At 58.1% G+C, this 55,619-nt stretch carries 55 protein-coding genes, 1 pseudogene and 1 other annotated feature (1 of these 57 running past the window's edge); of the genes and pseudogenes, 29 read left to right on the top strand and 27 right to left on the bottom strand.

The genetic code is table 11. The features are described from left to right. The 4 genes from ABLU50_RS03960 to osmB all read left to right on the top strand — a co-directional run. Positions 1–418 carry the 3' end of an exoribonuclease II gene (locus tag ABLU50_RS03960; protein ID WP_080841118.1) on the top strand. Its footprint begins 1,517 nt before the window's first position, so only the last 418 of its 1,935 coding nucleotides appear in the window; its start codon lies beyond the left edge, outside the window; it ends in the stop codon at positions 416–418. 158 nt (positions 419–576) lie between these two features. Continuing rightward, a complete protein-coding gene (locus tag ABLU50_RS03955) occupies positions 577–756 on the top strand; it encodes a hypothetical protein (RefSeq protein ID WP_004203883.1) in 180 nt (59 codons plus the stop codon). A 73-nt stretch (positions 757–829) separates the two neighbouring features. Next, a complete protein-coding gene (locus tag ABLU50_RS03950; RefSeq protein ID WP_004203882.1) occupies positions 830–1,579 on the top strand; it encodes a DNA-binding transcriptional regulator YciT in 750 nt (249 codons plus the stop codon). 275 nt (positions 1,580–1,854) lie between these two features. Further along, positions 1,855–2,073 carry an osmotically-inducible lipoprotein OsmB gene (osmB, locus tag ABLU50_RS03945; protein ID WP_002901783.1) on the top strand — a complete coding sequence of 73 codons (219 nt, stop codon included), beginning with the start codon at positions 1,855–1,857 and terminating at the stop codon, positions 2,071–2,073. A gap of 129 nt (positions 2,074–2,202) precedes the next feature. On the opposite strand, the gene yciH is transcribed toward osmB, so the two are convergent. The 5 genes from yciH to pgpB all read right to left on the bottom strand — a co-directional run bounded on the left by yciH (position 2,203) and on the right by pgpB (position 5,845). Further along, positions 2,203–2,529, bottom strand: a complete 327-nt coding sequence (gene yciH, locus ABLU50_RS03940; RefSeq protein ID WP_004203881.1) for a stress response translation initiation inhibitor YciH — start codon at positions 2,527–2,529, stop codon at positions 2,203–2,205. After that, positions 2,529–3,266, bottom strand: coding sequence for an orotidine-5'-phosphate decarboxylase (pyrF, locus tag ABLU50_RS03935; RefSeq protein ID WP_023318037.1), 738 nt, complete (start codon positions 3,264–3,266; stop codon positions 2,529–2,531). The genes yciH and pyrF overlap by 1 nt, the downstream gene beginning before the upstream one ends. 191 nt (positions 3,267–3,457) lie before the next feature. Next, complete coding sequence (gene lapB, locus ABLU50_RS03930) at positions 3,458–4,627, bottom strand: lipopolysaccharide assembly protein LapB (protein ID WP_087832809.1); 1,170 nt, start codon at positions 4,625–4,627, stop codon at positions 3,458–3,460. A gap of 6 nt (positions 4,628–4,633) precedes the next feature. Beyond that, on the bottom strand, positions 4,634–4,942 hold the full coding sequence (locus ABLU50_RS03925; RefSeq protein ID WP_002901780.1) for a LapA family protein: 309 nt from the start codon (positions 4,940–4,942) through the stop codon (positions 4,634–4,636). Between the two features lie 135 nt (positions 4,943–5,077). Then, the gene (gene pgpB, locus ABLU50_RS03920) at positions 5,078–5,845 is read right to left on the bottom strand and encodes a phosphatidylglycerophosphatase B (protein WP_004203878.1); all 768 of its coding nucleotides are present in this window, start codon (positions 5,843–5,845) and stop codon (positions 5,078–5,080) included. Between the two features lie 163 nt (positions 5,846–6,008). On the opposite strand from pgpB, the gene ribA reads away from it, so the two are divergent. Then, the gene (ribA, locus tag ABLU50_RS03915) at positions 6,009–6,611 is read left to right on the top strand and encodes a GTP cyclohydrolase II (RefSeq protein ID WP_004203877.1); all 603 of its coding nucleotides are present in this window, start codon (positions 6,009–6,011) and stop codon (positions 6,609–6,611) included. Positions 6,612–6,658: 47 nt separating this feature from the next. Here the strand turns inward: ribA and acnA are convergent, their stop codons facing one another. The 4 genes from acnA to topA form a co-directional block, all read right to left on the bottom strand. Beyond that, positions 6,659–9,331: an aconitate hydratase AcnA gene (acnA, locus tag ABLU50_RS03910; protein ID WP_087832808.1), complete on the bottom strand. Its 2,673-nt coding sequence runs from the start codon at positions 9,329–9,331 to the stop codon at positions 6,659–6,661. A gap of 389 nt (positions 9,332–9,720) precedes the next feature. Then, positions 9,721–9,888: a YmiA family putative membrane protein gene (locus ABLU50_RS03905; RefSeq protein WP_002901776.1), complete on the bottom strand. Its 168-nt coding sequence runs from the start codon at positions 9,886–9,888 to the stop codon at positions 9,721–9,723. Positions 9,889–10,133: 245 nt separating this feature from the next. Then, a complete protein-coding gene (cysB, locus tag ABLU50_RS03900; protein WP_004203875.1) occupies positions 10,134–11,108 on the bottom strand; it encodes an HTH-type transcriptional regulator CysB in 975 nt (324 codons plus the stop codon). 343 nt (positions 11,109–11,451) lie between these two features. Continuing rightward, a complete protein-coding gene (topA, locus tag ABLU50_RS03895) occupies positions 11,452–14,049 on the bottom strand; it encodes a type I DNA topoisomerase (protein WP_348864568.1) in 2,598 nt (865 codons plus the stop codon). 406 nt (positions 14,050–14,455) lie between these two features. Here topA and ABLU50_RS03890 point away from each other — a divergent pair, with 406 nt between their 5' ends. Further along, positions 14,456–14,707: a YciN family protein gene (locus ABLU50_RS03890; protein WP_002901761.1), complete on the top strand. Its 252-nt coding sequence runs from the start codon at positions 14,456–14,458 to the stop codon at positions 14,705–14,707. A 62-nt stretch (positions 14,708–14,769) separates the two neighbouring features. Here ABLU50_RS03890 and sohB read toward each other — a convergent pair whose 3' ends face one another. Beyond that, positions 14,770–15,816 carry a protease SohB gene (gene sohB / locus ABLU50_RS03885; protein ID WP_004203873.1) on the bottom strand — a complete coding sequence of 349 codons (1,047 nt, stop codon included), beginning with the start codon at positions 15,814–15,816 and terminating at the stop codon, positions 14,770–14,772. Between the two features lie 254 nt (positions 15,817–16,070). Here sohB and ABLU50_RS03880 point away from each other — a divergent pair, with 254 nt between their 5' ends. Together ABLU50_RS03880 and cobO are read left to right on the top strand one after the other, a co-directional pair. After that, positions 16,071–16,832 (top strand): YciK family oxidoreductase, encoded by a 762-nt coding sequence (locus tag ABLU50_RS03880; protein ID WP_087832806.1) that lies wholly within the window; start codon positions 16,071–16,073, stop codon positions 16,830–16,832. Beyond that, a complete protein-coding gene (cobO, locus tag ABLU50_RS03875) occupies positions 16,829–17,419 on the top strand; it encodes a cob(I)yrinic acid a,c-diamide adenosyltransferase (protein ID WP_004203871.1) in 591 nt (196 codons plus the stop codon). Before ABLU50_RS03880 ends, cobO begins: the two co-directional genes overlap by 4 nt. Before the next feature lie 60 nt (positions 17,420–17,479). On the opposite strand, the gene rluB is transcribed toward cobO, so the two are convergent. Beyond that, the gene (gene rluB, locus ABLU50_RS03870) at positions 17,480–18,382 is read right to left on the bottom strand and encodes a 23S rRNA pseudouridine(2605) synthase RluB (RefSeq protein WP_004203870.1); all 903 of its coding nucleotides are present in this window, start codon (positions 18,380–18,382) and stop codon (positions 17,480–17,482) included. 287 nt (positions 18,383–18,669) lie between these two features. Continuing rightward, positions 18,670–19,566: a transcriptional regulator GcvA gene (gene gcvA, locus ABLU50_RS03865; protein WP_048294555.1), complete on the bottom strand. Its 897-nt coding sequence runs from the start codon at positions 19,564–19,566 to the stop codon at positions 18,670–18,672. Positions 19,567–19,677: 111 nt separating this feature from the next. On the opposite strand from gcvA, the gene ABLU50_RS03860 reads away from it, so the two are divergent. Beyond that, entirely contained in the window at positions 19,678–20,586 is a 909-nt protein-coding gene (locus ABLU50_RS03860; RefSeq protein ID WP_004203867.1) for a DMT family transporter, read from the top strand. A 21-nt stretch (positions 20,587–20,607) separates the two neighbouring features. On the opposite strand, the gene ABLU50_RS03855 is transcribed toward ABLU50_RS03860, so the two are convergent. Continuing rightward, positions 20,608–21,228, bottom strand: a complete 621-nt coding sequence (locus tag ABLU50_RS03855) for an L-threonylcarbamoyladenylate synthase (protein ID WP_002901738.1) — start codon at positions 21,226–21,228, stop codon at positions 20,608–20,610. A 16-nt stretch (positions 21,229–21,244) separates the two neighbouring features. After that, on the bottom strand, positions 21,245–22,108 hold the full coding sequence (gene rnm / locus ABLU50_RS03850; protein WP_004203866.1) for an RNase AM: 864 nt from the start codon (positions 22,106–22,108) through the stop codon (positions 21,245–21,247). A gap of 159 nt (positions 22,109–22,267) precedes the next feature. Next, positions 22,268–22,363: a sequence feature (Trp leader region), on the top strand. A 33-nt stretch (positions 22,364–22,396) separates the two neighbouring features. Here rnm and ABLU50_RS03845 point away from each other — a divergent pair. From ABLU50_RS03845 to trpA, 5 genes are read left to right on the top strand one after another with little or no spacing between them, the layout of a single operon-like run. Further along, positions 22,397–23,959 (top strand): anthranilate synthase component 1, encoded by a 1,563-nt coding sequence (locus ABLU50_RS03845; protein ID WP_087832805.1) that lies wholly within the window; start codon positions 22,397–22,399, stop codon positions 23,957–23,959. Then, positions 23,959–25,554, top strand: a complete 1,596-nt coding sequence (gene trpD, locus ABLU50_RS03840) for a bifunctional anthranilate synthase glutamate amidotransferase component TrpG/anthranilate phosphoribosyltransferase TrpD (protein ID WP_004148109.1) — start codon at positions 23,959–23,961, stop codon at positions 25,552–25,554. The genes ABLU50_RS03845 and trpD overlap by 1 nt, the downstream gene beginning before the upstream one ends. A 3-nt stretch (positions 25,555–25,557) precedes the next feature. Then, positions 25,558–26,916 (top strand): bifunctional indole-3-glycerol-phosphate synthase TrpC/phosphoribosylanthranilate isomerase TrpF, encoded by a 1,359-nt coding sequence (trpCF, locus tag ABLU50_RS03835; RefSeq protein WP_087832804.1) that lies wholly within the window; start codon positions 25,558–25,560, stop codon positions 26,914–26,916. 9 nt (positions 26,917–26,925) lie between these two features. Beyond that, complete coding sequence (gene trpB, locus ABLU50_RS03830; RefSeq protein ID WP_004203860.1) at positions 26,926–28,119, top strand: tryptophan synthase subunit beta; 1,194 nt, start codon at positions 26,926–26,928, stop codon at positions 28,117–28,119. Next, positions 28,119–28,928: a tryptophan synthase subunit alpha gene (gene trpA, locus ABLU50_RS03825; protein ID WP_004203859.1), complete on the top strand. Its 810-nt coding sequence runs from the start codon at positions 28,119–28,121 to the stop codon at positions 28,926–28,928. Before trpB ends, trpA begins: the two co-directional genes overlap by 1 nt. 3 nt (positions 28,929–28,931) lie before the next feature. Here the strand turns inward: trpA and ABLU50_RS03820 are convergent, their stop codons facing one another. Continuing rightward, positions 28,932–29,414 (bottom strand): MarR family winged helix-turn-helix transcriptional regulator, encoded by a 483-nt coding sequence (locus ABLU50_RS03820; RefSeq protein WP_087832803.1) that lies wholly within the window; start codon positions 29,412–29,414, stop codon positions 28,932–28,934. 74 nt (positions 29,415–29,488) lie between these two features. On the opposite strand from ABLU50_RS03820, the gene ABLU50_RS03815 reads away from it, so the two are divergent. Continuing rightward, positions 29,489–30,436, top strand: a complete 948-nt coding sequence (locus ABLU50_RS03815) for a zinc-binding alcohol dehydrogenase family protein (RefSeq protein WP_087832802.1) — start codon at positions 29,489–29,491, stop codon at positions 30,434–30,436. Between the two features lie 154 nt (positions 30,437–30,590). On the opposite strand, the pseudogene ABLU50_RS03810 reads toward ABLU50_RS03815, so the two are convergent. Continuing rightward, positions 30,591–31,123: pseudogene (locus ABLU50_RS03810) on the bottom strand (LysR family transcriptional regulator); the annotation flags it as partial. 364 nt (positions 31,124–31,487) lie between these two features. Between ABLU50_RS03810 and ABLU50_RS03805 the strand changes: the two are divergent. Then, complete coding sequence (locus ABLU50_RS03805) at positions 31,488–33,773, top strand: catecholate siderophore receptor Fiu (RefSeq protein WP_087832800.1); 2,286 nt, start codon at positions 31,488–31,490, stop codon at positions 33,771–33,773. 48 nt (positions 33,774–33,821) lie between these two features. Then, positions 33,822–34,499, top strand: coding sequence for a PKHD-type hydroxylase YbiX (ybiX, locus tag ABLU50_RS03800; RefSeq protein WP_023318024.1), 678 nt, complete (start codon positions 33,822–33,824; stop codon positions 34,497–34,499). A gap of 78 nt (positions 34,500–34,577) precedes the next feature. Here the strand turns inward: ybiX and ompW are convergent, their stop codons facing one another. Further along, positions 34,578–35,216: an outer membrane protein OmpW gene (gene ompW / locus ABLU50_RS03795; RefSeq protein ID WP_004203849.1), complete on the bottom strand. Its 639-nt coding sequence runs from the start codon at positions 35,214–35,216 to the stop codon at positions 34,578–34,580. Between the two features lie 269 nt (positions 35,217–35,485). Here ompW and ABLU50_RS03790 point away from each other — a divergent pair, with 269 nt between their 5' ends. From ABLU50_RS03790 to yciA, 5 genes are all read left to right on the top strand, one after another. Then, a complete protein-coding gene (locus ABLU50_RS03790) occupies positions 35,486–35,899 on the top strand; it encodes a YkgJ family cysteine cluster protein (RefSeq protein ID WP_004203847.1) in 414 nt (137 codons plus the stop codon). 25 nt (positions 35,900–35,924) lie between these two features. Beyond that, positions 35,925–36,668, top strand: a complete 744-nt coding sequence (locus ABLU50_RS03785) for a YciC family protein (RefSeq protein ID WP_004203845.1) — start codon at positions 35,925–35,927, stop codon at positions 36,666–36,668. Between the two features lie 54 nt (positions 36,669–36,722). Then, positions 36,723–37,262 carry a septation protein A gene (locus ABLU50_RS03780; RefSeq protein WP_004203842.1) on the top strand — a complete coding sequence of 180 codons (540 nt, stop codon included), beginning with the start codon at positions 36,723–36,725 and terminating at the stop codon, positions 37,260–37,262. Positions 37,263–37,532: 270 nt separating this feature from the next. Continuing rightward, positions 37,533–39,716: a TonB-dependent siderophore receptor gene (locus ABLU50_RS03775; protein WP_087832882.1), complete on the top strand. Its 2,184-nt coding sequence runs from the start codon at positions 37,533–37,535 to the stop codon at positions 39,714–39,716. A 98-nt stretch (positions 39,717–39,814) separates the two neighbouring features. Next, the gene (gene yciA / locus ABLU50_RS03770) at positions 39,815–40,213 is read left to right on the top strand and encodes an acyl-CoA thioester hydrolase YciA (RefSeq protein ID WP_002901629.1); all 399 of its coding nucleotides are present in this window, start codon (positions 39,815–39,817) and stop codon (positions 40,211–40,213) included. A gap of 29 nt (positions 40,214–40,242) precedes the next feature. Here the strand turns inward: yciA and ABLU50_RS03765 are convergent, their stop codons facing one another. After that, positions 40,243–40,779 carry a YniB family protein gene (locus tag ABLU50_RS03765; protein WP_087832799.1) on the bottom strand — a complete coding sequence of 179 codons (537 nt, stop codon included), beginning with the start codon at positions 40,777–40,779 and terminating at the stop codon, positions 40,243–40,245. Between the two features lie 188 nt (positions 40,780–40,967). On the opposite strand from ABLU50_RS03765, the gene hxpB reads away from it, so the two are divergent. The 4 genes from hxpB (at position 40,968) to ABLU50_RS03745 (ending at position 44,757) form a co-directional block, all read left to right on the top strand. Next, positions 40,968–41,636 carry a hexitol phosphatase HxpB gene (gene hxpB, locus ABLU50_RS03760; RefSeq protein WP_087832798.1) on the top strand — a complete coding sequence of 223 codons (669 nt, stop codon included), beginning with the start codon at positions 40,968–40,970 and terminating at the stop codon, positions 41,634–41,636. A gap of 149 nt (positions 41,637–41,785) precedes the next feature. Next, the gene (gene kduD / locus ABLU50_RS03755; protein WP_032455866.1) at positions 41,786–42,547 is read left to right on the top strand and encodes a 2-dehydro-3-deoxy-D-gluconate 5-dehydrogenase KduD; all 762 of its coding nucleotides are present in this window, start codon (positions 41,786–41,788) and stop codon (positions 42,545–42,547) included. A gap of 91 nt (positions 42,548–42,638) precedes the next feature. Further along, positions 42,639–43,229, top strand: a complete 591-nt coding sequence (locus ABLU50_RS03750) for a metal-dependent hydrolase (protein ID WP_004203834.1) — start codon at positions 42,639–42,641, stop codon at positions 43,227–43,229. Between the two features lie 136 nt (positions 43,230–43,365). Then, on the top strand, positions 43,366–44,757 hold the full coding sequence (locus tag ABLU50_RS03745; protein WP_017898666.1) for an L-cystine transporter: 1,392 nt from the start codon (positions 43,366–43,368) through the stop codon (positions 44,755–44,757). 57 nt (positions 44,758–44,814) lie between these two features. Here ABLU50_RS03745 and cedA read toward each other — a convergent pair whose 3' ends face one another. Then, complete coding sequence (gene cedA / locus ABLU50_RS03740) at positions 44,815–45,069, bottom strand: cell division activator CedA (RefSeq protein ID WP_008807754.1); 255 nt, start codon at positions 45,067–45,069, stop codon at positions 44,815–44,817. A gap of 190 nt (positions 45,070–45,259) precedes the next feature. Between cedA and katE the strand changes: the two genes are divergently transcribed. Next, positions 45,260–47,518 (top strand): catalase HPII, encoded by a 2,259-nt coding sequence (gene katE / locus ABLU50_RS03735; RefSeq protein ID WP_060657057.1) that lies wholly within the window; start codon positions 45,260–45,262, stop codon positions 47,516–47,518. A 55-nt stretch (positions 47,519–47,573) separates the two neighbouring features. Here katE and chbG read toward each other — a convergent pair whose 3' ends face one another. The 8 genes from chbG to osmE form a co-directional block, all read right to left on the bottom strand. Then, positions 47,574–48,332: a chitin disaccharide deacetylase gene (gene chbG, locus ABLU50_RS03730; protein WP_080841124.1), complete on the bottom strand. Its 759-nt coding sequence runs from the start codon at positions 48,330–48,332 to the stop codon at positions 47,574–47,576. A 12-nt stretch (positions 48,333–48,344) separates the two neighbouring features. After that, entirely contained in the window at positions 48,345–49,691 is a 1,347-nt protein-coding gene (locus ABLU50_RS03725) for a 6-phospho-beta-glucosidase (RefSeq protein ID WP_087832797.1), read from the bottom strand. A 110-nt stretch (positions 49,692–49,801) separates the two neighbouring features. Beyond that, the gene (gene chbR / locus ABLU50_RS03720; protein WP_004203825.1) at positions 49,802–50,626 is read right to left on the bottom strand and encodes a transcriptional regulator ChbR; all 825 of its coding nucleotides are present in this window, start codon (positions 50,624–50,626) and stop codon (positions 49,802–49,804) included. A 27-nt stretch (positions 50,627–50,653) separates the two neighbouring features. Further along, the gene (gene chbA / locus ABLU50_RS03715) at positions 50,654–51,001 is read right to left on the bottom strand and encodes a PTS N,N'-diacetylchitobiose transporter subunit IIA (RefSeq protein ID WP_004203824.1); all 348 of its coding nucleotides are present in this window, start codon (positions 50,999–51,001) and stop codon (positions 50,654–50,656) included. 53 nt (positions 51,002–51,054) lie between these two features. Then, positions 51,055–52,413: a PTS N,N'-diacetylchitobiose transporter subunit IIC gene (gene chbC / locus ABLU50_RS03710; protein WP_004203823.1), complete on the bottom strand. Its 1,359-nt coding sequence runs from the start codon at positions 52,411–52,413 to the stop codon at positions 51,055–51,057. 11 nt (positions 52,414–52,424) lie between these two features. Then, on the bottom strand, positions 52,425–52,541 hold the full coding sequence (locus ABLU50_RS03705) for a hypothetical protein (RefSeq protein ID WP_032425961.1): 117 nt from the start codon (positions 52,539–52,541) through the stop codon (positions 52,425–52,427). Positions 52,542–52,560: 19 nt separating this feature from the next. Continuing rightward, positions 52,561–52,881, bottom strand: a complete 321-nt coding sequence (gene chbB / locus ABLU50_RS03700; RefSeq protein WP_002901547.1) for a PTS N,N'-diacetylchitobiose transporter subunit IIB — start codon at positions 52,879–52,881, stop codon at positions 52,561–52,563. Positions 52,882–53,159: 278 nt separating this feature from the next. Further along, positions 53,160–53,498: an osmotically-inducible lipoprotein OsmE gene (osmE, locus tag ABLU50_RS03695; RefSeq protein WP_004203822.1), complete on the bottom strand. Its 339-nt coding sequence runs from the start codon at positions 53,496–53,498 to the stop codon at positions 53,160–53,162. 282 nt (positions 53,499–53,780) lie between these two features. On the opposite strand from osmE, the gene nadE reads away from it, so the two are divergent. Together nadE and cho are read left to right on the top strand one after the other, a co-directional pair. Continuing rightward, positions 53,781–54,608: an ammonia-dependent NAD(+) synthetase gene (gene nadE / locus ABLU50_RS03690; protein ID WP_004203821.1), complete on the top strand. Its 828-nt coding sequence runs from the start codon at positions 53,781–53,783 to the stop codon at positions 54,606–54,608. A gap of 99 nt (positions 54,609–54,707) precedes the next feature. After that, positions 54,708–55,571 carry an excinuclease Cho gene (cho, locus tag ABLU50_RS03685; protein WP_348864561.1) on the top strand — a complete coding sequence of 288 codons (864 nt, stop codon included), beginning with the start codon at positions 54,708–54,710 and terminating at the stop codon, positions 55,569–55,571. Positions 55,572–55,619: the final 48 nt, after the last annotated feature.

The following is a 55,619-nucleotide window of genomic DNA, read 5'->3' as shown; positions in this document are numbered from 1 at the left end:
CAACCACCGTCTGCTGAAGGCCATCATCAAAGGCGAAACCATTGCGCGCCCACAGGATGAAGCCACCGTGCAGATGGCGGAGCGCCGTCGTCTCAACCGCATGGCCGAACGCGATGTCGCCGACTGGCTGTATGCCCGTTTCCTCAACGATAAAGCCGGTACCGACACCCGCTTTGCGGCGGAGATCATCGACATCAGCCGCGGTGGAATGCGCGTACGTCTGGTGGACAATGGCGCGGTCGCCTTTATTCCGGCCCCGTTCCTCCACGCCGTGCGCGACGAACTGGTCTGCAGCCAGGAAAACGGCACCGTGCAGATCAAGGGAGAAGTGGTCTACAAGGTGACCGATGTTATCGATGTCACTATCGCTGAAGTCCGCATGGAAACGCGTAGCATCATTGCTCGTCCTGCAGCCTGACGTCTCTTCACAGCGGTTCCTTCGGGAACCGCTCCTTCTTTCCTCCCTGTCCCGTCATTTCCGTCGCAACGATTAAGGTTGTGCGTTTTTTTCGCTTCTCTTTTTCACCCATTTTTAGCATCATTGATTTCATTCGTTTTTGTTACCAGGATAATGCCATGTCAGATGTGAATGCCCACCTGCTCGCCCAACGTATCGATACCGTGCTGGATATTCTGGTTGCCGGTGATTACCACTCTGCGATCCATAATCTGGAAATCCTCAAAGCGGAACTGCTGGCGCTGGCGGCAGACGACGCCGAGCAAAACAAACCACCCAAAGCGCCCTGGGAAATCTGATTATCGCCCACATGCCGCAACCGGCGATGCTGACCGGTTGCTCGCCGTATAGCCCCCTAACAGTGATGTTGCTATGAACGCCCGACAACAAAGTATTTTGCAAGTGGTAATCGATAAAGGCCGCATGAGCGTCGCCGATCTGGCGAAGATGACCGGTGTCTCAGAGGTCACCATCCGTCAGGATCTAAACCTGCTGGAGAAGCAGAGCTATCTGCGCCGCACCCATGGCTACGCCGTCCCATTGGACAGTGAAGATGTCGAAACCCGCATGATGACCCATTTCGCCATTAAGCGTGAACTGGCCAGCCGCGCCGCGGCGCTGGTGAATGCCGGCGAAACGGTATTTATCGAAAACGGCAGCAGCAACGCCCTGCTGGCGCGCACCCTGGCTGAACGCGGCGATATCACCATCATCACCGTCAGCAGCTATATCGCCCATCTGCTGAAAGAGACGCCGGGAGAGGTGATCCTGCTGGGCGGGATTTACCAGAAACGCAGTGAAAGTATGGTTGGCCCACTGACCCGCCAGTTCATTCAACAGGTGCATTTCAGTAAGGCCTTCATCGGGATCGATGGCTGGCAGGCGGAAACCGGCTTTACCGGCCGCGATATGATGCGTGCGGACGTGGTTAACGCCGTTCTGGAGAAGCACTGCGAAGCGATTATCCTCAGCGACAGCTCAAAATTCAGCGCGGTGCACCCCTATCCGCTTGGCCCAGCCGGCCGCTTTAATCGCGTTATCACCGACGATCGTCTGCCGAACGACTGCCGTGAGCAGTTGTTGCGCAGCGGCCTGACCGTCGATATTGTGCCGTACATCTGATATTCCACCCGCCCCGTGCCCTGCCACCACGCCGAACGGGGCGAAATTACGCTCTGAGAGTATTCCGAGCCGGTAATTAAGATTTTTTACCTGACGATAAATTTAAAAAAAAGTAGAATTATTATTAGCGATATAACAGGAAGTGACTATCACCTGCGTGATTTTCGTGATACCTGCGCACCCTAACTTCATGGAATTGCCCTAAAGCTGCTTTATCAGGCTATGCTTAAAGGAGCGCCGTAATCCATGAATAGATTATTCAGGAGAAAAAAATGATGACTTCAACGAGCAAAAAAATGGCTGCTGTTGTTCTGGCTGTCACTGTAGCAATGTCTCTGAGCGCTTGCTCTAACATGTCTAAACGCGATCGTAACACTGCAATCGGTGCAGGCGCCGGCGCCATCGGCGGTGCGGTGTTAACTGACGGTAGCGCACTCGGTACCCTGGGTGGCGCAGCAGTCGGTGGTATTATTGGTCACCAGGTCGGCAAATAATATAATTACCTGACGAAATAAAAGAATAATTCATACGAATTGACTTACGCACGTTAAATCATTCAAGGCCGCGGCATTCACCGCGGCCTTGTTATTTCACCTGGCCATTAATTAGGGTTGAAAAAACGATTAGCCGCCAGCTAACTTCACTTTCATCCCTTTCGCCTCTAGCAGCGCCTTAAGTAAATCCCGTTTGTCGCCCTGGATCTCAATCACACCCTCTTTCACCGCGCCGCCGCAGCCGCATTTCTTCTTCAGCTCTGCCGCCAGGGCAGTGAGTGCCGCATCGTCGGCATCAATCCCGCTAATCAGACAGACGCCCTTGCCCTTGCGGCCGCTGGTCTGGCGCTGGATCCGCACTATGCCGTCGCCTTTCGGGCGCACCGGCGCCGGTTTCGCCTCGTCGATACGCCCGGTTTCGGTGGAGTAGACCAGGCGGCTGTTGGAATCGCTCATTATGCCCCCTTGCGCAGAGAATCGTTGATCGCCCGCAGCGTCGCGGCAGGATCGGTCGACTGGGTAACCGGGCGGCCAATGACCATATAGTCCACCCCTGCCGCCTGAGCCTGCTCAGGCGTCATAATCCGCCGCTGATCGCCAGCGTCGCTGCCCTGCGGACGGATACCCGGGGTGACCAGCTTAAACGCCTGTCCCAGCTCATGCTTAAAGCGTACCGCCTCCTGAGCTGAACACACCACCCCGTCGAGGCCGCAGCGTTGGGTCAGCGCCGCCAGCTTCGCCGCGTAATCAGCCGGAGATAAGGTAATGCCCAGATCCTGCAGATCGCTGGACTCCATGCTGGTAAGGACGGTGACGGCGATGAGCAGCGGCGCGTCTTGACCAAAAGGCAGCAGCGCTTCGCGTGCCGCGGTCATCATCCGCGCGCCGCCGGAGGCATGGACATTCACCATCCATACGCCAAGCTCGGCCGCCGCCGCCACCGCGCGGGCGGTGGTGTTGGGAATATCGTGAAACTTAAGGTCCAGGAACACCTCAAACCCACGCTGATGCAGATCGCGGACAAACTGCGGTCCCAGCAGAGTGAACATCTCTTTGCCCACCTTCAGGCGGCAGTCGCGCGGGTCGATGCGGTCGACAAATGCCAGCGCTTTATCGCGATTATCATAGTCAAGTGCAACCACAACGGGAGAGGAAGTGACAGCGCGGGAAGATGGGATAGCTGTTGACGTCATGACCAGACCTTAGTGTTGATGGGCGCCAGAGGGCGCAAAAAAGGTAAACGGGCAGCATTCTACCTGTGAAGCTAACAAAATAACAGGCTGCTGTTTTGCCCTGCGCGGACGACGGTGATGCCGGGGCTGCAGACGGCGACTGGAAAGAAATGATAAGTATGTTGTAACTAAAGTGTCGGTTTTTTTTGACCTTACTGGCCGTCGAGGCCGCGAATAGGTTTGATGGTCGCCCAGGAGCGGCAGGACGGACAATGCCAGTAGAGAGTATGAGCGGTAAAGCCGCATTTCTGGCAACGGTAGCGCGGTTTGCTGCGCACCTGCTCACCAACCATGTTTCGCAGCACCCCAAGGCTTTCTTTCGCCCGCCCTTCTTCCGCTTCGTTGAGATGGTAGTCCATCAGCTTATGGAAGACGCGCATGGTCGGGTGGCGTTCCAGCTGCCGGGTGACGTAGTTTTGCGCCGCTTCGACGCCTTCCCGCTGCTCAAGGATCTGTGCCAGCATCAGTTCGGCGGTCGCTCCGGCGTTCTCCTCCACGCAGCTGCGCAGGAAAACTTCCCATTCATCGGCTTTGCCGAGCTGCTGATAGCAGGTCTGCAGCATCTCCAGCGTCTCACCCACCAGCTCTTTATCCTGATCGATAACCCGCTCGAGGCTTTCCACCGCTTTGGCGTAGTCGCCCTTCTCCATCCACACCCGACCCATCATGATCGACACCCGGGCGCTGTTGCGGTCCGCGGCGGCGCCTTTCTTCAACAGCGCCATCGCCTTATCCAGATCGTTGGCCGCCATCTGCTGCAGGGCCAGTTCGCACCAGAAGTTGGCGATTTCGCCACGATGCTTCTCTTTGCCCAGCTTCACCAGCCGCTCAGCCACCTCGATAGCCGACTGCCAGTCGCTGGTCGCCTGGTAGATCTGCAGCAGTTGCTGCAGCGCGCCGAGGCGAAAATCAGTCTCATCCACCAGCTGTTTGAACATGTCTTCCGCACGGTCATACAGCCCGGCGGCCATATAGTCGCGCCCCAGCTGCTGGACGGCCAACAGGCGCTGGTCGTAGGTTAACGATGCGCTTTCCATCAGACTCTGGTGGATACGGATCGCGCGGTCTACCTCACCGCGCGAGCGGAACAGGTTGCCGAGCGTCAGGTGGGCCTCAACGGTGCCGGTATCCTCTTTCAGCATATCAAGGAACAGATCGACGGCTTTATCCTGCTGGTTGCTAAGCAGGAAGTTCACCCCCGCCACGTAATCCCGTGACAGGCGGCTCGCGTCGTCCTGTTTGGACTGTTGTGCACTTCTGCGCCCCATGTACCAGCCGTAGGCGGCGGCAACGGGTAAAAGCAGAAACAACAACTCCAACATAAGAGGTTATTCCTTCACCGCAGGCACGCCTGCGTCGACAGCCGCCGGGCTGACAGGGGCAATCTGGTGCTCAAGGCGCTTAATTTTCCGCTCCGCGCGCGCCAGCGAGACGCGCACCCGCAGCCAGAACAGGCCGCAGATCAGCCAGCCGATGGCAAAGCCTGCGGCAAACAGCACCGCCAGCAGCGTCGAAATGCGGAATTCACCCTGAGCGAGCAAATAGTTGAAAGTGACCTGTTGGTCATTCTGCGCCCCCAGCGTCACTGAAATGACGAAGATTGCTAACACCAGTAAGAAAATGAGTAAATATTTCACATGACTTCCCGTTCTGTGGGTTGCGCGAAAAAAGCCCGCTTTCAGCCCTATAAAGTATCATTTTCGCCGCAGCGGTGGAACGAAAAAGCACGGCAACTCTACAGGATATGCGGTCGGATGCCGCTAAAATCAACATTATTCCGCTTCAGGCATCCGTTTTTTAATATCCTGCGCCTCTTCCCCCGGCGGCGAGAGCGGCCCGCAAAGACGCTGCGTCAGCCAGCAGGCCACCGTGACCAGCACCCAGGAAATCAGCGTGGCGACAATAAGATCCAGTGGCCAGTGCATGCCGAGCGCCAGGCGACTGCCCATCACTGCCGTCGCCCACGCCAGCAGCACCGCGATCGTGCCCCAGCGCCGACGCGGCCACAACAGCCCGGCAGCGAGCAGCGCCCAGCTGGCGGCGAACATCGTATGGCCTGACGGGAATGCAAACCCGGTCTCTTTCTGCCAGTGTTTGCGTAAAAACGGCGGGATGTCCTGCGCCTGCGCCAGCTGCTCATGCACCAGTTTAGCGCGTTCTTTGCGCTTTAACGCGTAGAATTGCGTCACCGGCACCTGCCTTGTGTTTTCCAGCCAGATGACAAACGGTCTCGGCTCCTGAACCCGCGCCTTGACCCAGGATTTGGCCCCCTGTCCCACCAGGATGGCGGCGGCAAGAATGAGGAACAGGATCAGCGCCGCGCGCAGGCGAAAGCGCAGGCACCAGAGAAACCAGGCGCACAGCACAACATGGGTGATGATTCCCCACGGCTGGGTCACCGTTTCCGTCACCCACCAGAGGCTTTTCAGCCATGCCACCGGTAGTCCTGGCTGCCACAGCCAACCAGACAGCCAGACCGTGAGGGGCATGACCAGCAGCAGCGCCGCCGCAAGAGCGGTTCGTCGGGCAATCAACAGCATTTTCTCTCCTTCTCCTTGTAGATGAACATCATAGCGGAAAGTAGATCGTTTGTGCGCTTTCCGCGCGGCTAACCGTTCGCGATTAGGAGAACGTCCCGGCGTTGTGGCAAAATAGCGGTAAACAGAAAGCACATTCAGGTGCTGACAGAATCTGGAGAATCACATGCAGCTTAAACGTGTGGCAGAAGCCAAACTGCCAACCCCCTGGGGCGATTTCCTGATGGTGGGTTTTGAAGAACTGGCAACCGGACAGGATCATGTCGCGCTGGTGTACGGCGATATCTCAGGGCAGGCGCCGGTGCTCGCCCGCGTTCATTCAGAGTGTCTGACGGGCGATGCCCTGTTTAGCCTGCGCTGTGATTGCGGCTTTCAGCTGGAGGCGGCCCTGTCGCATATCGCCGAAGAAGGCCGGGGGATCCTGCTCTATCATCGTCAGGAAGGTCGCAACATTGGTTTATTGAATAAGATCCGCGCCTACGCGCTGCAGGATCAGGGGTATGACACTGTCGAAGCGAACCATCAGCTTGGCTTCGCCGCCGATGAACGCGACTTCACCCTGTGCGCCGATATGTTCAAACTGCTCAACGTAGAGCAGGTGCGACTGTTAACCAATAACCCGAAAAAAGTGGAAATCCTCAGCGAAGCCGGGATTAACATTGTGGAGCGCGTGCCGCTGATCGTCGGACGCAACCCGAAAAACGCCCACTATCTCGACACCAAAGCCGCCAAGATGGGCCACCTGCTCAACAGCAAGCCGGCGGAATAATACCGGCGACAGAGTAAAGAGAGGGCCAGCGATGCTGGCCCTTCGTTTTACAGCATATTGCGGATGACGTAGTGCAAGATGCCGTCGTTGCGGTAGTAGGTGAGCTCGGTCGCCGTGTCGATACGGCACCGGCAGGCGATCACCTCCTGCGAGCCGTCAGCGCGGGTGAGGGTCACCGGCACCGTGGCGCCAGGCTGTAGCGACTGCAGATTACTGACATCAATCCGCTCTTCACCGGTCAACTGTAGCGTTTTACGGGTGACGCCCTGCGGGAACTCCAGCGGCAGAATACCCATCCCGATCAGGTTGGAGCGGTGAATACGTTCGAAGGACTCGGCGATCACCACCCGGATCCCCAGCAGGCGCGGCCCCTTCGCCGCCCAGTCGCGGCTGGAACCCGAGCCATACTCCTTACCGGCAATCACCGCCAGCGGTATCCCCTCGGCTTTATACAGCATCGCCGCATCGTATATCGCCACCGGTTCGCGGTCCGGCAGATGGCGGGTCATCCCCCCTTCCACCCCCGGCACCATTTCGTTGCGGATGCGGATATTGGCGAAGGTGCCGCGCATCATCACCTCATGGTTACCGCGACGGGAGCCGTAGGAGTTAAAGTCGCGCCGGGCAACCCCATGCTCCTGCAGATAGCGGCCTGCCGGACTATCGGCTTTGATGCTTCCTGCCGGCGAAATGTGGTCAGTGGTCACTGAATCGCCCAGCATGGCGAGGATCCGCGCGCCGTGAATATCCTCCACCGGCAGCGGCTCGACGCCCATCTCGTCAAAGAACGGCGACAGGCGAATATAGGTCGAATCTTCCTGCCAGTCGTAGGTATCTGACGCCTCCACCTTGATCGCCTTCCACTCCTCAGTGCCGGAAAATACTTCCGCGTACTCTTTGCGGAACATCTCCGTGGAGACCTGTTCCACCGCGCGGGCAATCTCCTCCCCACTCGGCCAGATATCTTTCAGATAGACCGGCTCGCCGTCGCTGCCCTGCCCCAGCGGCTCACGGGTGAGATCGATGTTCATGTTTCCCGCCAGCGCGTAAGCGACCACCAGCGGCGGCGAGGCCAGCCAGTTGGTTTTCACCAGCGGGTGGATACGCCCTTCGAAGTTACGGTTACCGGAGAGCACCGCCCCGACGGTGAGGTCGCCTTTTTTGATTGCTTCTTCAATCGGTTCCGGCAGCGGACCGGAGTTACCGATACAGGTGGTACAGCCATACCCCACCAGATTGAAGCCGAGCTGGTCGAGGTAAGGCGTCAGGCCGGCATGGGCCAGATAATCCGACACCACTTTCGAGCCAGGGGCCAGGGAAGCTTTCACCCACGGCTGCGGCTGCAGGCCGCGTTCGACGGCTTTTTTCGCCAGCAGGCCAGCGGCCATCAGCACGCTGGGGTTGGAGGTGTTGGTACAGGAGGTGATCGCCGCAATGGCCACAGCGCCATCCGGCAGCGAATAGTGATGCCCGTTCAGCGTATACGCCACCGGCTGGCGCTGACGCTGAAGGTGGTTAACCTCCAGCTCACCGCTGGCGGCAAAGGCTTTCGGCACATCGCCGAGCGCCACACGATCCTGCGGCCGCTTCGGCCCGGCGAGGCTCGCTTCAACGCTGCCCATATCCAGCGCCAGGGTACTGGTAAAGACCGGCTCATCGCCCGGGTAGCGCCACATGCCCTGCGCTTTGGCATAAGCTTCCACCAGCGCTACCTGTTCTTCGCTACGTCCGCTGAGACGCATATAGCTGAGCGTCACGTCATCGATCGGGAAGAAACCGCAGGTGGCGCCATACTCTGGCGCCATGTTGGCGATGGTAGCGCGATCGGCCAAGGGCAAGGTATCCAGACCGTCACCGTAGAACTCGACAAATTTTCCGACAACGCCGTGCTGGCGCAGCATCTGGGTGACCGTCAGCACCAGGTCAGTAGCGGTAATGCCTTCGCGCAATTTGCCGCTGAGCTTAAAGCCGACCACATCCGGGATCAGCATCGACACCGGCTGGCCGAGCATGGCGGCTTCCGCTTCAATCCCGCCCACGCCCCAGCCCAGCACGCCGAGCCCGTTAATCATGGTGGTATGGGAGTCGGTGCCCACCAGGGTATCCGGCCACGCCATCCACTTCCCGTTCACCTCTTCGCTCCACACCGCCCGTCCGAGATATTCCAGGTTGACCTGGTGGCAAATCCCTGTGCCCGGCGGCACCACGCTGAAGCGGCTGAAGGCCTGCTGCCCCCAACGCAAAAATGCATAGCGTTCGTGGTTCCGCTCCATTTCCAGGCGGACGTTGTCTTCGAAGGCCTCGTCGTCGCCGAAGCGGTCGACGGTCACCGAGTGGTCGATCACCAGGTCGACCGGCGAAAGCGGGTTCACCTTCGCGGTATCCCCGCCCAGGCGTTTCACCGCCTCGCGCATGGCGGCCAGATCCACTACCGCCGGCACGCCGGTAAAGTCCTGCATCAGCACGCGGGCCGGACGATAAGCAATCTCCCGGTCGGCATGGGCCTGCTGCAGCCAACCGGCAAGGGCACGAATATCTTCTTCAGTTACCGAGTCACCGTCCTGCCAGCGCAGCAGGTTCTCCATCAGCACCTTCAGCGACTTGGGCAGTCGACTGATATCGCCCAGCTGCTTCTGCGCCAACGGCAGACTGTAGTAATGCCAGGTTTTCTCATTGACCTGCAGCGTGTCCTTACTGGCTTCTCGTAGGGTTGACGACATAGCTCCTCCTTTATCTCAGGGATGGCATACCCCGATTCTCCTCAGGGTCTACATTAAAGATAACACATGCTGGGCATAACACTTTGATAACAACCCAAATTGCTAAATGCGATAGGACGGAGAGGGATAAAAAGGCAATTATCAGAGCGCAGAGGAAATAGCACCAAAATAGTGCAGAGGAGTCGTTTAAGCGATATTGTATTAGTACACGAGGACAAAAAAAGAGCTAATCATTGTCTGTTGGCCGATTAGCTCTTGTGATTGATTTCAGGTTGGATGAATCCCACGGCAAAATATATTCTCCCTGTATTGCCGGTCACTGATTTTATATTACAGTTTCCTTTCACTGTCATAAAAATGACATGTATCTACAACGATGACCTACAGCTTTAGCTGACAATCCAGATGTTGCAGATGGTGAGCGCGATGATACTCCAGAACATCGCCAGCCCTACCAACACTACGCCCCATACGCGACTACGCAGAACGGGATCGATTTCGGTTTTGTCATTCTCGTATGACATCGCCAGTTTCATGTAATCGATATTACTTATCATATTGTCACCACCAATTGCTCAAATCATCAGGTACAGATAAATCTTAATTATGGATAAAAGATTAATCCAGTAAATTTAGTCCTGATGGAATATATTTAACCGGTTATTTGATCGCGGCGGGCATAATGAAAAAGGTGTTGCCAGAAATTATTAATTTTGTGATTGGTTCGAGGTTTAAGTTGTTAAATACAGTCCATCATAGTTAATGGCACTCCCCACAGGGAATGCCATTATTATTTTCAGGGTTATTTTTCCGGTAGTTTTATATCTTTGAACATCGCTTCAATATCTTCATTCGACCGCAAGGCCACCGCGGTATCCACCACATCCCGGGTCAAATGGGGTGCAAAACGTTGAATAAAATCATACATGTAGCTTCGTAAGAAAGTGCTACGACGGAAGCCTATTTTAGTGGTGCTGTGGCTGAAGATACCGTTCGCATCCAGCTTCACCAGGTCCGGATCGGAGACCGGATCCACCGCCATACTGGCAATCACCCCTACCCCGAGTCCCAGGCGAACATAGGTTTTGATGACATCGGCATCGGTGGCGGTAAAGACAATGCGCGGCGTCAGGCCCGCACGGTTAAACGCGGTATCCAGTTCCGAACGGCCGGTGAAGCCAAAGGTATAGGTTACCAGCGGATACTGCGCCAGCTCTTCAATTGACACCGAGCCCCTGGAGGCCAGAGGATGCTCCGGCGTCACCACGATCGACCGGTTCCAGTGATAGCATGGCAGCATCACCAAATCGTCATACAGATGCAGCGCTTCAGTAGCAATAGCGAAGTCGGCGTTGCCTTTCGACACGGCTTCAGCGATCTGGGTTGGCGAACCCTGATGCATATGCAGCGACACCCGCGGATAGCGTTCAATAAAGCCCTTGATCACCCCCGGCAAGGCATAGCGCGCCTGGGTATGGGTGGTCGCCACATACAGCGACCCCTTGTCCGGCCAGGTATGCTCCCCGGCGACAGATTTGATGGCATCGACTTTCGACAACACCTCGCGGGCAATACGGATGATCTCCTGCCCGGCAGGGGTCACCTGAGTCAAATGCTTGCCGCTGCGGGCAAAGATCTGGATGCCCAGCTCATCTTCCAGCATACGCACCTGCTTACTGATGCCTGGCTGGGAGGTATAAAGCCCTTCGGCGGTGGATGAAACATTCAGGTTATGGTTAACCACCTCAACGATGTAGCGAAGCTGTTGTAGTTTCATGCTGATATCCGTTTGCGCGTAAAATGAAGCCGCTTAATACACTTTACGTTCAGGCAACTTGTCGCCTGTGAAGGCCAGGCCTCCCGGCAGTTGGCCATAGTGGCGCCGCAACGCATCCTGAAAGCGATGATGTATAAGACGTTTTAATAATAAAAAAGGTATTAACTATAACCACTATATCATTTATACCAACAGTGTATAGCCGGTAACGAAAAATAATATAGGTGGTTATAAGGGGGCGGAAAGCGCGGAGAGAAAGGAAAACGACACGGCAGAGGCATCCATGGCCCCTGCCGGCCGCCAGAGCAGGAAAAGCGCCCTTTTCCTGCCTGATAATGGTCAGTTACTTTTTAGCTTCCGTCCATTTGCCGTCGATAAAGAAGGCTGACCAGCCGGTCGCTTTGCCCTCTTTTTCGGACGCCACATACTGCTGCTTCGTTTTACGGCTAAAGCGCACCAGCGTTTTATTGCCTTCCGGATCCTGCTGCGGCGCATCGGCGAGATAACGCAGTTTTTCCGGCAGACGATCGCGGAAGCGGTACAGCTCTTCCACCAGCGGCGCACGCGTTTCCCGTGATTTCGGGAAGGTGTTTGCCGCCAGGAAGACGCCCGCGGCCCCGTCACGCAGCACGAAATAGGCGTCAGACTTCTCGCACGGCAGCTCCGGGAGCGGCACCGGATCTTCCTTCGGCGGCGCCACTTCGCCATTGCGCAGGATCTTACGCGTATTCTTACACTCGTCGTTGGTACAAGCCATGTACTTCCCAAAACGCCCCATCTTCAGGTGCATCTCGGAGCCACACTTCTCGCACTCCACTACCGGACCGTCATAGCCCTTGATGCGGAACTCGCCCTCTTCAATCTCATAGCCATCGCAGGTCGGGTTGTTACCACAGACGTGCAGTTTACGCTTGGGATCGATAAGGTAGCTGTCCATCGCCGTACCGCACTTCTGGCAGCGGCGTTTGGCGCGCAGCGCGTTAGTTTCGGCGTCATCGCCTTCCAGCACGTTGAGGACTTCGTTTTCCGGCACCAGGTTAATGGTGGTTTTGCAGCGCTCTTTCGGCGACAGGGCATAGCCCGAACAGCCGAGGAAAACGCCGGTGCTGGCGGTACGGATGCCCATTTTACGGCCGCAGGTCGGACAGTCGATACTGGTGAGCACCATCGGGTTCGGCTGCATGCCGCCCTCTTCCGGATCTTTCTCCGCCGTCTCCAGCTGGGCGGTAAAATCGCCAAAGAAGTGGTTCAGCACTTCTTTCCACTCGGCCTGGTGCTTAGCCACCTGATCGAGACGATCTTCCATCTGCGCGGTGAAGTCGTAGTTCATTAAATCGCGGAAGTTCTCTTCCAGTCGGTCGGTGACGATCTCGCCCATTTTCTCCGCGTAGAAACGACGGTTTTCCACTCGCACGTAACCACGATCCTGAATGGTGGAGATAATCGAGGCATAGGTGGACGGACGACCGATACCGCGTTTTTCCAGCTCTTTAACCAGCGAGGCTTCGCTGAAGCGAGCCGGCGGTTTGGTAAAGTGCTGGGCAGGCGTCAGCTCTACCAGGCTCAGCTGGTCGCCCTGTTTGACCAGCGGCAGAGTCCGGTCCTCATCGCCCTTGCGCAGGGCCGGCATCACTTTGGTCCAGCCGTCAAAGCGTAAGGTACGACCGCGCGCTTTCAGTTTGAAATCGCCCGCCGCCACGGTCAGCGTCGTGGAGTCGTACTGCGCCGGCGTCATCTGACAGGCGACAAACTGGCGCCAGATCAGCTGATACAGCTTCTGCGCATCCGCTTCCATATCTTTCAGCGTTTCCGCCAGCACGTTCACATCAGACGGACGAATCGCTTCGTGCGCTTCTTGTGAGTTTTCTTTGCTGGCGTACTGATTCGCGCTTTCCGGCAGATATTTTTTACCAAACTTGTCGCTGATGTAGCCGCGAACCATGTTCAGCGCATCCTGACTCAGGTTGGTGGAGTCGGTACGCATATAGGTGATGTGCCCCGCCTCATAGAGGCGCTGAGCCATCATCATGGTCTTTTTCACGCCGAAGCCGAGACGGGTGCTGGCAGCCTGCTGCAGGGTGGAGGTGATGAACGGCGCGCCCGGCTTGCTGCTGGTCGGCTTGTCTTCCCGCTCCAGTACGCTGTAGCTGGCTTTTTCCAGTAGCGATACCGCCGCCATGGTCTCATCGCGGCTGACCGGACGGAACGGCTTATCGTCCTTATGGGTCACCTGCAGCGGCAGCGCGTCGCCGCCCGGCGTGGTGGTGCTGGCATCAACTTCCCAGTACTCTTCCGGGACGAATGCTTTGATTTCACGCTCACGCTCCACCACCAGGCGGACCGCGACGGACTGTACGCGCCCGGCAGAAAGACCACGGGCGATTTTTTTCCACAGCAGCGGCGAAACCATATAACCCACCACGCGGTCCATAAAGCGACGCGCCTGCTGGGCGTTAACCCGATCGATATTCAGTTCGCCCGGCTTTTCGAAAGCCTGACGAATGGCGTTTTTGGTGATCTCATTGAACACCACGCGGCTGTAACGCTGGTCATCGCCGCCGATAACTTCCCGCAGGTGCCAGGCAATGGCTTCCCCTTCGCGGTCAAGGTCGGTTGCGAGATAGATGTGGTCAGCTTTTTCCGCCAACTGTTTGAGTTCTGAAACTACCTTTTCTTTACCCGGAAGTACTTCATAGTGCGCATTCCAGTCATGCCATGGGTCCACGCCCATGCGGTTAACCAGAGCACCACGTTCGTCCTTTTTAGGCTTTTTAGCCCCTTTGGTGGCGGTAGAGTCGGTGCTCTTTTTGGAAGCTGATCCACTGGTCGGCAAATCGCGGATATGACCGACGCTGGATTTCACCACGTAGTCATTACCCAGATACTTATTGATCGTTTTGGCTTTTGCCGGGGACTCAACGATAACGAGAGCTTTACCCATATTCACCTTTACCTAATTTGATTCATCCAGGAATACATCGCACATTCATACACCCTCCACTGGCGACTGCCTCATATGTTGCGGCACCGTCGGTGAATATCAACCCAGAACACCTGTTTCATCTCCGTAAAACCAGGCGCTTGAGTTTACTGACCTTTTTTCGTCAGGTGACATAGCACGAAGAATTTTTGGCCGAATGTCAAGCAAATCTGTTGCCAGATCGCCGAAAGCGTCACACTGTACCTGATAAAATTCGTTACGCAACTTTATTAGCATGCAAAAGCGAATCACGCCAGTAAACGGCTGTTTCTCCACTGGTTACGATTACCCCTGTTTTGTCCATGGAAAATTTGCCCCGCGCCGCCGCGCGGCGTAAACTACGCGTGGAGAAAAAGAGGAGTCCGTTATGCAAGGTACAACCCAACCAATCGATCGCCAGACGCTGCTCGAAAAAGCCAACAAACTTATTCGCGAACATGAGGATACGTTAGCCGGTATCGAAGCTACCGACGTCGTTCAGCGCAACAATGTCCTGGTGTTTAGCGGTGAGTTTTATCTTGATGAGCAGGGTCTGCCGACACCGAAGAGTACAGCGGTATTTAATATGTTTAAGTACCTCGCCCATGAGCTGTCGGACAAATATCACCTGGTCGATTAAGACCGGCGGAGATTAAGACCGCCCTAAATGAGAATGCGAGGCAGAGCCTCGCGTTTTATCATCTATATCAGCGGCTTCTGTCCGCGCTGCCACCAGCGCAGCAGCAGTCGATCGGCGCTCTCCGCCGCGCTACCGGTGAAGCGGTCGAGCATTTTCTTACGCTGTTGATAACGCACTCCGATCACCTCGTGGCTCTCCATGAGTCCCAGCAGCAGCTCATCACTGGTTTCAACCGCATCCACCAGCCCTTTTTCCAGCGCCTGTACCCCGTACCAGTGCTCGCCAGTGGCCACCTGCTCAATATCAAGGCCCGGGCGCATCCGCTGGACGAAATCCTTGAACAAATGGTGCGTCTCATTAAGGTCTTCGCGAAACTTGCGCCGTCCTTCTTCAGTGTTTTCACCCAGCATCGTGAGCGTTCGTTTGTACTGTCCGGCGGTGTGCAGTTCGATATCAATATCTTTGTTCTTCAGGAAACGGTGCAGGTTTGGGATCTGCGCCACCACGCCAATAGAGCCGAGGATCGCAAACGGCGCCGAGACAATTTTGTTCGCCACGCAGGCCATCATATAGCCGCCGCTGGCCGCCACTTTGTCGACCGCCACCGTCAGCGGGATCTGTTTGTCGCGCAAGCGCTGTAGCTGCGATGCTGCAAGCCCGTAGCCGTGCACCACCCCGCCGGGGCTTTCCAGTCGAATCACCACCTGATCGCGCGCTTTCGCCGCCGCCAGCACCGCGGTGATCTCTTCCCGCAGGCTGGTGACTTCATGAGCATCCATACTGCCTTTGAAATCCAGCACCCAGGCGCGCGGCTTGCCTTCCGGCTCGGTATTACCCAGCTTCGCCCGCGCTTTCGCCGCCTTCGCCTCTTGTTTTTGCTTTTTCTTCTGCGACTTATGCCACTGCTTCTGCTGCGGGCCATCCAGCAGGGCCACCGCCAGCGATTCCTTCATCTCTTTATAATGCTCGCTAAGATTCGTTACCCGCAGCTCGCCGCGCTGTTTCTTGCGCTGGGCCAGGTTGACGATAATAGCGGCAATCACCGCGATAGCGACGACAACGGTCGCGATCTTGGCTAAAAATAAGCCATATTGAGCAAGTAATTCCACGTTTTCACCTTGTGTAAAGCACTGACGTTGCTTCACAGTGTACATCAGCCCCTGGCGAGAAGTCTTTGTGCTTTGTGTCCTCTGCGCAGCGGATTCCGTTTTTTTAGGCGAGGCTGAAATCGTTGCAAGATATTAATTTTGTGAATACTTTCCGCTTCGCCGATTGCAATGGCGGGCGCTTTCAGGCATAACAGCGCAAAAGTGAGATACCAAAGATGAAGCGCGATCGAGAGCCGATCGCCAAAGGAGTCGCCGTGCATTATCAACCGCAACGCCACTTGCTGAAAGATCGCATCATTCTGGTCACCGGGGCCAGCGATGGAATTGGTCGTGAAGCGGCCCTGACCTACGCCCGCTACAGCGCCAGCATTATCCTGCTGGGTCGCAACGACGACAAACTGCGCGCCGTCGCCGAGGAGATTGAGCGTGAGGGCGGTATTCCTCCCCGCTGGTTTACTCTCGACCTGCTCACCTGCACGCCGCAGGCGTGCCAGCAGCTGGCGCAGCAGATCAGCATCCACTATCCCCGCCTTGACGGCGTGCTGCACAATGCTGGCTTGCTCGGCGACATCTGCCCAATGGATGAACAGAAACCGGAGGTCTGGCAGCAGGTGATGCAGGTGAACGTCAATGGCACCTTTATGCTGACCCAGGCGCTTCTTCCTTTATTACTCCGTTCCGAATCCGGTTCGCTGGTCTTTACCTCATCCAGCGTCGGTCGTCAGGGTCGCGCCAACTGGGGCGCCTATGCCGTCTCCAAATTCGCCACCGAAGGGATGATGCAGGTGCTGGCCGACGAGTACCAAAGCCGCCACCTGCGGGTGAACTGTATCAACCCCGGCGGCACCCGCACCGGCATGCGCGCCAGCGCGTTCCCGACGGAAGATCCGCTGAAACTGAAAACACCCGCTGACATTATGCCCGTCTATCTGTGGCTGATGGGCGACGACAGTCGTCGCAAGACGGGAATGACCTTCGACGCCCAACCGGGGCGTAAACCAGGAATTGCCCAATGAGTGATGAACGCTACCGCGAACGCCAGCAGCGGCTGAAAGATAAAGTGGATGCCCGGGTGGCGGCGGCCCAGGACGAGCGCGGCATTGTGATGGTCTTTACCGGCAACGGCAAAGGAAAAACTACCGCCGCCTTTGGCACCGCGACCCGCGCCGTCGGCCACGGCAAAAAAGTCGGCGTGATCCAGTTTATCAAGGGGACCTGGCCTAACGGCGAGCGTAATCTGCTGGAGCCCCACGGCGTCGAATTTCAGGTGATGGCGACAGGCTTTACCTGGAACACTCAGGACCGCGACAGCGACACCGCCGCCTGTCTGGCGGTTTGGGAACATGCCCGCCGTATGCTTGCCGACGACCAGCTCGATCTGGTGCTGCTGGACGAGCTGACCTATATGGTGGCCTACGATTACCTGCCGCTGGAGGCGGTGCTGAGCGCTCTGCGTGAGCGTCCTGCCCACCAGTCGGTGATCATCACCGGCCGCGGCTGTCATCGCGATATTATTGAAATGGCGGATACCGTCAGCGAGCTGCGCCCGGTGAAACATGCCTTTGATGCCGGCATTAAAGCGCAGATGGGGATTGACTACTGAGGACCGGATACGGCGAAAGGAAGTCCGCGTTCCGGCGCAAAACCACCGGAACGCGCAACATTAACCGTTGGTCTTATTGCGGGTACTGGAACGGCGGTTGCTGTTATTACCCTGGCGCGGGTTAGCGCTGGTCTGGCTGTGACGCTTCACCGCCCGGCGGATCTGATTGGCTTTCAACCGGCGACGATCTTTTTCAACGGCGACCTTGGAGCTGGTTTCCGGAGTAAGTTCCACCAGTTCGCGCAGATAGTTGGTCTGCGCCAGGTCCAGCTCGGTATAGCCGCCGCGCGGCAGGCCTTTCGGCAGCAGAATATCGCCATAGCGTACGCGGATCAGGCGGCTGACCTGCACGCCGACCGCTTCCCACAGACGACGCACTTCGCGGTTACGCCCTTCGGTCAGGGTGACGTTGTACCACTGGTTAATCCCTTCGCCGCCGGTGAATTTGATGGTTTTAAACGCCGCCGGGCCATCTTCTAACTGTACGCCGCGCGACAGCTGGCGCAGCTTATCTTCATCTACCTGGCCGAAAACGCGAACGGCGTACTCACGCTCGACTTCACGGCTCGGGTGCATCAGGCGGTTTGCCAGTTCGCCGTCGGTGGTGAACAGCAACAGGCCACAGGTGTTGACGTCCAGACGACCAACGGCAATCCAGCGCGCGCCGCGCAGTTTAGGCAGACGATCGAACACCGTCGGGCGTCCTTCCGGATCGTTACGGGTGCACAGTTCGCCTTCCGGCTTGTAGTACGCCAGCACGCGGCAGATCTGCTCGGCGGACTCTTTCACCGAGATCAGATGGCCATCGATACGAATTTTTAAACCGGGGACAATTTCCACACGATCGCCGAGGGTGGCGATTTTGCCGTCGACGCTGACGCGGCCAGCTTCGATTTTCGCTTCAATTTCACGGCGGGAGCCGTGGCCGGCGCGGGCCAGCACTTTTTGCAGTTTCTCGCTCATTGAGCTTCCTTAAGGTGTCGCCTTCCCAGGCGTCTGGTATGCTTTATGAAACAATGAGGCCTGTATCAGCAACTCATTGTTACGTATATACTTTTTACGTAAAGTCTCGCCGACATACGCAAAACATTCGCCGCGAGCCCGTATTCGTGGCCGAACATACTACACTAACTTCGCCGGGAAAGCTTCTGTTCGCCACACCGCGCCTTTAGTATGGAACAGATTTTCCTCATTCTCCTGTCTACCCTCACCTGTGTTGGTCTTAGTCGGACAGAGAGCGCCTCCCTGCGCTACGCCTGCTCTTGCGCGACGGCAGAGCGCTGGGCGAGCAGCCAGTCACGAAAACAGCGGTTGGCGGGCGCCAGTAAAGCGGTCTCGTGGTAAACCAGATAGTAGGCCAGCGGGCAGGTGATGGGCTGTACCAACGGATTCACCAGCCGTCCCTGCGCCAGCGCGGACGCCACGAATGAGCGTCGCAGTAAGGCCATCCCCATACCGGCTAATGCCGCCTCCGTTACGCCGTTGCAATCAGTGAACACCGGGCCACGGCGCGCGCGGTGCGCTTCCAGCCCCACGGCCTCGCACCACAGCGCCCAGTCCTCACGATGTTCATCGTGCAGCAGCGGATACTCTAGCAGATCGCTGGTATCGGCGAGGGTCCGGTGCGGAGCAATCAGCTGCGGACTACAGACCGGCATCAGATCGTCATCCAGCAGACGATAAGCCTGCAGTTCCGGCCAGCTCCCGACGCCATGCCGCACGGCAAAATCGATCTCTTCGCTCAGCAAATCCACTCGCCGGTTGGTGGTGCCGATCAGGATCTCTATCTGTGGATAGCGCCGTTCAAAATCAGCCAGCCGCGGCAGCAGCCATTGAATAGCAAAGCCGCTGGTACAACTGACAGTCACTTTTTCCGGCCCCGGGGGCACCTGCAGACGCCGGGTGGCGGCAGCTATCTGATGAAACGCGGGCTGCACGGCCCGGAGGTAGATCTCCCCCACCTCCGTTAACTGTAACCGTCGGGGGGTACGGATAAATAGCGGGACATTCAGCGCCTCCTCCAGGCGGGCAATCTGCTGGCTGACAGCGCTGGGTGTGACGCAAAGTTCACTGGCGGCCAGCTTCAGGCTGAGCAGCCGCGCCGCCGCCTCAAAACAGCGCAACGCATTCAGCGGCGGGAGTTTCATGGCTATGGAACCTCAGTTAAGAAAAACTTAATCATGTAAGCATAACGCGTTTGTCGGCCATTGCACGAGAGCTCTACAGTTAGCTTCCTTACCGTTCACAAGGAGTCAATCATGCGTGTTATCGACTGTGGTCGCCTGCTGCTGCTTGCCGCCCTCTGGGGTGCCAGCTTTCTGTTTATGCGCATCACCACCCCGGCTTTCGGCGCGGTAAACAGCGCCTTTCTGCGCGTGCTGTTCGCCGCCGTCGCTTTAGGGTTGCTGGCCGGCGCGCGCGGAAAATGGGGCGGGTATGAGGGTAAATTCATCGCCACTCTGAAGCTGGGGGTCATCAATTCCGGCCTCCCTTTTCTGATGTACTGCCTTGCCGCGCAATGGCTACCGGCAGGGTACTCCGCCACGCTCAACGCCACGGCACCGATGATGGGGGTGCTGATTGGCGCACTCTGCTTTGCGGAACCGCTGACCCTGCGCAAAGGCGCTGGCGCGGCGCTGGGCGCTATTGGCGTGGCGGTGATCGCGCGCCCGACTACCGGCCTCGGCGCCGCCCAGCTGCTGCCGGGCGTCGGCGCCTGTCTGACCGCCACCGCCTGCTATGGCCTGGCCGGCTTTCTGACCCGCCGCTGGATCCAACAGCGCGGCGGCCTCGAAGCGGAGCGCGTCGCGTTGGGCAGCCAAATCGGCGCCACGCTGTTTTTATGCCCCTTCTTTCTCTGGTCCTGCGGGCATGGGCTGGCTGTGGACTGGGGTCAGGGCCTGCCGTGGATGGCAATGCTTATGCTGGGTGTCGTCTGCACGGCGGCAGGGTATATCCTCTATTTCCGCCTGATCGCTGATATTGGACCGCTGCGTTCACTGTCCGTGACCTTTTTGATCCCGCCTTTTGCGGTGCTGTGGGGCTATCTTTTTCTTGGAGAGATTGTGGAGAGTGGGTTAATTCTCGGCGCGCTGCTGGTCTGCGTGGCGCTGTGGATGATGGTCGTGCCGTCGGGGAGAAAAGAGAGGGTACCAGGCGGCGCATGAGGCACCGCCCGGCAGGTAGTGTCAGAGAAACGGCCTCACGTCGCCCACGCCTTCGCGCAGCACCACCGGGGTATCTTCCGTCAGGTCGATAACCGTGGTCGGCTGCTGCCCCAGGAAACCACCGTGGATAATGAGGTCCACGACTTTCTCCAGACGATCTTTGATCTCTTCCGGGTCGGATTCGGTAAAGTCGCTGCCGGGCAGCATCAGCGAGGTAGAGAGCATCGGTTCGCCTAAGGTCTCAAGCAACGCCTGAGCGATGGGGTTGGACGGGACGCGCATACCAATAGTTTTACGCTTCTCCTGCAGCAGCCGGCGCGGCACCTCTTTCGTTCCTTTGAGGATAAAGGTGTAGTTGCCCGGCGTATTGTTTTTCATCAGGCGAAACGCCACGTTGTCCACAAAGGCGTAGGTTGACAGTTCGGACAGGTCGCGGCACATCAGGGTGAAGTTGTGGCCGTCCGGCAGCTGACGGATGCGGCAGATCCGCTCCATCGCGCCCTTGTCTTCAATTTTGCAGCCCAGCGCGTAGCCGGAGTCGGTAGGATATACGATCACCCCGCCCTTACGCACAATCTCCACCGCCTGGTTAATCAACCGCGCCTGCGGGTTATCCGGATGGATATAAAAAAACTGGCTCATACTTCCCTCTCAATTTTTATTCGGTGGCCGCTTCCCAGCTGTGCCAGACGCCTTCCACGCCGGCAGGGAGCCAGAGCTTACGGCCAAGTTCGATCCACGCGCAGGGCTGATGGAAATCGGAACCCTGCGACGCCAGAAGACCAAACTGCACGGCCAGGGCGGCCAGCTGGGCGCGTTCATGCGGCGCCTGCTGACACTGGGCCACTTCCATGGCATCACCGCCCTGCTCGCTGAAGTGGGCCAACAGCCGCTTAAGCCACTTGGCGGAAAGATCGTAACGCCCGGGATGGGCTATCACCGCCTTACCGCCAGAATGATGAATGACATCAATTGCTTGTTTTATTGTACACCACTGCGGCGGCACGTAACCGGTTTTCCCGCGGGCAAGGTATTTTTTGAAGACCTCCGCCATGTTCTTCGCGTGGCCGGCCTCCACCAGAAAACGGGCAAAATGGCCGCGGGTGACGGCGCCACCGTCCGCCAGCCGCAGCGCCCCTTCCCAGGCGCCGGGGATGCGCGCCTTCTCCAGACGCTCGGCAATCATCTGGCCGCGCTGCTGGCGCCGCGCTTTCTGCTCCTCCAGCAGGGCGGTCATCGCAGGGTGCGCAATATCAATATTGAGACCCACAATATGAATCTCGTGATTCTCCCAGAGGGTGGAAATCTCGACGCCGTTCACCAGGGTCAAGGGTAATCCGGCGCGGGCGATCTCCTCCCGGGCCGCGGGGATCGCCGCCACGCTGTCATGGTCGGTGATCGCCAGCGTGCCTACGCGCATTTCATGGGCGCGATGGACCAGTTCCTGCGGAGTCAGCCGCCCGTCAGAGGCGGTGGTATGGCTGTGCAGATCGTAAATCACTGCGTATTGGCTGTCGCTCAAAAGGACTCCTGCTGGACATCAACGTAAATAAGCGCATTATCATACCGACAGGCAGAGAAAATCTGCAAACAAGGGTTGACTTTATTCCATTGAACTAGTTAACTAGTACGCAAGTTCACATGAAGGGGTATCACGATGAAAATGCACTTTATCACTCTGCACAGCTGGTGGCGCACCTCCTGATAACGGGCGGCGTGATCGCGTTTTGCATTCAGCATACAGATACCCGGCCCGCCAATGAGCGGGCTTTTTATTGGACAAAAATAATACGAACAGGCGAGAACAATAATGCAAACATCCAAACCGGCACTCGAGCTTCTCACCAGCGACGCCATCTACCGGGAGAACCCGACGGCGTTATTCCACCAACTGTGCGGCGCCCGTCCGGCCACGCTGCTGCTGGAATCGGCTGACATCGACAGCAAAGATGACTTAAAAAGCCTGCTGCTGGTGGACAGCGCGCTGCGCATCACCGCTCTCGGTGACACTGTCACCATTCAGGCCCTCTCCGCCAACGGCGCCGCGCTGCTGGAGCTGCTGGACGGCGCGCTGCCCTCCGGGATCGCCAATCAGCGCCAGCCCAACGGCCGGATCCTGACCTTCCCGGCGGTCAGTTCCCTGCTCGATGAAGACGCCCGCCTCTGCTCGCTGTCAGTGTTTGACGCCTTCCGTCTCCTGCAGGAGCTGGTGACCGTCCCTGCCAACGAGCGTGAAGCGATGTTCTTCGGCGGCCTGTTCGCCTATGACCTGGTGGCCGGCTTTGAAGATCTGCCGCCCCTGCAGAGCGACACCGCCTGCCCGGACTACTGCTTCTATCTGGCGGAGACCCTGCTGGTCATCGACCATCAGACCAAGCATACCCGCATCCAGGCGAGCCTGTTCACCCCGCTGGAGAGTGAAAAACAGCGCCTGGAGCAGCGCCTGAGCCAGCTGCGCCAGCAGCTGAACGAGCCACCGCTGCCGCTGCCGGTTACCACCGTGGCCGAAATGCGCTGCGACGTTGACCAGAGCGATGAAGAGTACGGCGCGGTGGTGCGCAAAATGCAGCGCGCGATCCGCGCCGGGGAAATCTTCCAGGTGGTCCCTTCCCGCCGCTTCTCGCTGTCCTGCCCGTCGCCGCTGGCCGCCTATGATGTGCTGAAGAAGAGCAACCCCAGCCCGTACATGTTCTTTATGCAGGACAATGATTTCACCCTGTTCGGCGCCTCGCCGGAAAGCTCGCTGAAGTATGATGCCGTCAGCCGTCAGATTGAGATCTACCCCATCGCCGGCACCCGGCCGCGCGGTCGCCGCGCCGACGGCTCGCTGGATCGCGATCTCGACAGCCGTATCGAACTGGAAATGCGTACCGATCACAAAGAGCTTTCCGAGCACCTGATGCTGGTGGACCTGGCGCGCAACGATCTGGCCCGCATCTGTACCCCGGGCAGCCGCTATGTCGCCGATTTAACCAAGGTTGACCGTTACTCCTTCGTTATGCATCTGGTCTCCCGGGTGGTGGGTGAACTGCGTCAGGATCTCGATGTGCTGCACGCCTACCGCGCCTGCATGAACATGGGCACTCTCAGCGGCGCGCCGAAGGTTCGCGCCATGCAGCTGATTGCCGCCGCCGAAGGTAAACGACGCGGCAGCTACGGCGGCGCGGTGGGCTATTTCACCGCCCACGGCGACCTCGACACCTGCATCGTCATCCGTTCCGCCTACGTGCAGGAGGGTATCGCTACCGTCCAGGCCGGAGCCGGCATTGTGCTCGACTCGGTTCCCCAGTCGGAAGCGGATGAGACCCGAAATAAAGCCCGCGCGGTGCTGCGCGCCATTGCCCAGGCCCATCACGCGAAGGAGATTTTCTGATGGCTGACATTCTGCTGCTCGATAATATCGATTCTTTCACCTATAACCTGGCAGACCAGCTGCGCGCCAACGGCCATAACGTGGTGATTTACCGTAACTCCGTTCCGGCGCAGGCGCTGATTGAGCGTCTGGGCACCATGGACAATCCGGTGCTGATGCTCTCCCCTGGCCCGGGTACGCCAAGCGAAGCCGGCTGCATGCCGGAATTGCTGACCCGCATGCGGGGCAAGCTGCCGATCATCGGCATCTGCCTCGGCCACCAGGCCATTGTCGAAGCCTACGGCGGCTATGTCGGCCAGGCGGGCGAGATCCTTCACGGCAAAGCCTCCAGCATTGAGCACGACGGCCAGGCGATGTTTGCCGGTCTGGCTAACCCGCTGCCGGTGGCGCGCTACCACTCGCTGGTCGGCAGCAATATTCCTGCCGGGCTGACGATTAACGCCAATTTCAACGGCATGGTGATGGCGGTGCGTCACGATGCGGATCGGGTGTGCGGCTTCCAGTTCCACCCGGAATCGATCCTCACCACCCAGGGCGCGCGACTGCTGGAGCAGACCCTGGCCTGGGCGCTGCAGAAGCTGGAGCATACCAACACCCTCCAGCCGATCCTTGAGAAGCTGTACCAGGCGGAAACCCTGAGCCAGCAGGAGAGCCACCAGCTGTTCTCCGCCGTCGTGCGCGGCGAAGTGAAGCCTGAACAGCTGGCCGCCGCGCTGGTCAGTATGAAAGTGCGCGGCGAGCAGCCGCAGGAAATTGCCGGCGCCGCCACCGCGCTGCTGGAAAACGCCGCGCCGTTCCCGCGCCCGGACTACCTGTTTGCCGACATCGTCGGCACCGGTGGCGACGGCAGCAACAGCATTAATATCTCCACCGCCAGCGCGTTTGTCGCCGCCGCCTGTGGATTGAAAGTGGCGAAGCACGGCAACCGCAGCGTTTCCAGTAAATCAGGCTCTTCTGACCTGCTGGCGGCCTTCGGCATTAATCTCGATATGAACGCCGATAAATCCCGCGCGGCGCTCGATGAGCTGGGCGTCTGCTTCCTGTTCGCGCCGAAGTACCACACCGGTTTCCGCCACGCGATGCCGGTCCGTCAGCAGCTGAAGACCCGTACCCTGTTTAACGTGCTGGGCCCGCTGATCAACCCGGCGCATCCGCCGCTGGCGCTGATTGGCGTCTACAGCCCGGAACTGGTGTTGCCGATTGCGGAAACCTTGCGCGTACTCGGTTATCAGCGCGCTGCCGTGGTGCACAGCGGCGGGATGGATGAAGTCTCGCTGCATGCGCCCACGGTGGTCGCCGAGCTGCATAACGGGGAAATTAAAAGCTATCAGCTGACCGCCGACGATTTCGGCCTGACGCCTTACCATCAGGCGCAGCTGGCGGGCGGCACGCCGGAAGAAAACCGTGACATTCTGACGCGCTTGCTACAAGGTAAAGGTGAAGCCGCTCACGAAGCCGCCGTCGCCGCCAACGTCGCCATGTTGATGCGTTTACACGGGCATGAAGATCTGAAAGCTAACGCTCAGCAGGTACTGGATGTGCTGCACAGCGGCGCGGCCTATGACAGAGTGACCGCCTTAGCGGCAAGAGGGTAAAGAATGCAGACCGTTTTAGCAAAAATCGTTGCCGACAAAGCGATTTGGGTGGAAGCCCGCAAACAACAACAACCGTTAGCCAGTTTTCAGAATGAGGTCGTCCCGACGCAGCGCAATTTCTATGACGCGCTGGCCGGCACCCGCACCGCGTTTATTCTCGAGTGCAAAAAGGCTTCGCCGTCGAAGGGGTTGATTCGCGAAGATTTCGATCCGGCGGCGATCGCCAGCATCTACAAACACTACGCCTCGGCGATCTCGGTGCTGTGTGATGAGAAATATTTCCAGGGCAGCTTCGATTTTCTGCCGATTGTCAGCAAGGTCGCGCCGCAGCCGATCCTGTGTAAGGACTTCACCATCGACCCTTACCAGATCTACCTGGCGCGCTACTATCAGGCCGACGCCTGCCTGCTGATGCTGTCGGTGCTCGACGATGAACAGTATCGTCAGCTCTCGGCGGTGGCTCACAGCCTGAATATGGGCGTGCTCACCGAAGTCAGCAATGATGAGGAGCTGGAGCGCGCCATCGCCCTGAAGGCGAAGGTGGTGGGCATCAACAACCGCGACCTGCGCGATATGTCGATTGACCTCAACCGCACCCGTCAGCTGGCGGCGCGTCTCGGCCCGGATGTCACGGTGATCAGCGAATCCGGCATCCATACCTATGCCGAAGTGCGTGAGCTGAGCCACTTCGCCAATGGCTTCCTGATCGGCTCCGCCCTGATGGAGCAGGCGGATCTGGAAGCGGCGGTCAAGCGCGTGCTGCTCGGCGAGAACAAAGTGTGCGGCCTGACGCGCCCGCAGGATGCGCAGGTGGCCTGGGAGTCTGGCGCCATCTACGGTGGGCTGATCTTCGTCCCGACCTCACCGCGGGCGGTAAATGACGCCCAGGCTAAAGCGGTGATCGCCTCCGCGCCGCTGCAGTACGTCGGCGTCTTCCGCAATGCGCCGCTGGATGAGGTGGTCGCCCGCGCCCAGGCCCTGGAGCTGGCCGCAGTACAGCTGCACGGTGATGAAGACCAGGCCTATATCGACGCGCTGCGCGACGCCCTCGCGGATAGCGTCCGCATCTGGAAAGCGCTGACCGTTGGCGAAACCTTGCCGTCCCGTACACTCCGCCATGTCGATAAGTATCTGCTCGACAACGGCCAGGGCGGCAGCGGCCAACGTTTTGACTGGAGCCTGCTGCAGGGCCAGGACCTGCGCAACGTCATGCTGGCTGGCGGCCTCGGCGCCGATAACTGTGTGGAAGCGGCCAAAAGCGGCTGTGCCGGACTCGATTTCAATTCAGGCGTAGAGTCGCAACCCGGGATTAAAGACGCCAGCAAGCTGGCCTCCGTATTCCAGACGCTGCGCGCATATTAAGGAGCAATAATGAGCACTTTACTGAACCCCTACTTCGGCGAATTCGGCGGCATGTATGTGCCGCAGATCCTGATGCCCGCCCTGCGCCAGCTGGAAGAGGCCTTTGTCAGCGCGCAGAAGGACCCGGCCTTTCAGGCGGAATTCACCGACCTGCTGAAAAACTACGCCGGTCGTCCGACGGCCCTGACCAAATGCCGGAACCTGACCGAAGGGACCCGCACTACCCTGTACCTGAAACGCGAAGATCTGCTGCACGGCGGCGCGCACAAAACCAACCAGGTGCTGGGCCAGGCTCTGCTGGCCAAACGGATGGGCAAAACCGAAATTATCGCCGAGACCGGCGCCGGTCAGCACGGCGTCGCCTCAGCGCTGGCCAGCGCCCTGCTCGGTCTGAAATGCCGTATCTACATGGGCGCCAAGGACGTCGAGCGCCAGTCGCCGAACGTCTTCCGTATGCGCCTGATGGGCGCCGAGGTGATCCCGGTGCATAGCGGCTCCGCCACGCTGAAAGATGCCTGTAACGAGGCGCTACGCGACTGGTCCGGCAGCTATGAGAAGGCGCACTATATGCTGGGCACCGCCGCCGGTCCGCACCCGTTCCCGACCATCGTACGTGAATTCCAGCGCATGATCGGCGAAGAGACCAAAGCGCAGATCCTCGAAAAAGAGGGCCGTCTGCCGGACGCGGTGATCGCCTGCGTCGGCGGCGGGTCAAACGCCATCGGCATGTTCGCTGATTTTATCGAGGAAACCCGCGTCGGCCTGATCGGCGTGGAGCCTGCCGGGCACGGTATCGAAAGCGGGGAGCACGGCGCGCCGCTGAAGCATGGTCGTGTGGGGATCTACTTCGGGATGAAGTCGCCGATGATGCAAACCGCCGACGGCCAGATCGAGGAATCTTACTCCATTTCCGCCGGGCTGGACTTCCCGTCCGTTGGGCCGCAGCACGCGTTTCTGAACAGCACCGGGCGCGCCGACTATGTGTCGATCACCGATGACGAAGCGCTGGAGGCGTTTAAAGCGCTCTCCCGCCACGAAGGGATCATCCCGGCGCTGGAGTCCTCTCACGCTCTGGCCCATGCGCTGAAAATGATGCGCGAGAACCCGGAAAAAGAGCAACTGCTGGTGGTTAACCTCTCCGGCCGCGGCGATAAAGACATTTTCACCGTACACGACATCCTGAAAGCGCGAGGGGAAATCTGATGGAACGCTATGAGACGCTGTTTGCCCAACTGAAAAACCGCCAGGAAGGCGCTTTCGTCCCCTTTGTCACCCTTGGCGATCCGGGACCGGAGCAGTCGCTGAAAATTATCGATGCGCTGATCGAAGGCGGCGCCGATGCCCTTGAGCTGGGGATCCCCTTCTCCGACCCGCTGGCGGACGGCCCGACCATCCAGGGCGCGGCCCTGCGCGCCTTCGCCGCGGGGGTAACCCCGGCGCAGTGCTTTGAGATGCTGGCGGCGATCCGCCAGAAGCATCCAACGATCCCAATCGGCCTGCTGATGTACGCGAACCTCGTCTTCAGCCCGGGTATCGATGAGTTCTATGCCCAGTGCGCCCGCGTCGGCGTCGACTCGGTGCTGGTAGCCGACGTGCCGGTGGAAGAGTCCGCCCCGTTCCGCCAGGCGGCGATGCGCCATAACATCGCGCCAATTTTCATTTGCCCGCCCAACGCGGATGACGATTTACTGCGCCAGATCGCCTCTTATGGCCGCGGCTACACCTATCTGCTGTCGCGCGCCGGGGTGACGGGTGCGGAAAATCGCGCTGCGCTGCCGCTGCACCATCTGGTGGAGAAGCTGGCGGAATATCACGCTGCGCCGCCGCTGCAGGGCTTTGGCATCTCCGCGCCGGAGCAGGTGAGCGCCGCCATTGACGCCGGGGCCGCCGGGGCGATCTCCGGTTCCGCCATCGTCAAAATCATCGAACGTCATCTTGATGAGCCACAAACCATGCTCGACGAGCTGAAAGCCTTCGTCCAGAGCCTGAAGGCGGCGACCAAAACCGCCTGACCGTCAGCCGCCTGGCATCACGCCAGGCGGCGATGATTTCTGCAAACTGTCGGCGTATTTGCGCGTTAAGCGAAACAGCGCCTGCACTTCATCTTCCGGCCACTGCGCCAGCACCTGATTAATTAACCGCCGCCGCGCGACGGCGATCCTGTCGATCATCTGTTGTCCCCTGGCGCTAAGCGTCACTTCGCTGATCCGTCGGTCATGACGGTTCGGTTGCTTACCGGCAAGCCCCTGGGCTTCCAGTTTCTTCACCTGACGACTGACGGTGGTGTAATCGCGCCCTAAATGATCCGCCAGCTCAACCACCCCCACCGGGCCATAGCGCCCTACCGCCACCAGCAGCGGAAACAGCATCTGTTCCAGCTTGACGCCAGCTGCCTGGAGGATCTGCTCGTCGCGCACCGGCTGGTTCATCACGCTGATGATATCCAGCAGCGCGCCGTGAAAGTCGGTAATGTCGTAGCTATTATGTGCATCTTGCATGTATTAATTTTCCGCGTATAGTGCTGCAAAACAATATGTGTATTTTACACATAATTCCCGACAGGAGATAATTTATGAAAGCAGGCGTGGTTTTTGATCTCGCAGAAGGCCCGGTTTGGGCCGATTTCATCGAGCCGCAGCCCGCGCCCGGCCAGACGCTTATTGACGTCCGCGCCGCCGCGATGAGCCATGTGGTCAAGGCCCGGGCATCAGGACGCCATTACAGCTTCGACGGCAATCTGCCTTTTGTACCCGGTATCGATGGTGTCGGCACTACATCCCAGGGCCAGCGCGTCTACTTCGCCTTCCCCACTGCCCCCTTCGGCAGTATGGCGCAGCGGGCGCCGGTCGCCCTGCAGAATTGCCTGCCGCTGCCGGATGAGCTCGATGATATCCCGGCGGCGGCGATGGCCAACCCCGGCATGTCCGCGTGGGCGTCTCTGGTGACTCGCGCCCAGCTTCAGGCCGGCGAAACGGTGCTGATTAACGGCGCCACCGGCAGCGCCGGTCAGCTGGCGGTGCAGATTGCCCGCTACCTGGGCGCAAAAAAAATCATTGCGACCGGACGCAATGCGCAGTCGCTGGCGGCGATCGGCGCCGATGAATGTATTCAGTTAACGGCGGATGATAAGACGTTAACTGCACAGTTTTCAGCGGTCAGCGCCGCGCAGATCGATGTGGTCATCGATTATCTGTGGGGACACAGCGCGGAATTATTATTGCCGGCCCTGGCCAAATATACCCCGGCCGGCAGACCGGTGCGCTATGTGCAAGTGGGGTCCCTGGCTGGCGCCGATATCGCGTTAAATGGCGCGGTTCTGCGTTCCGCCCCGCTCCTGCTGATGGGCAGCGGGATCGGTAGCCTGACGATGCCGCAGCTGCTGGCGGCGACCGGCGAAATGCTGCAGGCGGCGGTGCCGGGGAAATTGACCATCGCCACCACCCCGCGGCCGCTGCAGGAGATCGCTACGGCCTGGCCGCAGGACGACAGCCAGAAGCGTACGGTTTTCACCCTCGGATAAAAAATCGCTTCCGCACAAAAGATGGGGTTGATATCTTAAATGAGAAATATTATCTTTCTCATCACTGAATAGTTGAGTAAATAACTCAGGTATTCAGTACGACATTGCTCACATTGCTTCCAGTATTTTTGCCCGCACTTGTGCGGGCTTTTTTTTACTCGCGACACACCTCTCGCACCCGCTGCCGCAGCCAGCGGTGGCCGGGGCCTGCTCCAGGCGCGGACGCCACGCCTGCCACACCGTAATCACCCCGGTGCTGACCGGCAGCGGAAAACTTACTATCCCCTGCGGCGAAGGATGACGCACGCAGGAGGCCGGCATCAGCCCCAGCGCGGCGCTGAAGCCCGGCACGACGGCGGCGATGCGCCGGTACAGCCCCCGCCCCGCTCTGCCAGCTGGTCATCCACCAGCCCATATACGATCCCATGCCGGGAAACGATAACATGTCCCCAGGCGACATAGCGCTCTGCATCTATCGCCGCCGCGGCGGTAAACTGGATTGAGCACCGCGCGCATATCGCTCAGCACACTGTGCGTTTTGCTGCGGATCCGCTGCGCATGCGGGGTGAACACCATTTTGCGTCCGGCCCGCACCAGCAGGGGATCGCCGGTCACGTGCCGCAAGCGAGTTAACGTTCCGCTCATCGCCGAAGTGCTAAGGCCGAAACGGCGGGCGGCGCCCGGGACTGGAGTATCTGGATGGCCACGGCCGCACGGTGCCCTGGTAAGCCCGCCGGGACGCCAGCCTCAGGGCGCCCTTCGGCGCCCGCCCGGCGTCTGTTATCCAAGGTCACCGCGCTATATTCCGCGTTGCCCTGCCGCCTTTACCGAGGTCACCCGCCTTTTTTGTTCAAAATTTATGAAATTTGTAAACGGTGGTGAAGAAATCAGTTTAAACGTCAACTTTTCTGTGTAAATATTAAGGCGAATGATAACTATTCTTTTTATCATTTATAGAATCACGCCGGGTCAGCGCAAGCCAGACGACGAATAACGTCGCTTTTGCGCGGCGTGATATGTGCTAATAACAAAAAATAAGCCTGCATTTATCATGGAAAAAAACACTTCTCTGCCGTTTGGCAGTTTCAACTCATTGGCATTGTTTACAGGTCTGTGTCTGGGAGCCGCGCCGGCAACCGGCATGGCAGCCGAAAAATCAGTCAAAAATAATGAAGAGACGCTGGTGGTGGAAGCCGCCCCGCCTTCGCTTTATTCTCCCGGAGCCTCCGCCGATCCCAAGTTCAATAAACCACTGGTGGATACCACTCGCACCATCACCGTGATCCCCGAACAGGTCATTAAAGATCAGGGCGTCACCAACCTGACTGACGCCCTCAAAAACGTCCCCGGCGTCGGGGCGTTTTACGCCGGGGAGAATGGCAGCTCAACCACCGGGGACGCCATCTTTATGCGCGGCGTGGACACCTCCAACAGTATTTATGTCGACGGCATTCGCGATATCGGCAGCGTGACGCGGGATACCTTCAATACCCAGCAGGTGGAAGTCATCAAAGGGCCCGCCGGCACGGACTATGGCCGCAGCGCCCCTTCCGGCTCGATCAATATGATCAGCAAGCAGCCGCGCCTTGACTCCGGGATCGACGGATCCGTCAGCATCGGCAGCGCCTGGTCGCGTCGGGGTACCCTTGACCTTAACCAGGCCTTCGGCGACAACGCCGCGTTTCGCCTCAACCTGATGGGCGAAAAAACCCACGACGCCGGCCGGGATAAGATTGAGAACGAGCGCTACGGCATTGCCCCGTCCCTGGCCTTCGGCCTCGATACGCCCACCCGTCTGTATCTGAACTATCTCCACGTCCGACAGAATAACACCCCGGATGGCGGGATCCCCACCGTCGGCCTGCCGGGCTATTCGGCGCCTTCGCCGAAGTATGCCGCCCTCAATTCCGCCGGTAAGGTCGATACCAGCAATTTCTATGGCACCGACTCCGATTACGATAAATCCACCACCGACAGCGGCACCCTGCGCTTTGAACACGATCTGACGGACAATACCACCGTGCGCAATACCACCCGCTGGTCGCGTGTGAAGCAGGAGTATCTCCTGACCGCGGTGATGGGCGGCGCGAGCAATATCACCGCCCCCGACATCAATGACGTCAATACCTGGAGCTGGTCACGTCTGGTTAATACCAAAGATGTCAGCAACCGCATTCTGACCAACCAGACCAATATCACCTCGACCTTCAATACCGGTTCGATAGGCCATGACGTCAGCGCCGGCGTGGAGTTTACCCGGGAAAACCAGACTAACTATGGCGTCAACGCCCTGACCGCTCCGGCGGTGAATCTCTATCATCCGGTGAGCAGCCTGTCGATTGGCGGGCTGGACAGAAACGGGGCGAACGCCAACGGCCAGACCGATACCTTCGGTATCTATGCCTTTGATACGCTGGCGCTGACCGATCGGGTTGAGGTCAACGGTGGGCTGCGTCTCGACAGTTACCATACCAAATATGACAGCGCCACCGCCTGCGGCGGCAGCGGACGCGGGGCTGTCGCCTGCCCGCCAGGACAGTCGACCGGCAGCCCGGTCACCACTGTCGATACCGCTAAATCCGGTAACCTGGTTAACTGGAAGGCCGGGGCGCTGTATCGCTTAACCGAGCAGGGCAATATCTACGTCAACTATGCCATCTCGCAGCAACCGCCGGGAGGCAGCAGCTTCGCGCTGGCAGCCAGCGGTAGCGGCAACAGCGCCAACCGGACCGACTTTAAACCGCAGAAGGCGAAATCCAGCGAACTGGGCACCAAGTGGCAAATCCTCGACAAGCGCCTGCTGCTCAGTGCGGCGTTATTCCGCACCGATATTGAAAACGAAGTGGCCGCCAACGATGACGGAACCTGGTCGCAGTACGGCAAAAAGCGCGTGGAAGGCTATGAGCTCTCCGCAACCGGGAACCTGACCCCGGACTGGACAATCATCGCCGGCTACACCCAGCAGCATGCCACGGTGACAGAGGGTCAGAATGTGGCGCAGGATGGCTCTTCCGCGCTGGCCTACACCCCGAAACATGCCTTTACGCTGTGGACGCAGTATCAGGCCACCAGCGATCTGTCCGTCGGTGGCGGCGTGCGCTATGTCGGAAGCCTGCGCCGGGGCAGCGATGGCGCGGTGGGTACCCCGGATCACACCGAGGGCTATTGGGTCGCCGACGCCAAACTGGGCTATCGGGTCAACAGCAATCTCGATCTGCAGCTCAATATGTACAACCTGTTTGATACCGATTACGTGGCTTCCATCAACAAGAGCGGCTATCGCTATCATCCGGGCGAACCCCGTACCTTTATGTTGACGGCGAACGTCCATTTCTGAGTCTGTACGTGGGGCCATCGCGCCCCACCTTTTTGAGAGAACACCGCAATGATGTATCACATTCCTGACGTGCTGACGGCGGACCAGGTGGCTGAATATGGCCGCCTGCTGGCGCAGGCCGAATGGGTTGACGGGCGGGTTACCGTCGGCAGCCAGGGGGCGACCGTCAAACAAAACCAGCAGATCGATACCCGCACGCCGCTGTATGCCCGTCTGCAGGCCGCCGTACTCGACGCGCTGCGCGGCCATCCGCAGTTTTTTTCCGCCGCGCTGCCGCGGACGATTTCCGCGCCGTTGTTTAATCGCTACGGGCCGGGGGAGACCTACGGTTTTCATGTCGATGGCGCGGTGCGCCAGAACGGGGATGCGGGCTGGATGCGGACCGACCTCTCGGCGACGCTGTTCCTCTGCGAGCCGGAAAGCTATGAAGGGGGCGAACTGGTGATTGAAGATACCTATGGCCAGCACCGGGTGAAGCTCCCGGCCGGACATCTGGTGCTCTATCCCGCCAGTAGCCTGCACTGCGTCACCCCGGTCACCGGCGGGGTTCGCCAGGCCTCTTTCCTGTGGATCCAGTCGATGGTCCGCGACGATAAGCAGCGCGCGATGCTCTACGACCTGGACCGCACGATCCAGTCTCTCAAAACCCGCTTTGGCGACGGGGAAGAGGTCCTCTCCCTGCTCAATATGTATCACAACCTGCTGCGCCAGTGGACTGAAGTGTGATCCGCAGGCGAAGGTTTATCGCAGGGAGGGGTGAGGAGGCAACAGACTGGCCGTCCGCTGGCCAGTTTGCAGCAGGCGTTAGAACCGATAGCCTGCGGAGAACATAAACACCCACGGATCCAGGCGGGTGCTGACTTTCTGGTCCACACCGCCGGCTTTGAATTTCACATCGGTGTCGATATCCATGTACCACACCGACATATTCAGCAGCCAGTCACGGTTAATCAGGTAATCGAGGCCGACCTGCCCTGCCGCGCCCCAGGAGTCCTTCAGGCTCAGATCGGAAAGCCCGGCCGCCTTGCCGGTATCGTTAAAGTCTTCATTAAAGAAGGTGGTGTAGTTAATCCCCGCCCCCACGTACGGACGCACCTTGCTTTGCGCATCGCCAAAGTACCACTGCGCCATCAGGGTGGGTGGCAATTGATGGACGGTAGCGATGGTGCCAGTTGGCCCGGTACCAACCTTATGGCGGAACGGCGTAGCCGCCAGCAGTTCCACCCCGATGTTATCGGTCGCCATATAGGTAAAGGTTAAACCCAGCTGAGTATTGTTACTGACGTTGAAACTGCCCAGGCTGCCCAGCACATTGTCAGAGCCTTCCGTCGGTCGGACGGTAGCGGTCCCGGCACGAATGAAAAATTCACCCGCCTCATGCGCCCAGACGCTGCCGGTAGTAAGAGTGCTTAGAATCAATGCCGCCGCTGCTAACTTCTTCATATCCACTTCCTCATTATGGTTTTTCAGCGCGGCCAAATATACCTATAACGAGTTACGTTTGATCTGTTTTAGATCACACTAAAACCTTAGATTTAACATTTATTGATCCAGATTAATTTTTGATACCGATCGCAATACGCTAAATCCTTCGCACATCAATTTTCACTTTTCGCGAAAAAAATTATTTCTGCCCCTCTTGCCGCCGCTGAGGCGGCTGGATAAGTTAACTGCCGACAATCTGTGTTGATGCGTTTTTTTCAGGTGTAATTATGAGTGAAATCAACCCGTGCATGACGTGCGGTGCCTGTTGTGCGTATTTTCGAGTCTCTTTCTACTGGGCGGAAGCCGACGACGCGGGCGGCCTGGTGCCCGCCGCGCTGACCGAGCCCCTGACCCCCTTCCTGCGCTGTATGAGCGGTACTAATCAACGCCAGAGCCGCTGCGCGGCGCTATCGGGCGAGATCGGCGACGCCGTCCACTGCACTATCTATGAAAATCGTCCTTCGCCATGTCGCGAATTCGCCATGTCCGGGGAAAACGGCGAGGAAAACGACGCCTGCAACCGGGCGCGAGCGCGCTATGGCCTGCCGCCATTGCGGCCTCTTTACAAAGATATACCTGCCCTGACCGGCGCAGAGAGTGCTACGACGGAAGGATTTGCGGTACAATCGCCGGCTAGTTAACACCTGCGACACTCAAGGAGAATGCATGTCTATCACGGCGAAGTCCGTCTACCGTGACACCGGGAATTTTTTTCGTAATCAGTTCATTACCATTTTGCTGATTGCGCTGTTGTGCGCGTTCATTACGGTAGTACTTGGCCATGCCTTTTCACCCAGCGACGAGCAGCTGTCGATACTCAGCGAAGGCGACAACCTCGCCGGTAGCGCAGGCCTGTTCGAGCTGGTGCAGAATATGACGCCGGAGCAGCAGCAGGTTCTGCTGCGCGCCTCGGCGGCATCAACCTTCTCGGGTCTGGTGGGCAATGCGATCCTCGCCGGCGGCGTCCTGCTGCTTATCCAGCTGGTCTCTGCCGGTCATCGCGTCAGCGCCCTGCGCGCCATCGGCGCCTCGGCGCCGGTGCTGCCAAAGCTGCTGCTGCTGATCCTCTTCACCACTTTCCTGGTGCAGATGGGGATGATGTTAGTGCTGGTGCCCGGCGTCCTGTTGGCCATTGTGCTGGCCTTTGCGCCAATCATGCTGGTGCAAGACAAAATGGGCATCCTCGGCGCCATGCGCAGCAGCATGCGCCTGGCCTGGGCCAATCTGCGGCTAGTGGCGCCGGCCATTATCGGTTGGCTGGTGGCGAAAACTCTGCTGTTACTGTTTGCTTCCAGCTTTGCCGCCCTGACGCCAAACGTCGGCGCGGTGGTGATTAACACCCTCAGCAACCTGATTTCCGCCCTGTTGCTGATCTATTTATTCCGCGTGTATATGCTTATCCGTAGCTAATTTTAACCTGGACCGGGGAATTTCCCGGTCCGTCCTGACAGACGGGATCGATGTATGAAGCAGTTTCTGGATTTTTTACCGCTGGTGGTCTTCTTCGCCTTCTACAAGCTTTACGATATCTACGCCGCCACCACTGCGCTGATTGTGGCGACCGCCATCGTGCTGATCTACAGCTGGGTGCGCTACCGTAAAATCGAAAAAATGGCGCTGATCACCTTCGTGCTGGTGGCCGTCTTCGGTGGATTAACCCTCTTCTTCCACAATGATGAGTTTATTAAATGGAAGGTGACGGTGATCTATGCGCTGTTCGCCGGCGCGCTGCTCTTCAGCCAGTGGGTGATGAAAAAGCCGCTTATCCAGCGCATGCTGGGTAAAGAGCTGACCCTGCCGCAGCAGGTCTGGTCGCGCCTTAACCTGGCCTGGGCGGCGTTTTTTATCCTCTGCGGGCTGGCTAATATCTATATCGCCTTCTGGTTGCCGCAGAATATCTGGGTTAACTTTAAGGTCTTCGGTTTAACTGCCCTCACGCTGGTCTTTACCTTGCTGAGCGGGATCTACATCTACCGTCATATGCCGCAGGACGACCACCACTAACGCCTCCACCGGCGCGCCACCCGCGCGCCGCGCTCGCCCCGGGTACCCTTGCTGCGCTGGCCAACCGTCCCTGCCACCACCACCTCCGCGCGTAACCTGACAGCTTCCCGGCCCCACAGCGCAGGCTCCCTTCACGATTTCACTCGGCAGCGTAAAAAATTGCGCTAATTGTGAGGATTTTATGGAGATTCATTTCGTTACATTGTAATGATAATTGTTATCATTAATATTCTCGATCTCATTTTGAATTGTTTTGAAAAGGATATTTACATGAGATCGCCGCAATATTATGTCCCCACGACCCTGGCGCTGGTCATATCCAGTCTCCTTGCCCCTAACGCCTTTGCAGAAGAGTCAGAACAAGATACCGAAACAATGATTGTGCGCAGTACGGCGGAAGAGGCGCTCAAGCAACAGCCCGGGGTGTCGATTATCACGGCAGATGATATTGCAAAACAGCCACCGGTCAACGATCTCTCAGACATCATCCGTAAAATGCCCGGGGTGAATTTGACCGGCAACAGCGCCAGCGGCAGTCGGGGCAACAACCGCCAGATTGATATCCGCGGCATGGGGCCGGAGAACACCCTGATCCTGATAGATGGGGTACCGGCCACGTCACGTAACTCGGTTCGCTATAGCTGGCGCGGCGAACGCGATACCCGGGGCGACAGCAACTGGGTCCCTGCCGAGATGGTCGAGCGAATTGAAGTCCTCCGCGGCCCGGCAGCCGCGCGTTATGGTTCCGGTGCGGCCGGCGGAGTGGTCAACATTATTACCAAACGCCCGACCAACAACTGGCACGGTTCCCTGTCTTTTTTTACCAATCAGCCGGAAAACAACAAGGAAGGCACGACTAATCGCGCTAACTTCAATCTCAGCGGCCCACTGGCCGGCGAAGCGCTGACAATGCGCCTGTATGGCAATATCAATAAAACGGAACCCGACGCCTGGGATATTAACCATGCGCAAAACGGCTCCTACGCTGCGGGACGCGAAGGGGTACGCAATAAAGATATTAACGCCCTGCTGTCATGGAAAATGACCCCGCAACAAATTCTCGATTTCAGCTACGCCTATAGCCGTCAGGGGAATATCTATGCAGGTGATACCCAGTACAGCAACGGCAATCTTAGCCCGAACGGGCTGGTCGATTCCCTGTACGGCCACGAAACGAATCGCCTCTATCGCCAGTCCTGGGGATTGACCTACAACGGTCTTTGGGATTGGGGCCAGTCCAAAGCGGGGGTTTACTACGAGAAAACCAACAATACCCGCCTGCAGGAAGGCTCCACCGGCCGCGTCGAAGGCATGATCAACAGTGAGGATTATGCCACCAGCCGACTGGAATCCTGGCGTACTACCTCCGAATTCAATGTGCCTTTCTTCTGGCTGGCGGATCAGACGCTGACGCTGGGCATGGAATGGAACCATGATCAGCTCGACGACCCGGCATCGATGCAGGCCACTAACAGCAATGGGGAGACTATCCCTGGGACCTCCGGCGACCCTGCACAACGTCGCACCAAAAACAGCGCCACCCTCACCGGTATCTATCTGGAAGATAATATCGAAGCCGTGCCCGGCACCAACCTGATCCCCGGCATTCGTTTCGATTATCATAATCAGTTTGGCAGCAACTGGAGCCCAAGCCTCAATTTGTCTCAGGCGCTGGGCGATATGTTCACGCTGAAGGCCGGTATCGCGCGGGTGTTTAAAGCGCCTAACCTCTATCAATCCAGTGAAGGCTATCTGCTCTCCACCCGCGGCAACGGTTGTCCAAACACTATCGCCGAAGGCAGCTGCTATCTGCTGGGCAACCCTGACCTCGATCCGGAAATCAGTATTAACAAAGAGATCGGTATCGAATTTAACCTTAATGGCTACGCTGCCGGGGTCACCTGGTTCCGCAACGATTACAAAAACAAAATCGTCTCCGGAACCGAGGTGCTGGGCTATACCTCCAGCGGCAATAATATTCTGCAATGGCAGAACGGCGGCAAAGCCGTGGTCGAGGGGCTGGAAGGCAATCTGCTGATCCCGGTGCTGGCTGATATCCTAAGCTGGCGGACCAATGCCACGTGGATGTTCAAATCTGAAAGTAAAGAGACAGGCAACCCGCTGTCGGTTATCCCGAAATATACCGTTAACACGATGCTCGACTGGCAGATAAACGACGCCCTGTCGGCGAATGTCAACTGGACGCTTTATGGCCGTCAGAAGCCGCGTCAGTATGCAGAGATCCGCAACGAAACCGGAACCCTTGCCACCACCGAGGTTGGCGCCTATTCCATCGTGGGGATCGGCACCCAGTATCAGCTCAACCGGGATATTCGCCTGAATGCCGGCATAAGTAACCTCTTTGATAAGCAACTGTATCGCGAAAATGCCGGCGCCTCGACCTACAATGAGCCTGGACGCGCGTATTACGCCGGAGTGACCCTCTCTTTCTGAACCACTGCGCCCGCCTCCGCGGGCGCCAGCCCTATTCTCTCTACGCCGTTTTCATAGTAGCATCCCGCTGATCGTCTTTGACCACAACAGAGTAGAGCATGACAACAACAGATCTCGCCCCGAAGGGCGAAATGGTTTTACGCACCCTGGCAATGCCGGCAGATACCAATGCCAACGGGGACATTTTTGGCGGCTGGCTGATGTCGCAGATGGATATCGGCGGCGCCATTATGGCCAAAGAGATCGCCCAGGGTCGCGTGGTGACCGTGCGCGTGGATGGGATGACCTTTTTACGCCCGGTGGCCGTAGGCGACGTGGTGTGCTGCTATGCCCGCTGCGTGAAGCGCGGCAATACCTCAGTGACCATTAACATCGAAGTGTGGGTGAAAAAAGTCTCTTCAGAACCGATTGGCCAGCGCTACAAGGCGACGGAAGCGCTGTTTATCTACGTTGCCGTCGATAATCAGGGTAAACCCCGCCCTCTGCCGGCCGAATAAGATGGCGCCCGGCTAACCGGGCACCTGGCTTAGAGAAAGCCCAGCAGCGAGAAGAAGAAGTAGCCGATAACAATCACCATCACCGGCAGCACGTACAGCGGGAAATACTGCACCAGGATCGTATGTCGCGGCACCACAATGCGTTCGGCGAGCTGCTCGCGAGTTAACCCTTCCGCGCCTTTCGCCTGCTCGAGGATCAGCTGATCCTCAATCCCCTCGCGGAGAAATTTCGCCTGCCGCGCCATCCGCGCGCCGGAGGCCTGCAGCGCCATGCCGACGAACACCATAATGAAGATAATCCAGAAGCCGATGTTCAGGCTATGGTGAAAATCCGGCAGCGGTGAGTTGTACCAGAAAAAGTTCAGGAACGGCGTGTTAAAGCGCATCATCTCAATCATGACGTGCGCAAAATCCATCATTACCGCGTCAATGCCGGGTTTCTTTTCACTGTGCTCATACATAAATTTGAGGACAGAAATCAGCGTCGACAGCACGGCGGGAATAAAGATGACCCATCCCAAAATACGTTTGATGACCGCAATGCGTCCAGCTTGTTGGTACGTCATGAGTTCCCCTTGTTAAAGACGCGTTAGTGGTTCGCCTGCCGCCCGTTGCGTGGCGCAGGCGCCCCTCGCTTACCCGAATGTGTCGGGTATAAGTCTATCTTCCACGGCGAATTTCGCCCAATAACGCGCGGTATGATATACCATGAATGCCGATTCGTTTATCTGATTACGCAACAGGAGAAGGACATATGTCAGCGAAGCGCCGCATTGAGGCTGCGATTTTTGATATGGACGGGTTGCTGATTGACTCTGAGCCGCTTTGGGATCAGGCGGAGGTCGAGGTCATGGAGAGCCTGGGGGTGGATACCCGCCGCCGCGATGAACTGCCCGACCAGCTGGGTCTGCGAATCGACCTGGTGGTGGATCTGTGGTACGCGCAGCAGCCGTGGCGCGGCGTAGACCGCCCAGAAGCCACCGCGCGCATTATCCGTCGCGCCATCGAACTGGTGGAAGCCTCACGTCCGCTGCTGCCGGGGGTGCGCGAGGCGGTGGCCCTGTGCAAAGCCCAGGGGTTGAAGGTAGGGCTGGCCTCAGCCTCGCCGCTGGTGATGCTGGAGAAAGTGCTCAATATGTTCGAGCTGCGCGACCAGTTTGATGCCCTCGCCTCGGCGGAGCATCTGCCCTGGAGCAAACCGCACCCGCAGGTGTATCTCAACTGCGCCGCCGCCCTCGGGGTCGACCCACAGCGCTGTGTCGCGCTGGAGGACTCGGTCAACGGCATGATCGCCAGCAAAGCTGCGCGCATGCGCGCTATCGTCGTGCCGGAAGCAGAGAACAGCCGCGACCCGCGCTTCGTGCTGGCGGACGTCAAGCTGCCGTCACTGCAGGCCCTGACCGTCGAGGCGCTGCTCGGGTAAGACCGCTGGCGGGTGACGCGATCGCCGCCACCCGCCAGCAAAGAAAATCAAAACATCGTTTCATTTTAATTGTAATTTTGTTTTCCTACCTCTATGCTGGGTACAGGTGGCGTTATCGTACGCCTGAAGATCAGCACACAGAGGTGAATATGGTACTGAACGCCTTCGACCTGACGGGTAAGGTCGCCATCGTGACCGGTTGCGATACCGGCCTGGGACAGGGAATGACGCTGGGCCTGGCGCAGGCCGGATGCGATATCGTCGGCATCAACCGCAAAATTCCCCACGACACGGCCGCGCAGGTTCAGGCGCTGGGCCGCCGCTTTCATGCCATTCAGGCGGATCTCAGCCAACAGGATGATATGACCGTTTTGGTCGACCAGGCGGTGGCGGCGATGGGCCGGGTCGATATTCTGGTCAACAACGCCGGGATTATCCGCCGCCATGATGCCCTGACCTTCACGGAAAGCGACTGGGATGCGGTGATCGATCTGAATCTGAAAGCAGTTTTTTTCCTCTGCCAGGCGGTCGCCAGGCAGTTCATTCGCCAGGGTGAAGGCGGGAAAATCGTTAACATCGCCTCGATGCTCTCGTTTCAGGGCGGGATCCGCGTCCCCTCCTATACCGCCTCGAAAAGCGGCGTGCTGGGGCTGACCCGCCTGCTGGCTAACGAATGGGCTGGTCAGGGTATCAACGTCAACGCGATTGCGCCCGGGTATATGGCCACCAATAACACCCAGGCGCTGCGCGAAGATGAGGAGCGCAACCAGGCAATCCTTGAGCGTATCCCCGCCGGTCGCTGGGGTGTGCCGGATGACCTGCAGGGGCCGGTGGTGTTTCTCGCCTCGTCCGCCGCCGACTATATTCACGGCTATACCCTGGCCGTCGACGGCGGATGGCTGGCGCGCTGAGAATTTGTGACAAAGAGTTACACCGTCACCTCTTCCGTGCACTGTATAAAAACCCTATACTGTATGAATCGACAGTTTAGGGTGTGTTATCATGACGGCGGAAGGCCATCTCTTCTTTTCAATCGCCTGCGCAGTATTTGCCAAAAACGCAGAGTTAACGCCGGTGCTGGCGCAGGGCGACTGGTGGCATATTGTGCCCTCCGCGGTCTTGACCTGCCTGCTGCCGGACATCGATCACCCAAAGTCGTTTCTTGGCCAGCGGCTGAGCTGGATCTCAAAGCCCGTGGCGCGGGCCTTTGGCCACCGCGGCTTCACCCACAGCCTGCTGGCGGTGTTTGGTGCGCTGACGCTATTCTACCTCAAGGTGCCTGACAGCTGGATTGTCCCGGCGGACGCCCTCCAGGGCCTGGTGCTGGGCTATCTCAGCCACATCCTTGCCGATATGCTCACCCCAGCCGGGGTGCCGCTGCTGTGGCCCTGCCGCTGGCGCTTTCGGCTACCGATCCTTGCGCCGCGCAAAGGCAACCAGCTGGAGCGCGCCTTATGCATGGCGCTGTTCATCTATGCCGTCTGGATGCCGCAGACGCTGGCGGACAACACCGCGATACGCTGGTCTTCCGGGGTGATTAATTCCCTGCAGATCACCTTCAATCGCTTCATAAGTCACCAGAGTGGGCGATAAACCGGCAGAAAACACCTTTTTGGTTATAACCCATTCCATTTGAATATAAGTCCTTGATAACGCCTTCTGCTAACCTTGCGGTCATAAGAGCTGGTTATCCACCAGCCCAGGTTATAAAAATATCAGGAGAACGGGGATGAACTTTCCATTAATAGCGAACGTAGTCGTGTTCGCCGTATTGTTGTTTGCGCTGGGGCAAACGCGCCATAAACAGTGGAGCCTGGCCAGGAAGGTCCTGGTCGGCCTGGCGATTGGCGTGATCTTTGGTCTGGCGCTACAGCTGATCTACGGATCTGACAGCCAGGTGCTGAAGGATTCCATCCAGTGGTTTAATATCGTCGGCAACGGTTATGTCCAGCTGCTGCAAATGATCGTTATGCCGCTGGTCTTCGCGTCAATCCTTAGCGCGGTGGCCCGCCTGCACAATGCCTCGCAGCTGGGGAAAATCAGCTTCCTGAGCATCGGTACTCTGTTGTTCACCACCCTGATCGCCGCTCTGGTTGGCGTGCTGGTGACTAACATGTTCGGCCTCACCGCCGAGGGACTGGTCCAGGGCAGCGCTGAGACCGCCCGTCTGAACGCCATTCAGAGCAACTACGTGGGTAAAGTGGCCGATCTCAGCGTCCCGCAGCTGATCCTCTCCTTTGTGCCGAAGAACCCGTTTGCTGACCTGACCGGGGCTAACCCGACCTCGATCATCAGCATCGTCATTTTCTCGGCGTTCCTCGGCGTCGCAGCCCTGAAGCTGCTGAAAGAGGATGTGGAAAAAGGCCAGCGCGTCCTGACCGCCATTGATACCCTGCAGGGCTGGGTGATGAAGCTGGTTCGTCTGGTGATGCAGCTGACCCCTTACGGCGTTCTGGCGCTGATGACCAAAGTGGTTGCCGGGTCGAATCTGCAGGATATCATCAAGCTTGGCGGCTTCGTGGTGGCCTCGTACATCGCGCTGGGCATCATGTTTATCGTCCACGGCCTGCTGCTGGCGATTAACGGCGTCAGCCCGCTGAAGTATTTCCGTAAAGTCTGGCCGGTGATCACCTTCGCCTTCACCAGCCGCTCCAGCGCCGCCTCCATTCCGCTGAACGTGGAAGCGCAGACCCGTCGTCTCGGCGTACCGGAGTCGATTGCCAGCTTCTCCGCCTCCTTTGGCGCCACCATTGGTCAGAACGGCTGCGCCGGTATCTACCCGGCCATGCTGGCGGTGATGGTCGCACCAACCGTAGGCATCAACCCGCTGGATCCGATGTGGATTGCCACCCTCGTGGGCATCGTCACCGTCAGCTCGGCGGGCGTCGCCGGAGTGGGCGGCGGGGCCACCTTCGCCGCGCTGATCGTCCTGCCGGCGATGGGCCTGCCGGTAACCCTCGTGGCGCTGCTGATCTCCGTCGAGCCGCTGATCGATATGGGACGTACCGCGCTGAACGTTAACGGCTCCATGACCGCCGGGACGCTGACCAGCCAGTGGCTGCGCCAGACCGACAAGTCGATTTTCGATAGCGAAGAAGAAGCCGAACTGGCGCATCGCTAAACGGTAAGCACAAAAAAACCGCTGATAATCAGCGGTTTTTTTATTTCTGCAGCAGACTCAGGCTTCAATCTCTCCTTCCTGACGCACCTGGTTAGCCCAGCGCTGCGCCGACTCCGGCACGCTGAACGCCGGTGAACGGCGAAAATGCTCTCCCATCAGCAGAAAGGCGACATACTTCCCGCGCAAAATCCAGACATCGCGAAAATGGTCCATTTTCACGGCATGTTCCGGGGGCGCAGGCTCCACGCGCGGCACGTAGCTAATGACAGGGCGATTTTGTTGGCGCAATGGTTTCATAACAAATGGATTCACTAAGCAAAGCGGGAAACAGAAACCTCTATCATAGCCGATCGTGGCCCCGTTCGTCGCCCCCCTGCCGCCGATGCGCATTTTAGGATAACTCCCTGCCCCCTCGCCGGGCGTAGGCAGCGTAATGTTCTATAGTTAGAAGGGTTTTGGTTTATCAACGACCACTTTTAGCAATGAAAGCAGGAGACGAGCAATGTCTGATAAGCACCCAAACCCTCACCACCAGCAGGCACCGGTCCACGGCAGCGAGGAAGCGCAGCCGGGTCTCGACTCGCTGGCACCGGATGACCGGGAGTGGCGCCCCACGCCGAAACCCACCGCCCCTGGCGCTGAACCAACCGCCCCTGGCAGCCTGAAAGCGCCTGATACCCACAGCAAAAAACTCGATGCCCTGGAGCCACAGCGCAAAGGCGGAGAAGACTATCCGCTGACCACTAACCAGGGCGTGCGCATTGCCGACGATCAGAACTCGCTGCGCGCCGGTACCCGCGGCCCAACGCTGCTGGAAGATTTCATTCTGCGGGAGAAGATCACCCACTTCGACCACGAGCGAATTCCGGAGCGTATCGTTCATGCCCGCGGCTCAGCGGCCCACGGCTACTTCCAGCCCTACAAAAGCCTGACAGCCTTGACCAAAGCCGATTTTCTCTCGGCAGCCGATAAAATCACCCCGGTCTTTGTGCGCTTCTCCACCGTGCAGGGCGGCGCGGGGTCGGCGGACACCGTTCGCGATATTCGCGGCTTCGCCACCAAGTTTTACACCGATGAGGGGATTTTTGACCTCGTTGGCAACAATACCCCGGTCTTCTTTATCCAGGACGCGCTGAAGTTTCCCGACTTTGTCCACGCCGTGAAGCCTGAGCCCCACTGGGCCATTCCCCAGGGACAAAGCGCTCACGATACGTTCTGGGACTATGTTTCCCTGCAGCCGGAAACGCTGCACAACGTGATGTGGGCGATGTCCGATCGCGGCATCCCGCGCAGCTATCGCACCATGGAAGGCTTTGGCATCCACACCTTCCGCCTGATCAATGCCGAAGGCAAAGCCACCTTTGTTCGCTTCCACTGGAAACCGGTCGCCGGCAAGGCGTCGCTGGTATGGGATGAAGCGCAGAAGCTGACCGGCCGTGACCCCGATTTTCATCGCCGCGACCTGTGGGAGGCCATTGAAGCCGGGGACTACCCGGAATTTGAGCTCGGCCTGCAGCTGATCCCCGAAGAGAATGAATTTGATTTTGACTTCGACCTGCTCGATCCCACCAAGCTGATCCCCGAGGCGCTGGTGCCGGTGCAACGGGTCGGCAAAATGGTCCTCAACCGCAACCCGGACAACTTCTTTGCCGAAAACGAACAGGCGGCCTTCCATCCCGGGCATATCGTCCCGGGCATCGATTTCAGCAACGATCCGCTGCTGCAGGGGCGCCTCTTCTCCTACACCGATACCCAGATAAGCCGCCTCGGCGGACCGAATTTCCATGAAATCCCGATCAACCGGCCGACCTGCCCGTATCACAACTTCCAGCGCGACGGTATGCACCGGATGGAGATTGACACCAACCCGGCCAACTACGAACCCAACTCGATCAACGACAACTGGCCGCGCGAGACGCCGCCAGCCGCCAAACGCGGCGGTTTTGAGTCCCTCGCCGAGCGCGTCGACGGCGAGAAGATCCGTCAGCGCAGCCCGTCATTCGGCGAATATTACGCCCAGCCGCGTCTGTTCTGGCTGAGCCAGACGCCGATTGAGCAACAGCATATTATCGATGGCTTCAGCTTCGAGCTTAGCAAAGTGGTCCGCACCTGGATCCGCGAGCGGGTGGTCGATCACCTGGCCCATATTGATACCCGGCTGGCGGAAGCGGTCGGGGCGAATTTAGGTATCGAACTGAGCGATGAGCAGCGCAGCCTCACTCTGCCCTCCCCGGTCAACGGCGTGGAGAAAGATCCCACCCTCAGCCTCTACGCGGATGCCGAAGGGGATGTGAAAGGTCGTGTGGTGGCGGTGCTGCTCAATGAGCGTACCTCGGCGCAGGATCTGGTCCATCTCCTGCAGGCGCTACAGGCCCGGGGCGTGCACAGTAAACTGCTCTATTCGCGGATGGGGGAAGTCGTCGCCGACGATGGCTCTCCCCTGCCGATCGCTGGCACCTTCGCCGGCTCCCCGTCGCTGACGGTGGATGCCGTGGTGGTGCCCGGCGGCGATCTCAGCGCCCTGAGCCAGAGCGGCGACGCGCGCTACTACCTGCTGGAGGCCTATAAGCATCTGAAGCCGATCCTGCTGGCAGGCGATGCGCGGCAGTTAACGTCGGTTCTGCAGGTCCCGGCCCAGGGCGAAGAGGGCGTCATCGTCACCGATGCTCTCGACACCCCGGCGGCAGATAAACTGCTCGCCCTGATGACGGCCCACCGGGTGTGGTCGAGAAGCCCGAAAATCGCCGCTATTCCGGCGTAGCAAAAAGCCCGGCACACCGTGCCGGGCTTGACTCACTTTCCTTTCCCCGTCGGGTTTACACGTCGCGGTAGGTTCCCAGGCGATAACCCCGGTCGGCCACCGCCGCTTTCAGCGAGGCGGACGTCAGCACATCAAGCTCGCCCAGCCGCGGGTAGCAGTAGGCGCTGCCCATGATGGTCTGGTCGACAAAGGCCGGATGACACATCACCTCCAGAGAGCGCTCCTCGCGGGCGATTGAGGCGTCCAGCGTCTGCAGGAACAGCGCCTCAGAGACGGCTTCCCCGTAAAACTCGCTGCTGAAGCCGGCGCTGCTGCGCGCCGCCTGCTGATCGAGACCGCTCTGCGCCGCTACCTGGCGATCGATACGCAACGCGATGCCCTTGTCGCGGGCAAAAGCCGCGACGATGGGATAGATCGGGGCGATCATATGTACATGGTGATGGCTGTCGAGATGCGTCGGCTCGTGACCGAAGAGATCGATAAAACGACGGTACTGACACGCCAGCTCGTGGGCAATCTCCTCCAGCGGCAGGTTACCTTCTTCCGCCTGCTGCCAGATCCATTTGCCCAGCCGGCCGTCGCGGGTTAACCCCGGCATGGCCGACAGCGGTTCGCCCAGCGTCAGCACAAAGTGCATCCCGACCGCCAGCTCCGGCGTACTGCGGCTCAACTGGGCGGCGTGGTCAATAGCCGCGCCGTTGACCAGCGCCGTAGTCGATGTCACCACGCCGTTGCGGCAGGCCTCGATAATGCCGTAGTTCTGCCCTTTACTGAGGCCGAAGTCGTCGGCATTGACGATCAATACGCGTTCCATTAGCCGCTCCCGTTACGCTTTCAGTTTTTCGATCGTCGCCGCAAAGTTCGGCAGCCATTTTTCATGGGCCAAAATCATCTCCCTCGCCAGCTGCTCGGCGTCACGATCGGAATGGATCAGCGGGCTTAAGTTCAGCGCCAGCAGCACGTCGTTCAGCTCGCCGCTGATCGCCGCGTGGCTGGCCGCCACTTCAAACCCTTTGATGGTATAGATAAGCCCCAGCACCTTCTCGTCGAAATGGGTGATGCGCGGCGTCGGCTTCGCGCCATCGCGACCTAAGGTGCAGCTCATCTCGACCGCCCAGTCCGCCGGGATATTATCGATATGGCCATGATGCGGGATATTCACATAGTGCTCAGTCTGCTTATCGTTATAGATAGCATTGATCACTTCGCATGCGGCATCGGAGTAATAGGCGCCCCCGCGCTGCTCCAGCTCCTTCGGCTTGACCTTGAGATCCGGGTTTTTATACAGCTCAAACAGCTGCTTCTCTACTTTCTGCACCACCTGGGCGCGCGCGCCGCCCTTATAGTACTCGCCCATCTCAATCGCCAGCATCTCTTTTGGCTTAAAGTAATAGAGCAGATAGGAGCATGGGATCAGGCGCAGGGAGCGGATCAGCCCTTCGCTGAACGGCAGGTCGAAGATATTTTTTACCGAGTTCGCGGTCAGGCGGCCGGAGGCGACGCCGTCCAGCAGTTCATCGAAGCGCGAGACGCCGTTAACCAGCACGTCGCGGACGAACACCAGGTGGTTCAGACCGAACAGGTCGATGTGCAGCTCATCGCTCGGGCTGAGCTGCAGCACGTCGGTGATGAACATCTTCATGCCGATGGGAATGTTGCACACCCCGATAAAGCGTTTGAAACTGGTGTGACGATAAACCGCCTCGGTGACCATGCCCGCCGGGTTGGTGAAGTTGATGATCCACGCGTCCGGGCAGATCTCCTGCACATCTTTCACGATGTCGAAAATCACCGGGATGGTGCGCAGCCCCTTAAACAGCCCGCCCGCCCCGTTGGTCTCCTGGCCAAGATAACCGTGGCTCAGCGGGATGCGCTCATCTTTTTCCCGCGCCTTCAGCTGGCCCACGCGCAGCTGGGTAGTGACGAAATCCGCGCCCTGCAGCGCCTCGCGGCGGTCCAGCGTTTTATAAACCTTCATCGGCACGCCGGCTTTTTCCACCATCCGCTCGCACAGCGCATGGATAATATCGAGCTTCTCCTGGCCCTCTTCCACATCCACCAGCCACAGCTCTGTCACCGGCAGTTCATGATAACGTTTCAGGAAACCTTCCAGTAATTCCGGGGTATAGCTGCTACCGCCGCCAATGGTGACGACTTTTAATTTCTGGCTCATCTTTTTCTCCCTTAGACGCTGCGTGTAGACGCAGGCCGCTCTCCGCATAAATGCGGACAGTTAACTTAAATTAGTTATGGTGTAAGCCTGGCGGCTAATACCGCCTGGGCTTAATTAATACTGGTCAAATGTTTTCGATAACTACTCGGTGTAAACGAGGTCAGCTTTTTAAAGGTTTTAATAAACAGGCTCGGGCTGCTGTACCCTGATTCATAGGCAATATCCGTCACCGAATAGTTGGTAATTTCCAGCTGCTTTTTGGCAAAATTGATACGGATATCGTTAATTATCTGCATCGGCGTTTTACCATAATAGCGCTGGGTCGCCCGGGTTAAATATTCCTGAGTTTTTCCCGATAACCGAACCATATTCTCGAGGGCGCTCTCACCAAACTCCAGTTTATCGTGCATAGCCTCAACGGTATTTTTTAACCATTGCGGGACGACGTCTGCAACCGGCTCTTCGCGATAGTGACGTAAACGGTTAATGACATAAAAGGAGACCAGCTCGATAAATTCGTCAAATTCCGTTTCGCGAAAATTGAGTGAGGCGATGACCGACTCAATGTAGCCGAGAAAAGCGCTCTGCACGGCGTAGACCTGCGACGCCACCAGGCCAAACGGCAGCAGCGGCAGATAATGTTTCTCAAAGAAGCGCCTGCTGATGCCGACGTTAAGGATGCGCGTCGCACCAAATTCATAGAAGCTCTGGTGGTGCGAACCCATCGGGATAAAGACAAAATCCCCGCGCTCCAGCAGCACCCGTTTACCATTGATCTCCTGGTAATAGCGCCCGGTTAATACGACGGTAAATTCGTAGTAATCATGCTGGTGGAGCCCGCTCACGCTTTCCGTTTTGTTATAGATGACCACATGGAAGTTCTTCCCGTTGAACAACTGCTGTTCTCTGGCGGTACTGATCTCGGTGGTCATCATCCTGGGCTGCCTCATCGTCGCGATGGCCTATTGTACCTTCTCGTGCAGCTCAATCAATTCCGCTACCAGCTCGCGGGCCAGCATGGAGGTCATCAGGTGATCCTGAGCATGCACCAGCACCAGGCTGACCTTCATTTTCCCCTCGCCCTCGTCGCTTTCGATAAGCTGGGTCTGCACCCGATGCGCCTCGCTCAGCGCCTGACGCGACTGCTCCATCATCGTTTTCGCCGCGGCAAAATCCCCCTGCTTGGCCTGCTTCAGCGCGGCATAGGCCAGACTACGCGCTTGGCCGGAGTTGATAATCAGCCCCATCACCACCTCTTCGAGGTCGTTTTCCGGGGTCTCTACCGCGTCGATGTTGTCCAGATCAAACATAATATTTCCCTCATTTCTCAGGCGGTACGGGACGTTGCCCGTACCGCGCGGTATCAGAATTTTAGTGCGTTGGCGATGTCTTCTTCGCTCTCTTCCTGCTCGATAACGGTCTGCGCTTTATTCGACAGCACCACAAACGGCAGGTAGACCAGGGTGGAGACGCCAAGGTTGAACAGGGCGACCAGCAGAGCGGCGACACTGCCGTTACTGTTAAAGAACGCCCCCAGGCCAGTTGGCATGGTCCACGGCGCCAGGTTGGTCACCGGTGGGATAATCCCCAGGCTGTAGGCGGCGAGAGTAATGGCCGCCAGAATCGGCTGGACCAGCACGAACGGGATGAACATCACCGGGTTCATGATGATCGGCAGGCCAAACAGAATCGGTTCGTTAATCTGGAAGATGCCTGACGGCAGCGCCAGCTTCGCGACCTGACGATGGTCAGCGCGGCGGGAAGCGATAAAGATGGCGATAATCAGACCCAGCGTCGCCCCGGAGCCACCCAGCAGGATGTAGGAGTCGAGCATCGGCTTGGCCCAGAAGTGGAACTGTTTACCCGCTTCGATCGCCGCATCAACCGATCCGTACTGGTTGTACAGGGCGATGTTTTCCAGCGCCCACGGCGTCATGATGCCGTTATCCAGCGCGGTCAGCGCCAGCGAACCGTGCACCCCGAAGAACCACAGCAGGGAGTTAAAGATGACGTATGCCCAGCCGACCACGCTGCCCATCGCCGCCAGCGGCGTAGAGATGGAGTCCATGATGATCTGGTGGAAGTTGCTGCCGTAGCTCGACAGGGCCCACGAGATAATGCCGAAGATGGAGAGGATCAAGAAGCCCGGGATCAGCGCAGAGAAAGAGCGCGATACCGATCCCGGCACGCTGTCCGGCAGTCTGATCACCCAGTTGCGACGGATCACGAAGGTGAACAGTTCCGCGACGACCAGACCGATAATCATACCGGAGATGATGTTCTGCCCGCCCAGCCAGTTGGCGCCGACGGCATAGGCTTCGCCTACGCTGTACGGGGTCACGGTCATGAAGGCCGCTACCGCCAGCAGGCCAGCGGCCATCGGGTCGACTTTGCGCTCTTCCGCCAGCGCGGAGCCGATAAAGAATGGCGCCATCAGCGACATAATGCCGAGGGTGCCGTTATAGACGTTGCCGCCGATAGCCTTAAAACCGTTTAAGGTTTCAATGGTAGAGGCATCCAGGCGAATGCCCATGGAGTAAAAGAAAGAGCCTTCGCCGAAGCTCAGAAAAACGTTGTTAATTAATACAAACATGGCCCCGGCGAGGGTCAACGGCATGAGTTTAATAAATCCATTTTTAATCGCATTAATATGCGGCTGCTTTCCTATTTTCACTGCAAAAGGAAGGAGTACCTTTTCAAGCGAGTCGATCACTTTACTCATAGTCAATACCCTTAAAAGCCGCAATAAACTATTACGGCGATGATGTATGAAATTACTCTTTGACGGGAAAATAAACTCTTTATTTTTTGACGTCCGGCAACAGAATGCCGCCAGGCGTCAAAATACATCGAGTTTTAAAATTTAAAATTATTGTGCTGCAGCTTTCTTAATGGCCGCGACGGCGGCTTTCAATACCCCTAAACCATCCACCTTGCCATACAGAAGAGAATCGATGACTTCTACCGGTTTATTTGGCAGCAGGCGCTGAATTTCCGGTAACATATACGCAATTTGTGGCCCTAATAATACAACGTCGGCTTCCGGTCCCTTTTCACCCGCGAGAGTTTCAGGATAGGCTTCAATAATGACCGGGACTTCGTATTTTTCCGCCTGCGCCCGCATTTTGGAGACCAGCAGTGACGTGGACATGCCTGCCGAGCAGAACAGATAAATGTGTTTCTTTTCCATGAACGCTTCCTCAATGTGTGAGACCAGGGCCTTCAGTAACCGCTGAGAGCCGGTAAGACTGGTAACATCCGGTTAATTCTGTTTATGGGTTGAGTATACGGCAAGCTGAGCCGTCGTGATAATTCCCTGTTGAACAGAATTGTCTCTCATTGACCTCCGGTTTTGACTACCCTCACATTTTCACCCAAATAATTCGCGCAATTAAATAAGCATCAGGACTCACAAAAAAGCCCGACCAGTGGTCGGGCTTACGTACAACTCAGTCAACAGTAGGGCGCTTACTTAGCGTTGCGCGGATCCGTATCATACTCGGCGCAGGTCTGGTAGCCGGAGTTCATCACGTGCCCCGTTTCGTCGAGGGCCACAAAGTAGGTCTCCACTTTACCATCTCGTTGACCGAGGATATAGGTCTGGCAGGTGCCGCGGGCATGGACCATCGTCACTTCCGTTGAAGGTTTGCCTGCGATCTGCATCACCTGCTGACGCGACATCCCTTTCTTCACATCTTTCACCACCGGCTGGGTAAACTGGTCTTTGGTACGATCGTAAGCGGTACAGCCCGCGAGTAAGGTTAACGCGACGGTGACGCCCAGTATTCCTGCTAAGCTTTTGTTCATTTTGGTTCCTCTCTTCCACTGTGTAACGATAAGCCTGGAATGAATAGTGTTATTTTTCAAGCCGAACAGCGAAATCATGTCTGAGTGTGTTATTACGTAAACAGGATTGACTCTCCGCTGCCGACCGGCGCTTTCTCCTGCGCGGTGGCATCTATAATGAAATCCTATGTCATTGATTGCCTTCTTTTCCGGCAGTCAAAACCCCGGTCCTTGTCGTTTCAGCGGCAAAGAGGTAGCTTTAAGCCAACAGGTTGCCAAACAGATTCACTTTCGGAGGGCGCGATGACGCTACAACAAGAGATTATTCAGGCGCTGGGCGCGAAGCCGCAGATTGATGCCGCAGACGAGATCCGTCGCAGCGTCGATTTCCTGAAATCCTATCTGCAGACTTACCCTTTTATTAAATCGCTGGTGCTGGGTATCAGCGGCGGCCAGGACTCGACCCTAACGGGGAAACTGTGCCAGATGGCGATCAATGAACTGCGCGCCGAAACAGGCGACAGCAGCCTGCAGTTTATCGCCGTCCGTTTACCCTACGGCGTGCAGGCGGATGAGCAGGACTGCCAGGATGCCATCGCCTTTATTCAGCCTGACCGGGTGTTGACGGTGAATATCAAAGCCTCGGTACTGGCAAGCGAACAGGCGCTGCGTGAAGCGGGGATCGAACTGAGCGACTTCGTTCGCGGCAACGAAAAAGCCCGTGAGCGCATGAAAGCCCAGTACAGCATCGCCGGGATGACCCAAGGGGTGGTAGTCGGCACCGACCATGCAGCGGAGGCGATTACCGGCTTCTTCACCAAATATGGCGACGGCGGCACCGACATCAACCCGATCTTCCGGCTGAACAAACGTCAGGGCAAACAGCTGCTGGCCCATCTCGGCTGCCCGGAACATCTGTATAAGAAGTTACCGACCGCCGATCTGGAAGACGATCGCCCCTCCCTGCCGGATGAAGTGGCGCTGGGGGTGACCTATGAGAATATCGACGACTATCTGGAAGGCAAAACGCTGGACCCCAGCATCGCCAAAACGATCGAAGGCTGGTATCTGAAAACCGAACACAAGCGTCGGCCACCGATCACTGTCTTTGACGATTTCTGGAAAAAATAGTCCCTCCCCCGCCCCGGCCCGCGCCGGGGTTATTTTTTGCGCTTTTCGCCGCAAAAACCGCCTGCTATACTGGATAGATAGACAGTATCAGGAGTTATTGTGGCCAGAAAGCAATCTGCCCCGCGTCTGGAGTTTGAGGCGGCGGCGATCTATGAATATCCCGAACACCTTCGCCCGTGGCTGGAGGCGCTGCCGAAGCTGCCGGGCGTCTATCAGTTTCACGGCGATAGCGACACGATGCCGCTCTATATCGGCAAGAGCGTCAACCTCCGCAGCCGGGTGCTCTCCCACCTGCGCACCCCTGAAGAGGCGGCGATGCTGCGTCAGTCCCGGCGTATCACCTGGCAGCGCACCGCTGGCGAGCTGGGAGCGCTGCTGCTGGAGGCGCGGTTGATTAAAGAGCAGCAGCCGCTGTTTAACAAGCGGCTACGGCGTAACAAGCAACTCTGCGCCTGGCTGCTTGCGGACGACCGGCCGCAGATTGTCTATGCCCGCGAGGTTGATTTCTCGCACCAGCAGCATCTCTATGGTCTGTTCGCCAACCGGCGGGCGGCGCTGCAGATGCTGCAGAGCCTTGCTGACGAACAGCGCCTCTGTTACGGCCTGCTCGGTCTGGAGCCGCTCAGACGCGGCCGCGCCTGCTTTCGATCCGCGCTCGGCCGCTGCGCCGGCGCCTGCTGTGGAAAGGAGAGCGTGGAGGCGCACCGTCAGCGTCTGCTGGCGCAGATGAGCAAGCTGCAGCTGGTGTGCTGGCCGTGGGCAGGACCGGTGGCGCTGGAGGAGCGCGGCCCGGATATGACGCAGTATCATGTCATTCATAACTGGCTGTGGCTGGGAGCCGTCGACTCGCTCAAAGAGGCCGCTGCGCTGACCCGCCTGCCCGCCGGATTCGACCAGGATGGTTACAAAATCCTCTGTAAGCCTCTGCTCAGCGGCAACTACCCGTTGCATCCGCTTGGCTGAAAGACCAGAAAGAAAAAACCGCCGGCCCTGCCCAACGCCTGATGGCAT

Source organism: Klebsiella sp. GG_Kp173 (assembly GCF_040062415.1).
GTDB lineage: Bacteria > Pseudomonadota > Gammaproteobacteria > Enterobacterales > Enterobacteriaceae > Klebsiella > Klebsiella quasipneumoniae.
Note: the sequence above shows the minus strand (reverse complement) of the source record. Positions and strands in the feature narration are given on the sequence as shown.

What these genes read in the sequence shown, in the direction of transcription:
- ABLU50_RS03955 (WP_004203883.1), top strand. Translation starts at nt 577, where the DNA reads ATGTCAGATGTGAATGCCCACCTGCTCGCCCAACGTATCGATACCGTG.
- ABLU50_RS03950 (WP_004203882.1), top strand. Translation starts at nt 830, where the DNA reads ATGAACGCCCGACAACAAAGTATTTTGCAAGTGGTAATCGATAAAGGC.
- osmB (WP_002901783.1), top strand. Translation starts at nt 1,855, where the DNA reads ATGACTTCAACGAGCAAAAAAATGGCTGCTGTTGTTCTGGCTGTCACT.
- yciH (WP_004203881.1), bottom strand. Translation starts at nt 2,529, where the DNA reads ATGAGCGATTCCAACAGCCGCCTGGTCTACTCCACCGAAACCGGGCGT.
- pyrF (WP_023318037.1), bottom strand. Translation starts at nt 3,266, where the DNA reads ATGACGTCAACAGCTATCCCATCTTCCCGCGCTGTCACTTCCTCTCCC.
- lapB (WP_087832809.1), bottom strand. Translation starts at nt 4,627, where the DNA reads ATGTTGGAGTTGTTGTTTCTGCTTTTACCCGTTGCCGCCGCCTACGGC.
- pgpB (WP_004203878.1), bottom strand. Translation starts at nt 5,845, where the DNA reads ATGCTGTTGATTGCCCGACGAACCGCTCTTGCGGCGGCGCTGCTGCTG.
- ribA (WP_004203877.1), top strand. Translation starts at nt 6,009, where the DNA reads ATGCAGCTTAAACGTGTGGCAGAAGCCAAACTGCCAACCCCCTGGGGC.
- acnA (WP_087832808.1), bottom strand. Translation starts at nt 9,331, where the DNA reads ATGTCGTCAACCCTACGAGAAGCCAGTAAGGACACGCTGCAGGTCAAT.
- ABLU50_RS03905 (WP_002901776.1), bottom strand. Translation starts at nt 9,888, where the DNA reads ATGATAAGTAATATCGATTACATGAAACTGGCGATGTCATACGAGAAT.
- cysB (WP_004203875.1), bottom strand. Translation starts at nt 11,108, where the DNA reads ATGAAACTACAACAGCTTCGCTACATCGTTGAGGTGGTTAACCATAAC.
- topA (WP_348864568.1), bottom strand. Translation starts at nt 14,049, where the DNA reads ATGGGTAAAGCTCTCGTTATCGTTGAGTCCCCGGCAAAAGCCAAAACG.
- ABLU50_RS03890 (WP_002901761.1), top strand. Translation starts at nt 14,456, where the DNA reads ATGCAAGGTACAACCCAACCAATCGATCGCCAGACGCTGCTCGAAAAA.
- cobO (WP_004203871.1), top strand. Translation starts at nt 16,829, where the DNA reads ATGAGTGATGAACGCTACCGCGAACGCCAGCAGCGGCTGAAAGATAAA.
- rluB (WP_004203870.1), bottom strand. Translation starts at nt 18,382, where the DNA reads ATGAGCGAGAAACTGCAAAAAGTGCTGGCCCGCGCCGGCCACGGCTCC.
- gcvA (WP_048294555.1), bottom strand. Translation starts at nt 19,566, where the DNA reads ATGAAACTCCCGCCGCTGAATGCGTTGCGCTGTTTTGAGGCGGCGGCG.
- ABLU50_RS03860 (WP_004203867.1), top strand. Translation starts at nt 19,678, where the DNA reads ATGCGTGTTATCGACTGTGGTCGCCTGCTGCTGCTTGCCGCCCTCTGG.
- ABLU50_RS03855 (WP_002901738.1), bottom strand. Translation starts at nt 21,228, where the DNA reads ATGAGCCAGTTTTTTTATATCCATCCGGATAACCCGCAGGCGCGGTTG.
- ABLU50_RS03845 (WP_087832805.1), top strand. Translation starts at nt 22,397, where the DNA reads ATGCAAACATCCAAACCGGCACTCGAGCTTCTCACCAGCGACGCCATC.
- trpD (WP_004148109.1), top strand. Translation starts at nt 23,959, where the DNA reads ATGGCTGACATTCTGCTGCTCGATAATATCGATTCTTTCACCTATAAC.
- trpCF (WP_087832804.1), top strand. Translation starts at nt 25,558, where the DNA reads ATGCAGACCGTTTTAGCAAAAATCGTTGCCGACAAAGCGATTTGGGTG.
- trpB (WP_004203860.1), top strand. Translation starts at nt 26,926, where the DNA reads ATGAGCACTTTACTGAACCCCTACTTCGGCGAATTCGGCGGCATGTAT.
- trpA (WP_004203859.1), top strand. Translation starts at nt 28,119, where the DNA reads ATGGAACGCTATGAGACGCTGTTTGCCCAACTGAAAAACCGCCAGGAA.
- ABLU50_RS03820 (WP_087832803.1), bottom strand. Translation starts at nt 29,414, where the DNA reads ATGCAAGATGCACATAATAGCTACGACATTACCGACTTTCACGGCGCG.
- ABLU50_RS03815 (WP_087832802.1), top strand. Translation starts at nt 29,489, where the DNA reads ATGAAAGCAGGCGTGGTTTTTGATCTCGCAGAAGGCCCGGTTTGGGCC.
- ABLU50_RS03805 (WP_087832800.1), top strand. Translation starts at nt 31,488, where the DNA reads ATGGAAAAAAACACTTCTCTGCCGTTTGGCAGTTTCAACTCATTGGCA.
- ybiX (WP_023318024.1), top strand. Translation starts at nt 33,822, where the DNA reads ATGATGTATCACATTCCTGACGTGCTGACGGCGGACCAGGTGGCTGAA.
- ompW (WP_004203849.1), bottom strand. Translation starts at nt 35,216, where the DNA reads ATGAAGAAGTTAGCAGCGGCGGCATTGATTCTAAGCACTCTTACTACC.
- ABLU50_RS03790 (WP_004203847.1), top strand. Translation starts at nt 35,486, where the DNA reads ATGAGTGAAATCAACCCGTGCATGACGTGCGGTGCCTGTTGTGCGTAT.
- ABLU50_RS03785 (WP_004203845.1), top strand. Translation starts at nt 35,925, where the DNA reads ATGTCTATCACGGCGAAGTCCGTCTACCGTGACACCGGGAATTTTTTT.
- ABLU50_RS03780 (WP_004203842.1), top strand. Translation starts at nt 36,723, where the DNA reads ATGAAGCAGTTTCTGGATTTTTTACCGCTGGTGGTCTTCTTCGCCTTC.
- ABLU50_RS03775 (WP_087832882.1), top strand. Translation starts at nt 37,533, where the DNA reads ATGAGATCGCCGCAATATTATGTCCCCACGACCCTGGCGCTGGTCATA.
- yciA (WP_002901629.1), top strand. Translation starts at nt 39,815, where the DNA reads ATGACAACAACAGATCTCGCCCCGAAGGGCGAAATGGTTTTACGCACC.
- ABLU50_RS03765 (WP_087832799.1), bottom strand. Translation starts at nt 40,779, where the DNA reads ATGACGTACCAACAAGCTGGACGCATTGCGGTCATCAAACGTATTTTG.
- hxpB (WP_087832798.1), top strand. Translation starts at nt 40,968, where the DNA reads ATGTCAGCGAAGCGCCGCATTGAGGCTGCGATTTTTGATATGGACGGG.
- kduD (WP_032455866.1), top strand. Translation starts at nt 41,786, where the DNA reads ATGGTACTGAACGCCTTCGACCTGACGGGTAAGGTCGCCATCGTGACC.
- ABLU50_RS03750 (WP_004203834.1), top strand. Translation starts at nt 42,639, where the DNA reads ATGACGGCGGAAGGCCATCTCTTCTTTTCAATCGCCTGCGCAGTATTT.
- ABLU50_RS03745 (WP_017898666.1), top strand. Translation starts at nt 43,366, where the DNA reads ATGAACTTTCCATTAATAGCGAACGTAGTCGTGTTCGCCGTATTGTTG.
- katE (WP_060657057.1), top strand. Translation starts at nt 45,260, where the DNA reads ATGTCTGATAAGCACCCAAACCCTCACCACCAGCAGGCACCGGTCCAC.
- chbG (WP_080841124.1), bottom strand. Translation starts at nt 48,332, where the DNA reads ATGGAACGCGTATTGATCGTCAATGCCGACGACTTCGGCCTCAGTAAA.
- ABLU50_RS03725 (WP_087832797.1), bottom strand. Translation starts at nt 49,691, where the DNA reads ATGAGCCAGAAATTAAAAGTCGTCACCATTGGCGGCGGTAGCAGCTAT.
- chbR (WP_004203825.1), bottom strand. Translation starts at nt 50,626, where the DNA reads ATGATGACCACCGAGATCAGTACCGCCAGAGAACAGCAGTTGTTCAAC.
- chbA (WP_004203824.1), bottom strand. Translation starts at nt 51,001, where the DNA reads ATGTTTGATCTGGACAACATCGACGCGGTAGAGACCCCGGAAAACGAC.
- chbC (WP_004203823.1), bottom strand. Translation starts at nt 52,413, where the DNA reads ATGAGTAAAGTGATCGACTCGCTTGAAAAGGTACTCCTTCCTTTTGCA.
- ABLU50_RS03705 (WP_032425961.1), bottom strand. Translation starts at nt 52,541, where the DNA reads ATGTATTTTGACGCCTGGCGGCATTCTGTTGCCGGACGTCAAAAAATA.
- chbB (WP_002901547.1), bottom strand. Translation starts at nt 52,881, where the DNA reads ATGGAAAAGAAACACATTTATCTGTTCTGCTCGGCAGGCATGTCCACG.
- osmE (WP_004203822.1), bottom strand. Translation starts at nt 53,498, where the DNA reads ATGAACAAAAGCTTAGCAGGAATACTGGGCGTCACCGTCGCGTTAACC.
- nadE (WP_004203821.1), top strand. Translation starts at nt 53,781, where the DNA reads ATGACGCTACAACAAGAGATTATTCAGGCGCTGGGCGCGAAGCCGCAG.